The following is a 55230-nucleotide window of genomic DNA, read 5'->3' as shown; positions in this document are numbered from 1 at the left end:
ATATGTTTTTTTTACTGAAAATGAGTGCTAATATGGGAGGCTCTAAGCGTTAAATTATATGCGTTCTATTTAGCGTTTACATTCCGTGTTCATCCGAATACTTACCTTATAGGGACGACCCTGTTAGGTATCTGGTTACTCAAGGGACGACCCTGTAGGATATAAAAGTATGGCATGGTTATATCTATTCCTTGCGGGCGTCTTTGAGGTTGTTTGGGCCTTTTTTATGAAGGAATCAAACGGTTTTACTAAATTAGTTCCTAGCTTGCTAACCATCTTGTTTATGGTTGTTAGCTTTGGGCTACTATCTATTTCAATGAAAACACTTCCATTAGGAACATCCTATACGATATGGGTTGGGATCGGTGCGGTTGGCGCATTCATTCTAGGCATCGTATTTTTCCATGAAAGCATGAATATTATGAGGATCATCGCTGCGGCATTGATTGTTGCTGGTGTGATTATGATGAAATTAGCAACCAAATCATAAAATAGTCATTAGTCATAGTTCAACCAACAAAATATAAAACAGTATTTTTAACGTTATGATGGTTATTGTCGCTATAACTTAATCGGTTATAGCGGCAGTCACCACAGCATAGTTCTCATTTCCTTAATCAAAAAATTCAAATAACGATCATCTAAAATCACCAATAAATCCTGTCACACTTAAGAACTTGCGCTAATTTAGCTAAGCTATATGATTTGCATTTTTACGGGGGTGTTTATGAAAAAAACTGTGCTATTTCTTTCATTTTTTTTAGCTTCAAACCTAGCGCTAGCGGATTGTAATTTTAAAAAGGCAGCTAGAAATAAAATGCTAGATCAAAAAATAGGTTTATCGGGTAACTGTGACACAGAGAAAGCAGTCAAAACCCAGGCAACTAAGAAAGTGGATGATAACTTAGGTGTTGATTCGAAAAAAATCCAAAAAGATATCACTGATAAAAAAAATAATGTCGAAAACAAAGTCTCTAATATCAATAAGACAGTTGATAAAATTAAATAAATTTATTTTATTGCATATTTGCCGCAAAGAGTGGAGGCACGACAATTGACCCAATGGTAGTCGTGCCAATCTTCATTTTTGTAACATAGGGATCTAGCCCGCTATAACCAGCGGCGGGTTTGCTGGCTATATTGCCGCCATTCTTCCTTAAAATGTTCAGCGAGATATCGTTCCTCAAGAGGAATGGTATACAAATCTGTAATCAACCAAAAAACTAAGCCAGAAACTAAGAAATAAGGTGAATGAGTGAACAATGCTAAGCTAATACACATTGATGTAAATGCAAGATAAAGCGGATTTCGCGATAAACGGAATGGCCCTTTAGTAATCAAAGCTTTAGCTTTACTCGTCGGATTAGGGGATGTGTTATAACAGTGAAAATAATATAAACTTACTGCAATCCACCCAAAACTCTCAAGCGCAACTAAAATTGCCAATATCCCCATCCAGCCAGAGAAACTCCACAAAAAATTGTTTTTTACATGTAACACATACAAAGCTATTGAGTTTAAAACGACCCAAGTTAACAAAGGAAGCCTAAATATATTCATTTCAATGTCCTATATTGGGCAAGGTCAATCTTATTGATGAGTATAAGTAAAGCAATGCCGAGTATCATCCTTACAATCTATTCATATCGTGAAACTATTTGACAGACATCAATCTGTTACAAAATACATTCCCCAGCCAATAAGTTTTAATATACCCTCCTCGTTAGACAAGGCAAGTCATTAGATAATCAGAGCAGTTTTGTTTTACCGTGAAGAGTGATGAGATAGGTTTAATAGCGGAAAGTAAATTTCAATTTATACGAATAAAAGCACTATTACTCGCCCAGCTCAGTCGCTAAGGCGAGACGATTTAATAATAGTTACGGTGAATACAGGTAAATCAAACGTTATTTGGTTAAAAAGAAAACACTTTTTAATCCTTCTAAACGCGCATACTCCTGCTGACACGCAAATTTTCTCACTTGAGATGGAATACTGTTTACTCGAGAACGAATTTCACCAATTTGGTCATCCAAACCATTCATGCCTTTGATACTTACTACATCTTCATTAGCCTGCAAATAATCCGTAAATGTTTGCAGATTACTTTCTAGACGGTCGCATACATTGTTGTTTATATCCCAGCTTGGGATAAGAGAATTAATTGACTCAGGCAAAAGGTTTGAAATACTGGGATAAACATTTTGTTTCCATTGTTGTGGAAATACAATAAACAGAGCAGCGATCGCGACCCCCATTAACATCATGAGGGCTGTTAGTGCAGTCGTTAGCTTTTTCATTTACAACCCCAAACATGCCTATTTAACTAAAGATAGATTACCTCATGGGGCGTAAAACAATTTTTATATTAAAAAATTGTTTGTAAAGAAAACTTTAGCAATATTATTCCACCAATAATACCTAACAAATTAAGATGATACAGGAATGCCCAATTGTTTATAAAAAATAGTTGTACTCTCAAATTTTCCATTTGAATTAGTCACAAACTGTGGAATTTTTCCAACTTCTATATAGCCTTGTTTACGATACAGGCCTGAAGCAGCATCTCCTGTACGAGTATCTAACACTAATAATGTACGTTGGTGACCTAGTGCAATATCCTCTACAGCCGCAAGTAGCTGTTTCGCTATGCCATGTTGTCTATATTGCGTATGTACCATCAGTTTTTCAACTTCAGCGCGATGTAACCCATTCGCTTTTAAGCACAAAGAAAGCTGTATAGCCCCCACTAACTTATCGCCAATAAATGTCACCACCAGCAGCCGTTCACCTGCTTGTAAACCTTTATCTACCTTATACCAATAGCATCCAGCGTCAGATTGCGTTAGAGGAGCATGAAAACCCACTGACGCTCCGCTATTCACACAATCAATCAGTAACGCAGTCAATTGCTGCTCATGGCCTTGAATTGTTGAGATAAGTTCAATATTCATTCGAGGATCTCTTATTAATATCGGTATTGATGCTTTTTTTATAAAAGAAATGGTCTATTCATAGAATTTCATTTCCTCATACGGGTGAACTAGACAGCTTTTTAACCGATCGAGTAAAGAGCCAACATGAATTTCTAATTTATGACCATCTGGGTCTAAGAAATAAAATGATGCCCCTTCACTACGGTTGTCTTTCCATACTTTTACATCGAATTGCTGCAATTTTTCAACAACCAATGAAAAGTCGTTCTCTGTCACACTAAATGCGTAATGGGTATAGTCTGTAGTATCAGGATCAACATGATGCCTTTGCGGATCAAATGAAAGGCATACCCATAATTCACCACATGTTAAATAAGCGCCATTTTTCCAACTAGCATGTAAATGCATCCCTAAGATATGATGATAGAAATAAATACTTTTTTCTACATTCGTCACTGCAATTGTTAAGTGATTGATTCCTAGTAACATTGTTAATCCACCAATAAAAATAAAACAATAATCTCAGCGTTCTTTTAATGAATTTACATAACAAATAAGTAAATAACATAATTCAGGGTATAACTAAATACATCGAAATTTTGACAACCTACTAATAGATGCCCTTTCCCTTTTTATGACCCCCATAAAAAGGTTTTTTTTTTGCCTATATAATTGAACACTTTTAGCGCAATCTTTTTATCTGCATGTTATATAAGAATTAAATTAAGTTATTCACAATGGAATGCGAATGTTATCCACAGTTAATGTGAACAACTAGCCCCCTCATTGATTAATCAATTTTAATCTATTGCAGCATAGATAATCACATATGTTATTTAAAACAATGCTACCCAACCAGTCTAAGATACAGATTTATAATCATTTTGTTATACTCTATGTTGTAGCGTTACTATTCACCCTGAATTTTAATATCCACTGAGAGCTTAACTTGCCTATGATGAATGATTTTTTGCAACTGTTTCAAGCCATCGGTATTGGATTGGTTTTATTACTCCCACTAGCAAACCCACTGACCACAATAGCAGTGATGCTAAGCCTCTCAGGTAATATGACCAAAGAGCAACGAAATCACCAATCGCTGCTGGCTTCAATTTACGTGTTTTCAATCATGACGATTGCTTTCTACGCGGGGCAACTGGTCATGAGTACCTTTGGAATTTCAATACCTGGTTTACGTATTGCGGGTGGTTTAATTGTGGCATTTATCGGCTTTGGTATGCTATTTCCAAGCAATGAGACTAACGATGATGCTAATGTCTTAACCCCTGATGATTCCACTATTTCTAAAAAACGTCAGAAATCCCCCAACATTGCTTTCGTTCCTTTAGCGATGCCAAGTACAGCAGGGCCGGGTACTATCGCGATAATTATTAGTTCAACAGCATCCTTACAAGGTGATACAGGGTTTGCACCATGGGTATTAAAAATCGCCCCTGTATTAACGTTTTTCATTGTCAGTTTAATTGTTTGGCTGGCGCTAAGAGGAGCGACATCCATTATGAAATGGTTAGGGAATGGGGGGATCGACGCAATATCGCGCGTGATGGGATTTTTACTGATTTGTATGGGAGTACAATTTGTTATCAACGGTATTGTTGAAATTGTTGCGCAACTCCCACACTTAATCTCAGCACATCAATAATTCATCGCTAGGGAATTATACGCATTTTTCACTTTCCATAAATAACGTGGGGCTTGCGGTGCTGGGTGCTTACTTTGCACATGTTGATAAAACTCTTCAGGTGTCATGCTATTGATCATTGCAATAGCTCTACCTTTGTTATTATCAAATGTCCTTAACAGAGCACCAGCACCGTTGACATAAGCCACAACGGTTGCGTAATACATTGTTTGAGGATGGTTAATACCTGCAAGATGCTGCTCTTTTAAAATCCGAATATAGGCTGTACCAATATCAATATTGGTTCGAGGGTCTTTCAAATCACGGCTTGATGGCTCACCCGTTTTGCCTTGATAACGATATGCATCTCGTCCTGCTGTTGATGCCTTTATTTGCATCAAGCCAATCGCATTCGACTTACTCACAACTTCTGGACGGAAGTTTGACTCAACCTCAATAATTGCCCGAATTAACGTCTCATCAACATTATATCGATTAGCAGATTCTCGAATAAATTCATCAAATGGCGTACGAGGAAATGAAATATTTTGCTGTGCGGTTGATAAATTGTTACTTTGATTTAACATTCGTTGCGTTGTGGCTGGTTTTTCTGGCCCGCTGGAGCAGCCTGCTAGCAACAGAAATACCAATGCACCACCGATTTTTGTTTTCACCGAGATATCCTCTGCTAATAAAACTGACGAAAGAATAACGACTTGCAGGAAAAATAAAATAATTTTTACTTAACTTTTACTTCAATACATGTTTTATACTCTAAATAATTAGAGCCATAGCTTGGAGTATGACGACTATTGTCATCAAAAATAACTATCATAATAATATAAATAACACACACTTTTTGTCTTGACTTTACTCAGATGATATTGATAATCATTATCAGTTGAGTAATTAATTCTAAGGGAGCTTCCAAGCACCTTTGAATATTAAAGAATCCACTAAGCCAATGATGTCAGGATCTGAATAATGAAGAAAAAAATATCACTACTTTCTAAACCCCTACTTTCCGCTCTCTTTGCTTTATCTGCGATTTTGTTGATAAGTCAACCTGCATTGGCAAAAAAGTTTAAGGTCGTCACAACTTTTACCATCATTCAAGACATTGCACAGAATGTTGCCGGTGATGCCGCAATAGTCGAATCAATAACAAAACCTGGCGCAGAGATCCACGGTTATCAGCCTACACCAAAAGATATTATGAAAGCCTATGATGCTGATCTTATCTTATGGAATGGTATGAATCTTGAAGTTTGGTTCCAACGCTTCTTTGAAAATTTCCAAAATGTACCTGCGGTTGTAGTCACAGAAGGTATTGAACCAATGCCAATCCGTGAAGGTGAATATAAAGGCAACCCAAATCCGCATGCATGGATGTCACCTGCAAACGCAAAAATTTATATTGAAAATATTCGCAAAGCACTAGTGAAGTATGACCCAGAAAATGCAGAAATCTACAATCAGAATGCAAAAAAATATGCAGAGCAAATCGCTCAGCTTGATGCGCCATTACGCGAACGTTTAAGTCGCATTCCTGAAGACAAACGTTGGTTAGTCTCCAGTGAAGGTGCTTTTAGCTATCTCACCAAAGACTATGGTTTTAAAGAAGTGTACCTGTGGCCAATTAATGCGGAAGAACAAGGTTCACCACAGCAAGTGAAAAAAGTGATCGATACCGTACGTAAATACAGCATCCCTGTCGTATTCAGTGAAAGTACTATTTCAGATAAACCTGCGCGCCAAGTCAGTAAAGAAACGGGCGCAAAATATGGTGGCATGCTTTATGTTGATTCATTATCAACCGCTGATGGCCCAGTACCTACTTATATCGACCTGTTAAACACCACTGTAGAAACAATAGCGAAAGGATTTGGTCAATAAATGAGTCATACAAACCGCTTTGAACGCCCTAACTTAGTCGTTGATGACGCTACAGTCACCTATAACAACGGCCACACGGCAATCTATGATGCAAGCTTTAATATCACTGGCGGATCAATCTGTGCGTTGGTTGGCGTAAATGGCAGTGGTAAATCAACCCTGTTTAAAACCATTATGGGGCTAGTTACCCCATCGTCTGGTAGCGTGACATTAAACAATGAACCCATTAAAGCCGCTCTAAAAGAAAATATTATTGCCTATGTTCCGCAAACCGAGGAAGTAGATTGGAATTTCCCTGTACTGGTTTCTGACGTCGTGATGATGGGCCGTTATGGGAAAATGGGCTTCTTTCGCATCCCGAAAAGTGAAGACAAAGAAGCCGTCAAACGAGCGCTTGAGCGTGTTGACCTCGCTGGGCTTGAACATCGCCAAATCGGTGAGCTCTCCGGTGGACAGAAAAAACGCGTATTTTTAGCTCGAGCACTCGCGCAACAAGGTAAAGTATTATTACTGGATGAACCATTTACAGGGGTGGATGTTAAAACTGAGAACGCCATTATTGATTTATTGCGCAGTTTGCGTGACGAAGGGCATCTTATTTTAGTTTCCACGCACAACTTAGGCAGTGTACCCGAGTTTTGTGATCAGGTTATTTTAATCAACCGTACTGTTCTTGCCAGTGGACCAACAGAAACCACATTTACGCAGAAGAACTTACAAATGGCCTTTGGGGGTGTATTACGCCACATCAATCTGTCTGGCCAAGAACTGCATGATGATGATGACCCTCGTTCCATTACCGTTATCACCGATGACGAAAGAGCCGCTGTCTTTTATGGTCATGACCATGATGCCCCCGTTAGAACAAATCAGCCTAAGGATCCACAATGATCGAGTTGTTACTTCAGCCCTTTGAGTACAACTATATGGTTAAAGCCATTTGGGTAAGTGCGATTGTTGGCGCCGTTTGTGCCTTCCTTTCCGCTTATTTGATGCTCAAAGGCTGGTCACTGATGGGAGATGCCCTCTCCCACTCTGTTGTACCCGGTGTTGCTGGTGCTTACGCACTCGGACTCCCTTATGCCGCTGGCGCATTTTTTACAGGGATCCTCGCCGCGCTCGCCATGACTTTTATTAAACACATAACTCGACTGCGGGAAGATGCTGTGATTGGTTTTATCTTTTCCACATTTTTTGCTGCGGGTCTATTAATTGTCTCATTGAATCCTACCTCAGTGAATGTGCAAACCATCATCTTTGGTAATATCCTAGGTATTGCTGATGCTGATGTATTGCAAGTTGAAATCATTATCGCAATTTCATTTATTGTGCTAGTCGCTCTGTGGAAAGATTTACTCGCTGTGTTTTTTGATGAAAGCCATGCACGTTCAATCGGTTTAAATCCTCTACGTTTGAAGATTATTTTCTTCACCTTATTAAGTGCTTGTACTGTTGCGGCATTGCAAACCGTTGGTGCTATCTTAGTGATTGCGATGGTTGTGACTCCAGGGGCAACCGCTTATTTATTAACAGATCAGTTTAAGCGCTTATTAATTATTGCAGTTGCTATTGGTACCGCGACAAGTGCAATTGGTGCGTACGCCAGTTACTTCCTAAATGGTGCTACTGGTGGGCTAATCGTTACGTTACAAACAGTTATTTTCTTACTGGCATTCTTCTTTGCACCAAAACATGGTGTTTTTGCATCACGCCGTAAAGCAAAACGCGAAGTTGAAAACCTGCATAAAATAAAGCAGCAGGAGGCCGCAAATGAGTGATTTTATTGATTTACTAACCGCGCCTTTTATCTTTCCTTTTATGCAAAAAGCCATTATCACGGCGATTGTTACTGGTGCGGTATGCGCTATTTTATCCTGTTTTTTAGTATTAAAGGGTTGGTCTCTAATGGGGGATGCCATTTCCCATGCCGTACTGCCGGGTATCGTTATCGCTTCAGTTGCAGGGATCCCTCTAGCTATAGGGGCATTTTTGTCTGGGTTATTTTGTGCCTTTGCAACAGGGTATTTAAAAGAAAATAGCCGTATTAAAGAAGATACCGTAATGGGGATCGTGTTTTCAGGGATGTTTGCCCTCGGTTTAGTCATGTTCGCTAAAATCGATACCGAACAACACCTCACCCATATCTTATTTGGCGATATTTTAGGGATCACTGACGCTGAATTTACACAAAATTTGTGGTTTGCAGGCATTACTATTGCTGTTATCTTACTAAAACGTAAAGATTTTATGCTATATTGCTTCGACCCAAATCAAGCGCGAGTCATTGGTCTTCCTGTTAAACTGATCCACTATGGGCTGCTCTCATTATTGGCATTAACAATTGTTGCTTCCCTCCAAGCTGTGGGGATCATCTTAGTTATTGCAATGCTAATTTCGCCGGGTATTATTGCCTTTGTGCTCTGCCGTAGCTTTGGATGGATGCTCGTTGTCGCGGTTATCGCCTCCGTAACCTCTAGTGTGATAGGTACCATTGTCAGCTTCCATATTGATGGTGCTACAGGCCCTTGTATTGTGATCACCCAAGCTGTTTACTTTATTATTGCGCTACTCTACAACAAATTAGTATTAGCACGTAGAAAAGCAAAATTACCTAAAGAGAAGCTACAGACCGCTTAGTACTCAATAGAGACAAAAAAGCCACCATCGCGGTGGCTTTTTATGATTAATTAAGATGCAACATCAACTTTTTCTAGCACAATCGGAATATTTTTATAAGCAGGAATACCACTTTGTGGATCAAAGTTATCCAGTGCAATTAAGTTATTGGCTTCAGGGAAATAGGTCACTACACAACGATCAGCCATATCATAAATCACAACTTTTAGGTTATCTAAACGACGATGCGTGCGTTTTTGTTCACTATCTAATGCGATGATATTCACCCTATCACCCGCAGCTAAGTTCTGCTTCTTGGCCTGTGCTTCGCTAATAAACATGACATCTCGCTGCCCGAACACACCGCGATAGCGATCATTTAATCCATAAATAGTGGTGTTATATTGGTCATGACTACGTACCGTTGCTAATACTAACTCACTGTTTACTGCGGATTTTGGATCTTCAATAACGCCTTCCGTGGTCAGGAAATTGGCTTTACCTGATTGAGTAAGCCAACGACGCTCTGCGGCCGCATTAGTTAAATGAAAACCGCCCGGCACACGAATGCGTGCATTATAATCATCAAAGCCAGGTAATACCGCTTCCATTGCATCACGAATTTTATCGTAATCATCGATAAACTCATCCCACTCAACCTTTGTATTTGGTAATGTTGCTTTTGCCATACCAGCAACAATTGCACATTCAGATTTTAAATAAGGGCTAGCAGGTTTTAACTTGCCATGCGATGCATGAACCATCGACATGGAATCTTCTACTGTAATACTCTGAGGTCCTGTTTTTTGCTCGTCTCGCTCAGTACGACCTAATACAGGGAATAAAAAGGTATTTTTTGCCGTTAATAGATGAGAACGATTTAATTTAGTACCAATATGTACCGCTAAATCTAATTTTTTCATTCCCTGATAGCAGGCATCCTTATCAGGCATTGCAACCGCTAAGTTACCTCCCATGCATATTAAAGCATTCGCTGTTCCCTCAGATATCGCTTGCATACTTGCCACCGCTGCGTGACCGAATTCCGCTGGTGGTTTAAAACCAAAACGCTGCTCTATCTTCTCTAAAAAAGATTTGCTTGGCTTTTCAGTGATCCCTACTGTACGATCGCCTTGGACATTTGAGTGACCACGCAATGGACAAATACCCGCGCCTTCTCGCCCAATATTCCCTTTGAGCAGAAGTAGATTAACCAGTTGTTGGATATTCTGGGTGCCATGTTGGTGCTGGGTGATCCCCATTCCATAACAAATAATCGTGTTATCAGCGTCAATATATAACTGAGCAATTTGTTCAATTTGCTCTTTTGATAACCCACTAACACGTAATATATTTTCCCAGCTCGTCGTCATGACATCATGCTTAACGGCATCGAACCCAACAGTATGTGTTTGGATAAAATCATTATCTAATATAGATGGTTTGCCTTGAGCAATTGCCTCATCATCTTGCTCCAGAATACAGCGTATGACACCCTTTATTAGCGCAGTATCGCCACCAATACGCACTTTGTAATAATGCTCCGCCAGAGGTGTGGAATCAAAAGTCAGCATTTCCGCGGGATCCTGTGGATATTCAAATCGCTCAAGGCCACGTTCTTTAAGCGGATTTATGGCAATGATTTTTGCACCGCGTTTTGAAACTTCACGCAATGAACTTAACATTCTTGGGTGATTAGTTCCGGGGTTATGCCCAATACAAATAACCAAATCGGCTTTATCAAAATCTTCTAATAGGACGGTTCCTTTTCCAACGCCGATCGAGGCTGCTAGCCCGACACTGGTTGGTTCATGGCACATATTTGAACAATCTGGAAAATTATTCGTACCATATTCTCTGGCAAATAATTGATATAGAAATGCAGCTTCATTTGATGTTCTGCCAGAGGTATAAAACTCAACAGTATTAGGATTTGAATAATTCGCTAGGCATTTACCTATTTGTCTGAATGCCTCATCCCACTCAATCGCTTCATAATGATCAGTTTCAGCATTATATTTAACCGGATGAGTTAAACGACCTTCATTTTCTAAATCGTAATCATCCCATTTTAATAATTCAGTTACAGAATGTTTAGCAAAAAATTCAGGGGTTGTTTTTTTTGATGTGGCTTCCCATGACATGGCTTTAGCACCATTTTCGCATACATCAAATGAAGCATAATGTTTCGGATCAGGCCATGCGCAGCCAGGGCAATCAAAGCCTTCTGGTTTGTTCATTTCAAACATAGCAATAACATCGTGACTCACATTCATTTGACCACGAATAGCTTCTGCGACGGCTTTCACGGCTCCCCAGCCTGCTGCTGGACCTGTATAATTTTCAATTTTTTGTTTCATTTTCATTACTCTTTCAAATTTAAATATGGCAAAGAATAAATATCAAATAATTACATTCTAATTATGATTTAAAATAATTTAATTATATTCAATTGAAAATATAGCAAATAATATTAATTACAATAAGTAATTATTTGATTAAATGCGACTTCAATATTAAATTTAAATGATAGTCATATTTAAATATTTAATTATGATTACTTATCAATAGAATTTAAAAGTAATGTCTTCATGATTACTTCCAGACTAGCTTTCAACTAAGTGACTGATTTCGTGATAGGCTCTTCTTTTTAAATAATTATTACTGTTAATTCCCAAACTGTCACTATAGAATCGAGTTATATACTAAATAATTCGAGTTGCAGGTAGGCAAGAAGCGAAGATAGATGGAGGAGTATAGAAAACAACTAGCTGAGCGTAGTTCCCCCTGTAGCTTGAAGTATGACGGGTATAGTGAAGACCAAAGCAAAGCGAGGTGAGTCATGTGGCAAGCAATGTATCGTTTATTAAGCGAACACTTAGGTGAAGCAGAATTTCATAACAAAGAAATTCTCTCTGGCGGTGATATTCATCACACGATGAAAATCGATTATGGTCAACATACCATCTTTGTAAAACAAAACCTGCGTGAGTTTTTACCTTTGTTTAAGCAAGAAGCCGAACAACTTGAAATGCTTGCTAAAAGTAACACGATCACTGTCCCAAAAGTTTATGGTGTGGGTAGTAATAAACATCATAGTTTCCTACTTCTCGAATACTTTCCCCTCAAAAACTTCGATTCAACTAATGCATGGCGTTTTGGCCAACAACTCGCTCACCTCCATCAATGGGAGGAACAACCGAGTTATGGGTTCGATTTTGATACCATGCTAGGCACTATCGTACAGCCAAATAGCTGGGAAAAACGCTGGAGCTCTTTTTTTGCAGAGAAGCGTATTGGCTTACAATTACAATTGGCAGCAGAAAAAGGCATGGTATTTGGTGATATCCAACGGATCGTTGATGTTGTTAAAGAAAAGCTATCCGGTCATCAACCGCAACCATCACTATTGCATGGTGATTTATGGCCCGCTAACTGTGCTATGACTGCTGAGAATAATGGGCTGTTATATGATCCAGCATGCTACTGGGGAGACAGAGAGTGTGATATCGCCATGCTCCCGCTATACCCCGAGCTTCCTATCCAAATTATTGATGGTTACCAAAGCGTATGGCCGCTACCTGCCGGATTTATTAAAAGACAGCCTATTTACCAACTCTATTACTTACTTTGCCAATCAAATATCTTTGGCCTTGAAAAGAGTTACGTGCATGCACGCTCTATTATTGATGAATTACTTGATGGGAAATAATTGATACGTTGGCCCAACACAATTGCTGGGCCAATAAACTGATGATTTACCAATTCAATAATTTCAAAGCAAAGTAAATCGCAATCCCGAATACAATTGGCCAAAAATAAAGAATAAAGAACTGGGTGAAAATGGTATGACGAGGAATAGTCACTTTTGCCTCAAGCTCTTCTTTTGAAATATCATTACCTTTGGCTTTTTCTAAAATAACGTGATCTTCAAGGCTTTCACGAATAAATTTAATTTGTCGGTACATACGTAGGCCTGAGGCACTCAACGCTAAGCCAACAAAAATAAAAATAAAGATCACCATAAAACCAATATTTGCACCTGAAAACCCTTCATTGACATGAGGTACAGGAGAATTATTCCAAAACATATTCAAAAATGGTGTACTTTGCCGTATCATTTCTGCCATTAGTTTAATAAAATCATTGGCTACTGCATTAATCCCCTCACCTTCTAATCCTTTCATACCCGCCAATTTTACCAATGAAGCTAAAGTTGAAATTAATGCTACAAGAAAAACAATCCAACCGAGTATACGCTTGCCGATTGCGACATAACTTGCAGTCTGGTAATTCATTATTAACCCTCAAAAATTTTTTTTATAACTAATCATAACTGAATTTTTGAGAAGCCACCAAATTTACATTGGCTAATATTCCTCAGATAATGATTTTCAGATTATTTAACTCATTAATTCCTAAGCTATTAACAAAGAAAAATGTTCAAATATATATAATCAGTTGCTGACTTGCTACAATGCGGTGTCTCACTAAAAGGCTAGCAGTTTCAAGTTGGCTTAAAAAACGCTATGAATGGAGTTTTGATATGTACCATAACTTATCCATCCAATCCGTTATTTTTGATATGGATGGCTTACTGATTGATTCGGAGCCTTTTTGGGCACAAGCTGAACACGAAGTTTTTAGTCAACTAGGTTTAGATCTTTCCGTTGCCGACAAACTGCCTGATACATTAGGCTTGCGTATCGACCATGTGGTTGAACTTTGGTACCACGCTTCACCATGGCAAGGCCATACTCTTCAACAAGTCGAGCAGATGATTATTGACCGTGTTATTGGGCTTGTTGAAGAGCAGCGTCCCCTTCTTTCAGGCGTGCACCATGCACTTGATCTCTGCCGCTCAATGGATTTGCGTATCGCATTAGCCTCTGCATCGCCACAATACATGCTAGAAAAAGTCCTAAATTTATTTGAAATTCGAGATTATTTTTCTGCGGTTGTTTCTGCGGCCGAGCTGCCTCACAGCAAACCGCACCCTGAAGTTTATCTTAATGCGGCTGCTTTATTGGAAACCAAACCAATTCATTGTGTATCGTTAGAAGATTCATTTAATGGAATGATAGCAGCTAAAGCCGCTCGAATGCGTTCGATTGTTGTTCCTGATAAACAACACTTTAACGACCCTCGCTGGGGGCTTGCTGATGTGAAGCTATCTTCACTTGAGCAATTGACTGAAAAATACCTACGCTAATCGCCCTATTCGCTGCTTTCTTACTCATCCCTATCACATATCGATAGGGATAGAGCACAAAAGTATAAAACTCTAACGTTATCGACTAATAACTAAGAGTTTTTTTCATTTTTAGCCCTATCATATTCTTTTTAAACACTTTATACTGCCCGTATAACTGTATAGATAAACAGATGGTAATTTATCCACCATGACCGCTGAAGGGCACCTGCTATTTTCTGTCGCCTCATTAGTAATGGCACATAAGTTAGAATTAACGCCTGAGCTTGCTCAAGGTGATTGGCTGCATATGGTGCCTGGCGCATTACTCGGCGCACTATTACCAGATATCGATCACCCTTCTTCTATACCGGGTCGGTTGCTGCGTATTTTGTCATTACCTATTTCCAAATTGTGTGGGCATCGTGGATTTACTCATAGTCTAATTGCTTGGCTGTTGCTTTCTATAACATGTTATCAATGGCTTGCGGTACAATGGCCAATACCCAGTGATTTACTTCAAGCCTTCTTACTTGGCTATATCAGCCATTTAATCGCCGACATGCTAACTCCTTCGGGTGTACCTTTTTTATGGCCGCTGCCTATACGTTTCTGTTTTCCTATCTTGCGCAGTAAATCAAATAAACGTGCAGAACGCTTTATTGCTATCGCATTGACAGTTTGTGCTTTTTCGCTACCCGCTAGTTATAGTTTTGATTTATATGGCCAATTTGAAGGCATTATAAAATATATTCACAATCAAATAGATATGCATAACTCTGCATAAGTGTCAGTTTTGTAATATACTGTAAGCATCAATCATCATAAGTTATTACTTTTCGGTATAAGAATTGTCATTTATCTACTGATAACATATAACCAGTTGTTAGGATGAGCTAATCCCTTATAACCTTTAAGGTTGCAACGCTAATAACATAATTCAAAAACTGCGATTGGAGTTCGGAATGAATATTCCTTTAATAATTAATGTGCTTGTCTTTATAGCACTACTGATACTATTAGCAAAACTCGGGGCAAAGGGCTGGAGCCTGTCGAAAAAAGTATTGGTTGGTTTAGTTTTCGGTGTTGCCTACGGTGTCGTGCTACACCTAGTTTATGGCAATGGTCATCAAACAGTTAAAGACTCCATTCTTTGGTTTAATATTGTTGGTAATGGTTACGTACAGCTATTACAAATGGTGATCATGCCATTGGTTTTTGCTTCTATATTGAGTGCTGTCGCACGCCTACACAAAGCCTCTTCTTTAGGCAGGATCAGTTTCTTAACCATCGCTACGCTACTATTAACCACAGCTATTGCGGCACTGATTGGTATCTTAATGGCTAACCTATTTGGCTTAACCGCTGAAGGTTTGGTACAAGGCCAACAAGAAACCGCTCGTTTAGATGCTATTCAAAGTAATTATGTTGGAAAAGTTTCAGACCTAACTGTTCCACAGCTGATTTTATCATTTATTCCTAAAAATCCATTTGCTGATTTGACTGGTGCAAGTCCAACTTCAATTATCAGCGTGGTTATTTTTGCTGCTTTCTTAGGTATTGCAGCCTTACAACTATTCAAAGATGATAAAGAACGTGGCGAAAAAGCATTAGCTGCGATTGATGTATTACAAGCGTGGGCAATGAAATTAGTACGTTTGGTGATGCGTTTAACACCTTATGGGGTGATGGCGTTAATGATCAAAGTCGTCGCAAGCTCTAACCTGTCAGACATCATTAATTTAGGTACTTTTGTTATCGCTTCATATGTCGCCATTGCATTAATGTTTATTATCCATGGCATCTTTATCGCGGTAACCGGGTTAAGCCCAATTAAGTTTTTCAAAAAAGCGGGTCCAGTGTTAACTTTTGCATTTACTAGTCGCTCAAGTGCAGCAAGTATCCCACTGAACATTGAGACACAAACGCGTCGCTTTGGTATACCTGAATCTATTGCAAGTTTTTCAGCTTCATTTGGTGCAACAATCGGTCAAAATGGTTGTGCCGGTATCTATCCTGCGATGCTCGCTGTGATGGTCGCACCGACTGTTGGGATCAATCCTTTTGATCCGCTCTGGATTGCCACCTTAGTGGGTATTGTAACTGTAAGTTCTGCTGGCGTTGCTGGTGTGGGTGGCGGTGCGACTTTTGCTGCACTGATTGTTCTACCAGCTATGGGGCTGCCTGTAACACTCGTTGCCTTACTAATCTCAGTTGAGCCATTAATTGATATGGGTCGTACTGCATTGAACGTGAGTGGTTCTATGACTGCTGGTACGGTTACTAGCCAACTCATGGGTGAAACGGATAAAGCTATCTTTAACCAAGAAGATGATGGTGATTTGAAACACGTCTAACCCTCAGTGTTATACAACTTTTAAAGCCTGCTGTTTAAAGCAGGCTTTTTTGTTGTCAAAAAAATTTAATTAAATTTATTTATCGTACGGATAATTATAAATAACAGGATTAACGTCTAAAAAACCTTGCCAATAGTTAATAGTACGTAAGATAATATCGCCTGAGTAACGATTCTGGGCCTCCTGCCTATGTTACGTCAGCCCGTCTTCTGCGGGTCTCTATTATCAAAATTGTTAGTGGTTTTATATATGACAAATATTCATGCGGTAAGAATTAACTTAACCTATTGATTTGAAATTAATTTATCGCTAAAAATGAAGAATTTCACGTCACTAACCATCCCTTCTAATTCATTGATTTATCTGTAATGACCAAATAGTTTTGGGGAACTGTTTTTGCTCAACCCCCATAAAAAGTTAATTAAATTTCTTGATCTCCCACACCGATTTACTGTATATAATTACAGTTATATTTTACTGTATATAAAACCAGTTCATTTAATCTGAGAGGGAGTGTTTTATGGTTACCATCAAGATCCGCTTTAACAGCAACAAGAAAGGCCAACTACCTACTGGCACATTCGAAGCATTGAAAAATGAAGTAACAAAAAGATTAAGTGCTAAGTATTCTGATCTTAAAGTCGATATTAATTGGGGTGCTCAAGATAATTTATCGATTGATGGTCTTGGGAAGAATGAGAAAAAAACTTATATTGAAGAAACGCTGGAAGAAATATTTAATGATGGTGAGTGGCTTCCTGAAACCCAAGAAGCCGAAGTAGAATATTTTGATAAGTGATCTTGATGCGCCAACTACTCGAGCTGGCGCATTAGTTTTTATTAATTCTTAGTGGTTAATAAGCTTTGCCCTGCCTTTCTAGACCAAGGTAATTCAATTCCATCTAAAGGAGTGTTCTTGGATAAGCGCTCAAGGCAAAGTTTCATCGACAGCGCTATATAATTCTCAAAATACCACTTATTTTCCTTAATAAACTCATCTGATAATGAATCAAACTCAGGATCCATAACTACAAAAATGACATCAAGTTTAATATTTATTTTGAATGCAAGATTATCATCTGAGTCGCTATCATCATCATATGCCTTAAGCTCTACATTAAGACTTATATCAAAAGGACTTACTTCATCTTTATGATCTTCGGTCTTTTCATAAAAAACAAACTCTGAACTAATCAGGTTAGTTTTAAACCTGCCACCATCGGATTCTTTTATTGACTCGAAAGAAAAATCAACGCACTGGTAGCCTGAATATAAAATTTTGCTTAACATTAATGAACCTTACCATTTTCAATAGCCAACCATGCTTTTCCAGCTTTAAAACCGAATGTCCCTTGAGCCACTTTAAACTCAGTTTCTTCAATGTGAACATGAATCTCTTTTTTCTCAGAAAGCTTTTCTTCTATGGCTTTTTTGACAAATTCATTCAGAGTTAAGCCAGCAGCTTTTGCTGATTGGTAAGCATCCTTGTGTAATCCTTCACCAATTCTTACATTAAAGCTACCATTCATTGGTTTGTTTGGCTCTTTATTTAATTGCTGGCATGTGTCTAGATAGTCATCAACTGAATTTTGAAACTCTAGCTGAAGATTAGGAATGGTATCTGCTTCGTATGTAACTAAATCATTTATGCAATCAATTTTTCCGAAAAGGACACCGTCCTCAACAGAAAACTCAATTGTTCCTATATATCCTTTATATTTAAATACTTTGCTCATTCTGAAATCTCATCTATTAGCGATTTTACCTGCTTAACAACATACCCTTTTACTATATTTTGGGGGTGGGGTTCATGAAAGCTAACGACTCTATCCAAGCTAGCATTATAAAACTTTCGTCTGGATCCATTACCATTTATTACGCTAAAACCATACATCCCAAGTATCCTAACCAACTCGTCCCATGTAAAATCTTTTGGAAGAGAGTCAAGCCTAGCTTTTAGTTTATCCTTTTTTCCCATCAAAAATAAACCTTCTGTTTATTCTAGCAACTAAAAATCAGTTGCAAAAGTTTTAATTTTACATGTGACACATTTTGTTAAGCATGCCAAGCTATAAATCTTGCTCAAGTGGTGAATATATAAGCTTCACAGATATGATACTAATTTTAGTTATGGATAGCTAATCCAATTACTGTACATATTGAATTAAATATTTTATCGATTTGTACCATCCATGGTCGATTCTCCTGCAAATCATGATTCTGCTTATTCCTGCGCTACCCTTTCTGCTTCCTCTGCTACAAGTTTAGCCTCTTCTTCAGCTTGCTTCTCTGCGGCTTCTTTTGCTAATCGCTCTGATTCTGCTTGCTTGAGATTGTAGATAGAGTTCGGTGGCATTTCGACACGCATATCTATCCAGCGAGACTCAGGGACATCGCATGGTTCGTAGTTTTCGAAGTAAACAGGCACGCCTTCTTCATCAAAGTGCTTAATGCGCTTGTTCTGAAAACGTTCTGGCATATCTGCGTTCTGCTGGTGGAAAACAAAAACTTCAATATCACCATCAGGTCTCACCTCGTAATCAATGAGAACCATGTTTTTACCGTTATGGTCTTGAGGAATGACAAAGCCGTTATTGATACCCCATGCACCATCGGCATTAAAACCCACAACGCCTTTAATGAGGTAATGACCAACACCAAGGTGCTCCATTTCAACACCTTCAGACTCTTCGTTAAGCTCAATGTGATCAGCAAAAACTTTTACCACCGGCGATGCTGCTTTTAAGTTGCCGTTGGAGTCTTTGGTTGTGTTTTTATCACTATAAAAGATACATCGTTCTACTCTAGCATCGCTTCCGCCCTTTCTTACAAGTTGCAACCAATCTTTGCCGAAGTTCCCCAACAATAATACCTGATTGTTTATTGAATTATTGTATTTAGTAACAATACATGAACCGTAAAAATCCGTTATGCCAAGCTCTGTCATTCCTTCGACGTTGTGTGATGCATTAAAAATACCAACTTTATTTTTTTCAAAATTTTCGACACTCCCTAGGTAGCTACCATTCATAGAGCCTCCTATCCCATAATCACCAACTTGCATTAGCGTGCCGTATTTGTCAGGCAAGACATGCGTCCCTTTAGTCGATTTGATTGCGTTCTTACTGAAAGTCACATCACCAGAGATAGTTCCACCGGCTTTATCAAACTTCCCATCTAGCAGCCTGTCCATTTCTTTAGCGGTTCTGAGGTTGACTTTAGTGCCATCGGGGGCGGTCATCGGTACTGTGCCCGTTTGCGTCATCCAGATATTCGCCACATCACGCGCTTGCATATTGGAATTATTTAGAGCAACCATATGGTTTGCGGCTGCGCCCACGGAATCAACCATAGTAGTTAAAATGACGTACTTAGCATCTTTGGCCGCAACGGGAAATGGAAAGTTAAGGGTCATGGCTGTGTTGGATTCAATAGACGCGATGCTATTGTTATGAACCGTGTCGTTGACAATGATTTGAATGACTTGCTGTGGCTGAACGCCATTGAGGTTCTCTTTCCATTTTGTGTTTGTGCCGGTCACTTTGTTGCTATTTGCTGTCGTTGTGACTGTGCCGATGTTGTACATAATATTCTCCGAAATTTAGATACAAAAAAACCGCTTAATAGCGGTCTCGTTGTTGATTTACTTTTTAATAACAATGAGCGTTGTGTTGTTGAGTATTAAATTGCTATCATTGCTAGCGACGTATTTAATGCTTGCTCTTTCATTGGCTTTTATAATTACACTCCCACATGATATGCCTGGGTTTGCAGTAAAAATAGTGTGTTCAGAATCAGTCAAGCCAACCTTAAAATCCACACCAAGCCCTGCCCTAACAAATTCAACTCCGTTTTTTTCCAATGCAACAAACATATTGTAAATTCGACGTGTTGATGCTTCACGTGCAATGCTTATTGATGGACAAATTATAATCCGGTCATATTTTTCTGGTTCAATAATGACCGTTGCCCCTGGGGTAATAATGTATGTGTTGCTTACATCTCCAATTAATTTTTCAATATAAACCGTCCCGTTAAACTCGCCATCGGTTGCATAAATCTTACCAGTTATTTCTGCATCATTTGCAATCAACTTCCCGTTTTCAAAGTCCAGCATGAGACCTTTTTTAGCTAAAGGATCCCAATTTTTGGATTTGATAGTCGAACCGATTAACAGCTTTTCAATTGTCGCTTGATTAATAAACGCTTCATTGATAAACACCTGCCCATTTTCAACAAAGAAAACCGGCTCTAACTTACCGCTGGATGGATTGAAGATACCAAAAGTGTCGGCACTGAAGCCGATTTTAGTTGAGACAGTGCCGTTTTTTACCTCCGCCCCCATCATGAATTTTGCATCGTAATATTGATTATTCCAATTCACCCCCGTTTTAATTGTGTAAATTGCCGAGCCATTGCCGTTGTGGTCAAAAATGGTTTGCCCACGTTGCTCAATAGCTGCCTGCTGATTGTCAAACTCAGCTCTCGTCAACTGACTGAAATCTGCCAAAGCTTGCTCGTTGTCGCTGATTGACTGCTTGTTATCACTGATTGACGACTCTGCTTGACCGATTCGAGTAGATAAATCTGTGTTAACTTTAGCAATCGCCTGGTCTTGCTTCGCAATCGCTTCTTTCTGCGTGTCAATTTGGGCTTGAACGGTGTCAATCCTGCTATCAAACTTCGCGTTGAGCTGTTCATGGCTTTTTGCAACTGACTGCTGAGTATCTGCCAGCGCTTCTTCTACTCGCGTAAAACGAGCGCCGTTCTCACCGAGTTGAGCATCAATTTGCGTGAACTTCTGCGCATAAGCTTTATCGTTATCAACAATGATTTTGTTGGTCTCACGAATAGAGGCTTTAGCACGTAAAAGCTCAGACCCTTGCTCATTTTGCTGCGCGGCAAGTTGCAATGTGCTTTCAGCGTGGGTGCTATCGGCATTCGCTTGCGTGTGTTGCACATTCGCAATGGATGAACTGTTGTCATTAAACTGGGATGTTTGAAGTTGCTGAAGCTCCGTGACAGTCTCATCCGTTTTCGCTATCGCTTTTGTGTTCGTCGTGACAGCGGCACTAACTTTCGATAACTCCTCTTTGTTCGAGTTGATGTCTTTCCCGAGTTCTGCGCACACTTGCTCTGTGCGTTCTGAGTGTGCTTTGTCTTTCTCTGCGATTGATTTACGCACATCCACGAATTCAGCTTGCGAATCTTCGTAGTGCGCTTTCACGCTCTCTGCAAGCTCGGCTGTTGCTTTTTCGTTCGTCGCAGTTGCATTCGCAATACGCTTGACGTCCGCTTTCGACTGTAGCAACTCAGAGCTGTGCTGATTCACTTGAGCTGTCGTCTGCATAATCGCTTCTGAAACTGCAAGTTCCACATTTGACAATGACGTCTCAAAGTGCGTGATATAGCCGCGCATCTCGCCGAATTCAGCTGTAGTTGATTGTTCAAACTTCGCTTGTGATTGCTTTAAATCGGCGGTTGCTGTTTCGACTGTTGTGACGCGTGATTTAACACCATCGACATCAGCTTTTACTTGACTAATTTGCTGCGCCGTTGCTTTCTCATAGCTCGTTTGAGTATCTTTGATATTGAGAATTTCAGCGGCGTTATAGCTTACTTCAGCACTGATTTTCTCTTGCCAGCGCGCCGCCGCTTCTCTGTCAGTGACTTGCACTTGCTCAATGCGGAATATCTCAGCTTTTCTATCAGCAACCTCTTCTTTCAAGCTGAAATGAACTTCCGTCGTGAACTGAGTGTTCATCATCACCGCTTCGTTGACCGCTTCAACATCTCTATCAATGCTGACAACTTTCTGCTTCACATCAATAGCATCAAGCTCAAGCTCTGCAATCGCTTCTTTGCTAAAGTCGATTTGCTCTTGCATCTGCTTGCCTGCTTCGTTGGTGAGGAAGGTGTCGCCCAGCTCGTCAACCATATCCTTTGGCGTTCCACTAGCTTGACCCACAGCTTCGACAAATTGCGATTTTCCATAACTATTGACTGTTCGAACATAAAACCAATAGTCAGTACCCGCCTTTAAGTTATCTTTAGTCCAAAATTGCCCCTGACCTTGTCTGTTGGCTTTTGTGGTGACTTCGACGTCATTCGTACTGGCCAGTTTTTTGTCGCTGAACCAGAATTCAAATGTATAGCCATGCTGCGCTGTTTCGCCCCCATGCGGAATACAGGTCAATGAGAACATGCCGCCAACCATTTCAACACTGACCGGTTTAGGTGGAGCTTGGATATCAAAATCCACAATCGCTGGGGCAGACATCGCGCCAGCCGCATTAATTGACCGAACTTCGGCACGATATGAGCCACGCACAAGCCCCGATAAATCAACGCGGTCACTTGGCACTTGAATCGATTGGATAACCTTGCCATTTTCAAGAATATTCACTGTGTTATAGCGAACATCGGCAGCAGCTGACTGCCAACTCAGATAGCCTTGAACCACTTCACCAATATTTGTTGGCACAAAAGTTAGGTTTAGTGGTGGAGCGACACCGCCAGTCGGTAAAACCGTAAATGGCGGGCGCACAAAAGGCTTACCAATGATGTCTTCATAGATATATGGTCCATCCTCTTCGAGCAGTAACTCGACCCCTTCTTGCGGATGAAATTTCCACTCAGCAACGCGGCATTCAAAGTTTTGGATCCCTATTTGGGGTAGATTTAATAAAACAACATCCCCTGGTCTATATGCGTAACCGTCCATGTTCATTTTTAGCTGAATGCGGCGGCCTGCACGTTTTTTGCGTAAATAGAGGTTGGCTAACCGTGCTGCTTGGTATGGACTGCTAACAAAGCGGTAGTCCATGTTTTCTTTGATTTCTAATCCATCCTCATCAACCCATTCATCAACAATAACAGGCTCAAAATCTGTTTGGATATATTGCTGTTCGGCATCAATAAATGTACCGTAAATCGCGTTAGTTGCATCACGTAGTGCGAGTTCTGGCGTGATATTGACCGTATCAATGATTTGATTTGGCTCAATACGCAATACAGCAGGCCCATTGTACGCTTGCATCAGAATGCCATGTTTCCCTGCCACGTAAGTCGGCTCGGCAGCAATGCACTTGTGCATATGATCAAGCACTGACGCTGGCGACTCGGAAAGCTCATAGGCGCCGTTGATAGTATAACGTGGCTCTGTCTCACCTTCTGGTGTAGTAACTGGCTCATCGCATAAATCAGCAGCCACTTTGAATGCATCAAAATCAATGTCGGAATCAGGCACACTTAAATAGCTACGATAGTAATCGAGAATAACCAACGCGCCGTTATTGCTCCACACGGTTTTATCAGTGCGCGGATCGTAGATTTGCTTTCCCCATACTTCGACTTTGACATTCGGCACACCGTAGGGAAATTTCTCAGCATCGTACTTTAACGTTAAGCGTAACCACGCTAAACCATCCCCAATCATGTCTTCTTTCCATGACGGGGCATTTTTCAGCATGTATGGGTCACAATCCGTGCGGCCATTATGGAATTCATAGCTAGCCTTATCACCGAACGTACCAATCAGATCATCGTTCAGCCAAATCTGGCCAATACGGTCAACTTTATGTGCCGCAATCGCTAATGCCATGAATAATCGTTCGTTTTCTGTTTGGTCACCCTTTTCTTCTTCGGCAAAAAAGAGCAGCCCTGAACACACTGTTTTACCGACGATAATTGTTTCTGGTGCTACAGCAGAGCGTAATATTTGTTTGCGTTCGGATTGGTCGCGGTAACCAGAGGGCATTTTGTCTTTGAAGATCATTGAGCCGGCAGCTTGAACAGCAATACCCGCTGCAATTAAAGCCGTTCCGAGTCCGCCAGTAACAATGACACCTGCAACCATTAAGCCAGCAGAAACGATATTGGTGACTGTCTTACCCATTTACTCTACTCTCCATGCCTTCGTTGGTTGATGCCTTACGGGTCTAGCCCCTTCTTCGGTAACTGCCCAAATTTTATTCGCCCACAACACGCCAAGAGTTTTACCTTCGTCACCCTCAAACAAAACAATGTCACCGCGACTTGCTGCACCTACGGGGATTTCAGCGAAGAAGCGTGATAGTGCAGATTCGATATCACCAAACTCTGATTTCAGTACACGCGCTGCGCCCGATTTAGTTTTGTATCGACCTCGAACAGTTGCGCACGGATCAAAGTCACAAATTGCCATCACGCAATCAGCAGCAAATAAACAGCAATCATGCTCACCCCATGCAAAGGGTTTTTGCATTGCATTTTGTAATGTTTGAGGGAGTCGAATTGTCCAGTTGATGTGTCGCATTTGATGATCTCCGAGCATAAAAAAACCCGCCGAAGCAGGTTTATATAAAATTAATTTAAAAGAGGTTGTAGGTCTTATCGCCTATATTTTAATTACATAAGTCATCCCATTCATTGGCAAAATCTTTTGTTCCATCATCTATTAATGATGTCGACCCTATTTGTATAAAATTTTTGTAGCCTGTATATGCTCCAAAGCTATTTTTCGCATTTACCTGCCCACAAACAACCCCTGAACGCCCAAGCTTACTATTTCTTATATTGGCAGAGGATGGATCTTTCAGAGAGCTCTTCAAGCGTTTTTCACCAAACGATATCTGATTCATTTCTTCTATGGCTTCTTTTCTTAAACTGTCTCTGTAGTCCTCTGCTTTAATCCTTGCTTCATATTTTTCACCAAATATAGGCGTTGATGAATTAACAAATATCAAACTAAAGACACAAACAACAATCACACCGATAGATGAAGCTATAGCTCCAATCTTATCGCTAAGAGCCGCAACAATTAATGATAGCGGTATAAGTAATAATAGTGACATTGGTGATCTAAAAAGAAAATAAATGGATATCAAAAAAACAACTAGCGCCAATAAAGCGAAATATTTCCCTGCGCTACCTGATTCTTTTTTATTATATTTAATTTTCTCTCCAGTATGTTTACCTACGTTACTCATTGCTAAAAAATCACTATGAACATATTCATCGCTAACTTTATATATTCCATCATCACTAACGTCACCTACCACCCCATTAATAACCATTGTGGTAATAAGTTCACTGCAGGTGTATTCGTCCAATTCAAACACTTTACATAGCAATTCACTATCAAACACCTTTCTATTCAGACAATATATGACAACGTCATCGTAAATTCGCTCTATGTGACTTGCCATATCACTATCAATATTTTTTGTATTTAATTCTGCCACGACCTTCATCCCATCAATTGGTTTAATATATTAGGTAAGTAATAACCATACCAGACCAATAAGGGCAATAGAATAGATACGAATTAAAGAGCAGAAACACAAATCACTTATAGATAAACGCTGGAGCGTCTTTTTTACTTCCCCAATAAATGGCACGTTCAGCCATTTGGGCTACAAATCGAAATATGCGATCGCCGATATGCCGCTTTTGCCATGACTCATCAGTAAACCTATCAGGCAAGCCTTGAGACCAACGTTCAAAGCGATTTGAAACAGTTACAGCGACCTCGCATTTATCACCCACACTTACACCAATATTACTAATCTGCCCTGCAAATAGCACCTCTGCAAGTACGGGTTGCCCATCTTCGTTAAGCGCAACCATCATTAGCCTAACATCACGCCCCCGACTACGCTCATTCATAACATCACCTAAAAGCGAGGAGTCAAAACCACTAAGCGATAAAATAAGTTGCTGAGGACTGGTTGTATTTTCTTCTGATACTGTTTCAATAGCACCAAATTGTCCCACTCCTTGATAGACCTCTCCAGCGATAATTAAATTACCTGTTGAGGTATGAACACGCGTTACACCAGATTTAAGATCTAGCTTAGCCGCAATCACAATGTAACATCCCTCATTAATTGCCTTGGTCATCTCATTTGAAAAAGGATGATAGATCATCAGTAAAGCGCCTCCTCAAAAGAAAGGGTTGTTGATGTGAATACACCCGGCACTCGACGCAATCGACCTTGATTATTATCAGTTAGCTTAAAAATGCCATAGGGATCACGTACTTCTATTTTATCGCCCATTGCTGGGGAGTTACGAAGCATCGGAGAAAACATAATAGTTGCATTTCCCGCTGTATCACTCATCACGTCAGAAGTCACTTTTTTAAGTTCATGATTAATTGTAATGTTATCAGCGGCTCTCAGTACTAACGAGTTGGGCTTCCACCCGCGAGTTAATAAAGATCGCCCCGTTTGGTTTGGCTGGTTAACAATCGGATCCCCTACATTACTAACGCCAGTTCTGAGCCAATCAAACAACTTAATGCGGCCTGACTCTCCGTCCAGTTGCGCCAAAATAACTTCAAGTAGCCGCGATTTTTCGTCCGTTAAATTATTGAGTGTTAAATCACAGCGCCAACGGCTACCGGGATAACGCACGGTTTGTGCGCTCCCCGTAAACGTCGAAATGAAGGTTTTGGAGTTACTCAGTAATTGCCAATCTAGTGCCGAGGGCTCTAGTTCTTTAGGCCATGTTAAAATATCCATGGATTATTTTCCTAGTGTTTTTCGTAACTTACCATTTGTTTGAAAATCTCGCATGATATCCGCTTTAGCCTTTGCTGCGCCCTCTTCCGCCCCTTGGCGCGCCGCCTCTCTTAGCGCGGATTCTAATGCCGCATCACCATTACCATGAACATGAATTTCCTGCTGAATAGTTGTGCCACCAGCCGGTTTTTCATTAACAGGCATATCAATTTTAGGAAGTTGAGCACGAACGCCTAGTGAGCCGTCTTTAGCGCGAGTCAGCGGCATAATGGCTTCGGGACCAGCCTCGCCCATTAACCCCAGCGATGGAACACCCCCTTTTGCAAACGGGAAGAATGTCGGAGCGTCAACAACTTGACCACTATAAGCACTTAAACCAGGTGTGTTATACATGCCGCCCTTAGCATTTGGCACATAACTTTGCCAACCTGTGGGCATTCCCATTGCACCCGAGTTAGCGCTAGAGGCTCCAGCGCTAGCACCTGCTGATGCACCACCTGCAAAACCGCCAAACAACCCTGTTAAAGCATTTGTGATCATGGCTTGCATAGCAATACGAATAAGATCTTGAATAATGGATTGTGCCAATGAAGCGGATAGCTCTTGAAGTGCTTCTGAAAATGACTTAGAACCCGTCAAGATCCCCGTTAATGCGTTGCTAGTACGTTGCTCAACAGTTTCTAGCAGATTCATCTGCATTTTTTGCCAGTTACCCTGAGCACCGTACAATTCTTTCGCTGCTTCTAATTGCGCTTCTTTTGAACGATTAGTTGCTGCAATCATGAGTTCCTGATACCGCTCCTGACTGATTAGGTCATTGTTGCGATAAGCCTCATACAATGCTTGCTGCTCATTAAGCTGGTTTTGCAATTTAACAACAGGGTCAATTTCACCCGCAAGATCATAACTCGGTAACGCCTTTTGGTTGGCTTCTTCGGTTAACTTTTGCTTGGTGTAATCATTGTGTAACTGCGAGCTAGCAGTATAGTATTGTTGCTCGCTCAACAAGTTAGCTTGGCGAAGTTCGTTTAACTCCCTTGCGGCCTCCTTTTCCTTGCGAATAATCGCGGCATAAGGATCATACTTTTCGGCAAGTTCTAAGCGTTTTTGCTGGTGATTTTCTGCATTAAGCGTCACAAGGCGCTGTACTTCAGATTGGCTAACATAGCCTTTTTTGTACAAAGAAAGTAATTTGTCGTTATTTTCTGTTTCATCAGCAAATATTTTTTGCAGACTTGAAAAATGCTCCGATTCAATAGACTTTCGTAATTGCTGATAATCGTTAAGTGATTTATTTTTACCCTTATCTTTATCATCGCCACCGGTTAGCTTGGGCGGAGGTAAACTTTTTGGATCTGCCTCAGATGGTGAATTAAATATGTTTCCTTTTAGTACCTGTTCCTTGTTGGCAATTTTCTCCCTTAGCTTTTCTAGCCCCTTCTCCCCATCTTCGAGGTCAGATAAAATCTGATCCCTCTCTCTCCTGTAGTCGTTAGGGTTTTCATAAGCTAAAGACAGCCACCCTTTACTCCTCCGCTCTAGTTTAGCTATTTTTTGATCTGAGTAGTTTTCTAGCTTTCTTGCGTTATTTTTTTGCTGCTCAAGTAATTTCTCTAAATTATCTTTATCCTCATCAAGGGATAGTTGAATCTTGACCTTGGATAATTTCTGCAGTTCGGCGATAGTTTCTACTACCGAATCCTTAAGAGATAGGGCGCTTTGTCGTGCCTCATCTGATTTTTGAGAGAAGTAAAATAACGCCCCACCCGCTAGCATCGCTGCACCGACTGGCCCACCCAATAACGCCAAGGTTCCTCTGGCTGCCCTAGCTGCAAAGTTCAGTCGTTTTTGCGCTTCAGTCAATTGATTTGTACTGATTTCCTCAGCTTTGTTTAAAGCAATAATAGTCTCAGAGTTTTTTGCCATTTGCTGGCGAATGGCGTTGCGTTGCGTTTCGGTTTGAGCTGCGCGCAACTGTGCAGCTAGGGATTCCTGAGTAGTAATAGCAAACGCTTGTTCTGCTCGAATTTTAGCTAAGGTGGTCTCCAACCCTTTGGCCTGTGCGGCATTCAAAACATAATTATTTTTCGCGGTAACAAGCATGTTTTTACCGGCTTCATAGGCACTGAGCGATAAATTACCCATGTAACGCGATAGTCCGATACCACCAACAGCGATTGCTACGGTTGCAAAGCTGCTAAAGTTTTCGGTTAGAGTTGCTAACCCTGCCGACATCGAACGCGTAATACCCCAGCTGGCATTTATCTCACCAAAATACTTCTTGGCCGCATTCGTTGCCTTAGTGAATCCATCTGCAACGGTGTTATCCATTGAATCAGCGAGCGCGTTGTTTGCCTCTTTGGCATTGATCACCGCGTTCGCAAAGAGTTGCATTGAGATACCACCTTTGGTGGCCATCAACTTAACCTCATTTTCAGTGACTTTAACACCACCGCGCATGCGTGAAAGCTCTTTGGCAATATCACCCACCACGGAAGGCATTGCATTTAATACAGAATGCCAATCGTTACCTTTTAAAACACCTGTCACCATTGCACGGTTTAGTGCCGTAAATGCTGACTCAGTTTGTTGGGCGCTCGTGGCGTTTGCAGTGAATGTCGATGATAACGATTCGATATAATCTAATGTGTTTGCCGTTGAGTAGCCCAGCTCTTTCATGGCTGAAGCTGAACCGACATACAGTTCTTGAGTGGTTTCTATTGCTTTACCGTTTCGGTTGCTGACGGTTAAAAAACGCTGCTGAAGTTCTTCATAACGACTGACATCACCTTCAACTGAGTTTAGCGCCATCTTGATCCGTGCGGACATCTGACCCCAATCATCTACCGCAGTGATCAGCGTTGATACCGAAAAGAAACCCGCTAGCGCACCTGACATCATTTTTGCTGTGCTGGTGACTGTGGCGAGTTGTTTATTGATATCGGTTAATGCCTGACGCTGAGCGCGTAAATCACGCTCCAGTCGCCGACTGTTAGCCCCCATGGTTCGGTAGTATTCATTACCTGTTCGGGAGGCTTTAGCAATTTCAGCTTGATAACTGGTTGAGTTAGCTGAAATTTTAATAATGAGTTCACGAAGTTTTGACATAAAGATCCCTACAGGTAATGCATTCTACTCAGACAATGAGGCAAAAAAATCTTCTAGCCCTGTCTCGTCGCGCTCTTCCCCCTGCACACTCTCTGCATCCCACTGGATCAATGTATCGTTCAGCGTGGTTTTTACCCCTTGCGCATTAAAAATAGCGGCTGTGATTTGGGCGGCATGCACATCTTGACGCGCATCACCAATGGGGTTTATCGAATCAAACGCCCACCAAAGCTGTAATTCACTGGCGGGCATTTGTCCGATTTCTGAGAGGGTTTTTCCTAGCCGTAAGGCTAAGGTGAGCAAGAACTTTAGTGCAGGTTCACGGACTTTTTTTCTGCTTCATTGGTGCCAGTAATCAGCTGAAATGCTTGGTTGACCAAACGCGCATGGACGGGGCCATAGATTTCAAACACTTCAGCTTTATCTTCTGGCGCAAAAACAGGGGTTAGATCCCCGTCAAGTAATACGTTAATCAAAAACTCAACGTCTGTTTCAAGATTACGACGCACAACTTCTTCTGTGCTGAGTTCTGTGGTTTCACCTAGATCGCGATGCTCTTTTAGCCATTTCAGCCAAATAGAGACCGACGGCTCACGCAGTACAACATCACAGCCCCACTCAGGAACGTGTACTTTTTTAGTGCGAAATGAATTAGCCGCATTCAAAGCAACATCGCGCAAGTTTAATGTTTTCTTCGCCATTATTTAGTGCCTCCAGTGGGTAGTGATTGTGTTGCTGGAGCTGACTTTCCTTTTACAACAGGGATAGTTTTGCCTTTCAGGCGCAAGGTGAATGAAGCCGTCACAATGCCGTTGGTCGAAACAGACCAGCTGTTTTGGCGCACTTCAGCCAAAAAGGCGTAACCATTATTGGAGGGAAAAACCACTTTAAAAGCATGAACCGTGTCATCATCATAAGCCTGACGAAGTACTTCTTGCCCTTCATCAGGCGCCCAGTTTCCACTGATAGTAACTTCTGCCGGTGCCGCAAGGCCGTTTATGGTTTCCTGCTCGGTAGAACAAAGTGTTGTAACATCAATGTCGGCTTTTTGACCGCCCGTATAACTAATCTCTTTTGTTGTGCAGTCAATGGATAGTGAGTCTGTTTCGACTGCTGCGATATCGGTTGCCGCCAATTTGGAAACGCTGATTTTGGTACCTTGCGTTTTTTCATGTTTACTTGTCATATCGGTTTCCTATAGATACAAAAAAAGCTGCCGAAGCAGCTTGTGATGTTTAAATTGAGCTATTGCCAAACTTGGCATTCTAGAATGGCATGAAATAGTTTCGTGTCGGTTTCATAAGATTGACGTTCTGTAATGGACGATACCCCTAACACTGAAATGGCTTGGCGCATATTTTGACGAATGGCCCGAGCCTCCTCCATGGTGTTTGAAAACACGCTAATGTGAATATTTGTCATTGTTTCAGCTTGTCCACTGACCACATCACTGTGAACATCATAAAGTGACAAAATACACCAAGGCGCAGCGACCTTTTTAGTTTGCGGAACAACATAAGAAAACACTTTATCGGGCAGGACGGACTTTAATAAAGGAATAATATCTGCTTCAATCATTTTTTAAGTACCTCATCAATAGCCTGATTAAGCTTTTTAATGGCAAATTCAGCTGCCATATCCGCTTTGCTATCAAATGCAGGGCCGATAAACGGTTGTGGAGGCATTTTTGATGTACCATCTTCCAAAAATCGCCAGTAAAACGCATTACGCGGATCCGCCGCTTTCATGCTGTTGTCACTATTATTACCTTCTTTATTTGTACCTCGGACATAAACACCCGCTGAAACTTCACCTTTTTGTCTGCTACGCTGATTACTGGCCACAATATTTCGAGCTAGCTTGCCCGTACGTTTTGGCGCTTTAGCTCTCGCCTCATCACGCAATACACTCGCTGCCTCATAGGTCGCTTGTCGCAAAACCTTATTGCTTTCTGCTTGACTCAGTAACTCCAGCTCTTTGGATACATCCAAGAAGCCACTAGAATCAATGCTCATATCAACCATCTGATACCCCCTGCTTGCACAATAATTCAAGCCGTGTGCGCTTTACATCAGGTATGACGGATTGAATATCGTAAGTTTCACCTTGAAATAACATTCGACAGGCTGAGGTAATATCGGAACGATACCGCATCCAAACGCGTACGGTAATTTCCGACAGTTCAGCCTCTGCAGTAAGTAATTCACGTCCGCTAATCGGCTTGACCTCTGCGCGAGTAGTGGCTATATCTACCCACTGATCATCATAGGTTCCCGAAGGCAGTTCGACGGAAATATTCTGCTGAAAGGTAACAATGTGGCGCAATAAACCTGCTTTCATTTTTGCCCCCGCATCGGCCTTATCCGATACACGCGCAAAGCATTACAAAGCGATTCAGGTAATGATTGCCCCTCTCGGTTTTCATACCAAAAACCCACCATTTGCATGAGTCTTAGCTTAATGTCCGCTGAAAGCAGTAAGCCATCGGGGTCGCTTTCGGGCACTGCATCATCATATAAATTTCGATTTGTCAGCCTTTTTACTTCGGCTATCGCTGATGAGAGGCTTTGCTGCAGCAAATCATTATCATGATCGCCATCGATATAACATTGACGCTTCAATTCATCGATAGTCGGAAATGACATAGTGCCTCCAATAAAAAGGCGGCAATTAAGCCGCCATGGATAACAGGGTAATTATTTTGCTGCTGGTGCTTTCAGTAACTTCACCGCATTACTATCCGTCATCATTGAGCCAACACGTTTGGTGGTATAGAAATGCACAAATGGCTTGTTGGTGTACGGGTCACGCAACATGCGGACGCCAATACGGTCAAGAATCGTGTAGCAACGCTTGAAGTTACCAAACGCAACAGGTGCAGAGTCTGCAGCAACATCAGAAAACTGCTCATTTTCTGCGATGCCATAACCCAGTAATGCGGAAGGTTGGCCTAATTGCAAGCCTGGTTGCCACAAGTAATTGCCCTGAGAATCTTTCAGCGTGCGGACTTGGAACAGGGTGTTGTTGTTCATCATGAACTTAGAACCCAAGCGATAAGCTTTACGCATGGTGTAAATCAGTTTCATGATTTCATCAGCGGTAATTTCTGTCGGTTTTTTCAGTAACAGATGCTGCAACTTGCCCCAATCGCGATCTTTATCCGCTTGGTCGTCACTGCCATAGGCTAATAGGCCTTTTGGCTTTTTGATGCCATCACCATGAGTGAAAGCCGCTTCTTCTTGCTCAGCAAATTCAATCGTCAGCTCACCCGTAATGAATTGCTCAACATTAAAGAAGGCATCATCAAGCATAACTTGTGTTGCTGCGGGATTTCCGTAAATTTCCCCCCACACTGGCTCAATGGAGGCGAGTTTTGAGGTGGTTGTTTCAGGGCGTTTGTCTACCTCACCAACCCAGCCGCTATTCGTACCACCTTGATTCACCAAGCGTTTAAAGTGAGGTGTACCCACTGTAATAACATTACACTCCTGACGCATAACCACTTCATCGCGCAGAGCCGTAATAATGCTGCGATCTAATTCTTCTGGCACTGCGAAGCCACCGTCTGGATCAGAGCCCGTTTGCATAGCCTTACGCTCTAAATCAGCAAGACCATCTTCTTTCCCTTTACGAACAAACAGTTCAAAGGCGGCTTTATGTTCAGTCACCTCTTTTGTCGCGCTTACACTACCATCAGGGCGCTTAATTTCAGCCAGTTCAGCTTCTAAGCTGGTTTTTAATTCATCCAGCTCCGATAACTTGCCGTTTAACGTGTCAACTTGGCCCGCAAGTTTACTTTTTTCTGCTTCAATCGCATCGATGCGCTTGTCATTTTTTTGGGTGAACTCTTCGAATTTACCTTTAAGTTCCTGCGCAACTTCACTAACGTCTTTATGATCTACAGCCATAATAGTACCTTTATTGTTCAAAAATGGATTTCAATGTGTTGATAGCCTCTTGCTCAGCATCACGCAGAGAAAGTGCATCGTAGCCTTTAGCCATAAAGGCCTTGGCTTGTGTTCGCGAAAGCCCAACATCGCGCAGGACTCGCTCAATACTTTTTTGTGTGGGTAATTCGCCTCGAGCAAATGCCGACTTCACATCACTAACTCGGGCTTCATCATTTGAGGGGAAAGTCACTAAGCTGACCTCCCATAGGTCGATTTCTTTTAATAAAAAGGCATCTTTATTGCGGTCATATTCCCAATCTTTGAGAATGTACCCAATAGAAAGGCCGGATAGTGATCCGGCCTTCATGTGAGCATGTGCGCGCTTCGATAAGGGGTCATCGTCAATAAGTAATCGACCTTTGACATAAAGCCCCGTACTGTCTTCACGCATTTCGGTATAAATACCAATCGGCTCAGACATTTTGTGTTGCCAGAGCATGGCAGGTAATGAGTCTTTTTCTTTCCACTGATTCAGTGAGTTAAGAAAAGCACCGGGCATCACAATATCAGAGTAGCTGTCTTTCACGCCAAAAACCGAGCCATAGCCTTCAAACTCTCCCGAGTCGCTGACTGACTTAATTTTCAGTGGTACATCAAGCCGTTGTTTGGTCATCATCGACATGCGTTTTTCCCTCCTGTTTTGAGGATTCTGGCTTTGTGGTCATGTTTAATGGTGTGAGATAGATATCGCCACCGTCACGCGGATTGAGTTCTTCCAACTCGCGACACTCATTCGGTGAATAGATCCCCCAGTTAATCCCCGTGGCGTACGCATCAAATCGGGATTTCATATCCCCTCGAAGCAACGCACCAGTATTAAACTTGGCGTAGAAAACACCGTGTTTACTTGGTTTAACTAAACCAATATTAATGCGCTGCTCGATGCGGATAAGGTAGGGAACCAACGAGTAATTGATAAACCCGATCCCAAGGTTTTCAATGTTATTAAATGTGGCTCTATCGGTGTTCTGCACCAAATGAAGTGGCACGCGGAAAATACGGCAAATCTCCTCGAGCTGAAATTTTCGTGTTTCAAGGAACTGAGCGTCCTCTGCAGATAAACTGATTTGCTGCCATTTCAACCCCATTTCTAAAATTAAGGGTTTGTGTGCATTGGTAAGGCCTTGGTGATTTGATTCAAAGTCCGCTTTCAGTCGATTAAATGCCTCATCCGATAACGCGGCATCTGTTTGTAAAACACCACTACTCACTGCACCGTTACCAAACAAGCGAGCACCGTGTTCTTCTGTTGCCAAACCAAGACCAATCGCCTGTTTTGCATACGCAATAGGACTTAACCCTGTTAATCCATCCAGAGTGAATATACGCACATGCCAAATTTCCGCCTGTGATAATGTTTTGCTCTCACCGTTGGGAAACGTCACCTGATATTCAGGTTCCCACTGGCTGTTTAACTTTGGTACCACCGAGCCGGGGTCAAGGGGTAATAGTTCCACCACCTCACCCAATGCATAGACTTTGTAGGCGTAAAAATTCCCTCGTAAACATAAGCAAGCTATTAATAACTCCCAAAACTCTTGCGGAGTCATGTAGTTATTCGGTTTTATTGACAGTAACTTATTCAATCGTTCACGGGTGGCTCGTCGATTCCCCCGCTCTAATTGCTCATATAAAGAACACGGTAGCATTCCGACTGATTCAGCCAGAACGCGAACGCAACCGAATACGGCTGTGAGCTGCATGGCGAGTTGTGAGCTGACCTTTCGCCCAGAATAGGTATTATAAGAAAGACCAATAAGCTCACTCAGCTCATGAGAAGTCATCCCTTCACCGGATTTCCGAAATAGACCAGGAAAAAACATAGTTACCCCTTACCATTTTTCGGCTGGCCCATCGACTTAGAAACCAAGTAAGACCATAAAAGACACAGCACCCCAGCAGTAATATAGCCAACGGGGGAATAAACTAGCCAAGCGCCAAACGACAACAAGCAGGCACCCGCAATCCCAACCAATAAGGCTGTAATGGTTAAAAATTTCATTGGATTTCCTTAGAGAGAACGCAACCCGCGAGTCGCTAACACATCGGATAAATTTTGTTGTGGTTCACCACCCCCCACTAATTGGCGGCTTTTTGCCGTAAATAAGGCAAATGGCCCATCAATTTTATTTTCAGGCGTTGATTTATTGGGGAAGATATTGTCATTTTTATCAGGTTTAACAGTAACGTTAGAGAGCATCCATGCCATCATAGGGTTATGATCATGATGAAACTTACCTGCGTAAACATCCGCCTGTACACTCTTCATAGCTTCGGTCATGTTCTTCACCGTTTGGGCAACCTCAACTAATGGCATTCCCTCTTCCGCTAATCGGCGTGAAAACTGGACTGCACTCCACGGGTCAAAGCCTAACTCACGCACCTCATCACCTTCACACCATTTAAGTATGTCGGCCTTAATAATGTCATGGTCAATCACTTCACCATCGGTCAGCTCAAGGTACCCCATGTCAGCCCATTTGCGATAAAGTTCAGCAATATGTTTAGGGGCTGCTTTAATGCGGTCTTCGGGCAACCAAAACTTACACTTAATGTGCAATTGACCTCGAAGATCCTCATAAACCTTGATTGCAGCAGTCACGTCTATTTTGCTGGACAAATCCACACCAATCCAAACAGGGTAGTTTTTCAGTTCATCATCAGAGGCGTTCTCAGGGCAATTTTCCCACTTGCTCATGTCCATCCAAACGGATTCAGCATTCACCCATTTATTTAAATGCTTTGTGAGAAAATTAGGCCGAGCCGCAACTTGCTCTTTCGCTTTCTTTGCAAGCCGCCTCATATCGTCAAAGCGCTTACAAACCCCGAGACCAGGATTCGCCTTTATCCAAACTGACTCATCAAAATCATCGTCGTTTTCATCAAGGGTATAAATAATGGCGAAAAAGGTATCATCCTCAACAACCCCAGTTAACACCTTAATGGCGTAGTCTCTCAATTCGTAACAAATCCCCTCTTTATTAAAGCCCGAGGTGGTTATTGCAAATAAAAGTGACTGCAGTCGTGCGCCCGTTGCGGTTTCAAGTACATCCCAAACATCACGCGTTTTGTGGGCATGGAGTTCATCCACTATCCCACAATGAATATTTAAACCATCAAGGTTATTCGCATCACTGGAAAGCGGTTCAAATTTAGATGCCGTCCGCTCTTGATAAATTGCTAGCTTGTTGTACTCAAAAAGCCGCCCCAGTGACGTTTTTGCTTTTTTGACCATGTTTTTGGCATCTTCAAACACAATACGAGCCTGATCGCGAGTCGTAGCAGCGGAATAAACCTCCGCGCCCCCCTCACCATCTGCACCTGTCATGTATAAGCCGATGCCGCTGGATAATGTTGACTTGGCATTTTTACGCGCCACTTCATTAAAAGCGGTTCTAAAACGACGAACAAGAACAGTATCACCATCATCGTCAAGTACTTGCTCACCCGTTAGCTCATCAATTAACGGAATGACAAAGCCAAAAATATTAATCAGTATGAACACATGCCAAGGCATTAAATCAATTGGCTTACCTGCCAATGCTCCTTTAACATGTGGGATAAAATTATAAAAGTCGAGTATGTGCTGTGCGCGTTCTTCAATGAAATAGATACCGCGCTCAGGGCCATGCTCTAAATCATCTAAAAACCGCTGGCACGCTAAACGCACCAATTCGCACGCAACAATTTCTCCAGCAACGACCTGTTCGGCGTACTGAATTCCATCTGCTACGGTTGCCATTCATCATTTGCGCTTTTTCAAAAATGCTTCTAGTGGGTCTTCCTGCTCAGGGCCTTTGATACTCACCTTAGTTCGTGCTGCAGGTGTCATACCAAATTCACTGAGCATGGCTCGAATTCGTTTCCAAACATCGGCTTTCATGATTGCCGCAGGATGCGCCTTGATCATTAAGCCGCTTTCGGTGCTGTTTTTGTATGTATAGCCCTCTTCGTCAAGTACTTCACAGTGATGACGATATTCAACATAGGCTTCGACTAATAATTCCAGAGCCTTGGCATCAAGTTGGCTTAGCACGCCAATCTCGTCCAATTCTTCAGCCATTCGCTTGAACCAATACTTACCTTGCTTTGATAAATGCTTCGGAGTTGGGGGTACCCCTTTCTTCGGTTTTGGTTCGTTTTTGTTGATAGGGCGTTTGGATGGGTTACCCCTCACTAATTGCAGGTGTGATGGGGTTTTTGGCGGTCCTGCCATGATAGACACCTCCTATTAATGAGCACTGGGGGAGCCCCAAAAAAAGTTTTCTAACCTGCGGCGATGTAACAAAAGGTTAGGCGTCGGTACTTTGGGCGAAAGTTTCTAGAGATTTGACCCGCCCCTCCCTTATAGTGATAGTAACCTATCGTTACTTACTCCGATTTTAGCCACTCAGCAGCACGCGCTGTACTAAGCCAGTACATACGTGCGGGGTTAAGAAAGTTACGCATCATATCCATCGCCACACGCATATATTGACGAGAGTCTAATGCGTAGCTGCGAGGGTCATTTTTACCGTGGTAATTATTGAGATAATCAACACGATAAAGAATGAAATTAATTTCGATATCAACCATAAGAATAAACCAATCAGGCGCTTTCTTTTCATCAAGCTGCAGTCGGTAGGATTTCAGTTGTTTAAGCTGATGTGAATCACGGATAGTATCGGCATAGGTTTTCGCATGAATAACGGATTGCTCTTTAGTTTTAGGTACTGGTAAATCTGGAAATATCATTTAATTATTCCCTTGCAGTCTTGCGTTTATGACATGGCCAACAGAGTGATTGCAGGTTGCTGTCATCATCGGTTCCCCCATGTGCCTTTGGCTTGATGTGGTCGACTGTTTTAGCTTCTACTGCTCGGTCTGACTTAATGCACTCTTGGCATAAATATTTATCACGCTGCAGAACTCGGGTACGAATCTTATCCCACTTAGAGCCATAGCCTCGTTGATGTCGGCTTAGTCCTTTTTGGTGACTTTCCCACCCTGAATTAATATGGTCGTCGCAGTATCCACTTCGGTCTGTAGTTGTCTTACTGCACCCGTGCTTTCGACAAGCGCGAGGAATGCGTGGCGGCATAAAAACCTCACAAAAAAAGCCACGTATTGTGGCTTATAACTATTCAAATATAATTAAAGTTACTTTAATGCATTTTGAATTGCATCAGCTAAAGAACCAATGTGTGCTTCTACATCAGACAGAGAAGACTGGGGTCTAACTATTGATGGGCTAACTGACTCCTTTGCTATTTCTAATGCAGCACGAACAGCCAGTAATCTTTTATGTTTAACTTCGTCGTCATAGCCATCATGATCATGGTAACCTTCTAACATAAATGCTCTCCTTATAATAAATAAGCACTTATAGATATTGTGGCTTTTGATTAAAAAAACAACCCCAAAGACTAAAGATCTATAGCCATTACATAATCTCTATCAATGCTATTCAGTGAATAGTATTTGTAGAATTAAATAAAATCATGCCTCTCCATAATACCCAGAAAAATATATTTTATTCAGTAATGAAACCCACAGTAATAGCCTGTTTTAAGAATGTTCCACCATTGAAATACTGTTAAAAAACCACAATATAAATATGGTCATAATAAAGTGACAACGATGCATATAGGAGAAAAAACATGCTAAAAAATTTAATACCGTACGGAAGTGACACATCCTCTGGAACCTACAAGTGTGCCGACTGTGGCTATGTATTCACCAAGCAGTCTAATACATCGCTTCCAGTATGCCCGGTTAGCAACACTAAGACGAACGCCATTCCACACATTCTTAATGCATGGAAATCACTTAGCGGGCAAGGGGATGCGCCTGAAGATCCATATCCAGATGAAAAATAACAATCAACTGTAATCAATGGCGCCCCTTGCGGCGCCATTCTTATTTCATTTACTATTCTAGTTGCAGAACGCCATGCTCTTCCGAGCCTGAATAAGCAATCAAACCTTCATAAACAATTTCAGCACTATCACAAATGGTACCCACTTCAATGGTGTAAGACGGTTGCCCTTCTTCCTGTGCAAACTCATGAAGAGATTTGATTTGTTCTGACGTTAACACTACTTTTGCTGTCATATTTATGCCTCATCAAAATTAAACATTATTAAGCATCCTGAACTATGCTATTGTTAATACTCACCCAGCAGGTGAATTGATTTGTTTTTCATGTTAGTTAAATGACGACCTCTTGATTTCTAGGAGGTCTTTTTTTTGTATTGAAAAATGTAACCTACGTGATGACTCACCAAATGACTATTTAGATTGCAATCCATTGCTCTTGCTACTTATTACAAACTTTGAATAAAAGTAACTTTATTTTACCTTTGTTTTCGTTACATAACCTTGTGATGGGTATATTCAACCTATCGCAAGAAGTAACTTAATAGACATTCCCGATCCTTTAAGCCTCTACCCCCTAGAGGCTATTTTTTTATTTAGTCGTGATTCGCGTGAGTATCATAGATTACTTGCGTACTTTGAATTCATTAGCTACATTTAAAAGAATATTCATTTACTTTATAGATGTGCTTTAGCCCAACGCTGTGTGGGCTTTTTTTATTTTTTTGGAATGCTCTTATCCAGATCTTCACGGAATTGATCTGGTTTATCGAAGCCTTGTGCTGCCATGATATTTCTCCATAAAAAGCCCCGCTACTGAGAGGCTCGTTGTTGTTCAATTTCCCGTATTGCTTTCTTGTCTAAGTTGCACGCTTTAATTACCGACATCAGCTCAATGTTGTATTCAGCTAACTCCCCCCAAGTCATTTCATTTGGTACTTCGGGAATTTGGCAATCAGAGACTAGGCTTGGAGGGATAGGGATATATTGAGCCAATACATACTCCGTAGCTTGGTTTACATTTTTAGCAGAGACAATAAACATTCCTATAAAACCAAATATATTTACAAATACAGCTAGTATTAAAATACACTTCATTTTTCTAACATGCATTTGTGCATATAGCTTTACTGCATCTGATATAACAAGAGCAAACGCAATAGCTGTCATTGCAAGAAATGAAATAGCGCTGGCAAAATATAATAAATAACTCACTTCACCACCTCGAGATAAAAAATAATTCTCAGAAAATAAATAGATACCAACAGATAAAACAGCAACTGAAGCCAGCATCCCGACGGAATCTCTAAAATAAGCCTTTAAACCATGCATACATTACGCACCAAGTTGTAACAAGAAGCATCTATTCTAGCCAATAGGGATGCATGATTCCATTACCGTAAACACTCCGTTCTAATGTAATCTTGTAAATACAATGTTTGCTTTTCGTTCTCAGTCATCATTTCTCTGAGGCGCCAATAATCTTGTTCAGCTGCTTCACTAAGTCGTGCGGAACTTTCATAGCTTCCGCCTTCGGAGGTATTCGCTTCGGGTTTTGGACACTCTGCTTTGACCCGCAAGCGCTTAGTGCCATTACTAGCATCAATACGCAACTTATCAATTTCAGCTTTTGCATTTGTGAGTTCCGTTGTGTGTTTGGTGTCGAGTTCGTGAAGTGAGTTGATGCGCTTTTCGTAGTCTGCTGTTATAGCTACTTGAGCCGACAACTCACTCTTTAATGACTTATTTTCACTTGTTAGTTTCTGATTTTCAGTAATAGTCCAATTAAGGACACCGCCGAGGATCATCACACCAACTAACGTAAAAACTTGCATTTTCCAATTCAAAGCAAACCCCACGCTTTTTCGTACGTAGCATCGCTGTATGGTTGATAACCCAATTCAACACTGACAATTGCCGTTGCTAATGCAATGCCTGTTTTCTTATCACTTGTATCGATGTGATCATTGATTCCGACACCAATATCAGCAGCTGCACGATTAATATAACCGGAAGTATTGTTTTCAATCGGGGGCGCGTACTTGTTAATGATTGCCGCTACAGAATTCAGTCCATATTTACGCTGGTAAGTTTGCAGTAACTTATAGATAGCTCGAATACCATACTCAGCAGATTGAAAACGACAGAAACGAGATTCAATGCTTGGGTCATGAGGTAATTGCCCCTGCCATTTGTTCGCTGGGTTATAATCAATATTGCCCGGGTTATTGTTACGCTCACCACGTGCGATTTTTCGTTGCTGATTATTCATATAGCTGCCTTAACGAAGAAAAGGCCGCTTAATAAGCAGCCAGAGTGATTTTAGTTTTTCGAAAAAATGACGGATAACAACAACGGACATGATGTTTCCACCCGCCGAGAAGATCACCAGAAACATAACCCCGTTAAATAAAACATCCGATGGGGCCGATACTCGGTCACCAACGGCTGTTTCATAAACTTTGTAGATCCAGCAAATAAATAACGCTGTACCCACAATAGAATCACGAAACTTTTTATAGCGACAAAGAAACACAGTGACTGCTGAGCCTGTCATAAACAATATGTCAGCAGCCCCAAGTAGATTCTGTTGACACCAACTAATGATGTCATTACCAAATAAGAGAAGGTTTTCCATTAGGATCCTCCTTTATTGCGCCAGTCTTTTATCGCTTGGGTGATGGTGCTGAAGTTCTTATCTATCGATGTCATGATCCGGCTAAATAACTTTCTCAAATTATCCTTGTTTGCCATTAAGACGAGAACGGGAATCAATAGTGCTGAAATCGCAATAGCCGTTATCTTAGGGCTAATATCCCAATTCCATATCTGTGCAATAACATCTGAGGCTTCTTTAGCGATTAATATCCCTGCACCAAGTGCAAGAATGAAATGTAAGATTTTTCGTCGGTTATTGTCTTTTGATGCAATAACGGAAGCTGAGGCACCAATAACAGCCCCAAGAACTACGCCATAGTCGGCACCAACAAGGATACCGCCCATAGCGCCACCGCCAGCAGCACCGAGGGCGATACCTAATGATGTGCTCATTTGTGTTTCTCTTAGTTAATAGAAAGCCACCAGCAGGTAGCCGGATTTAGATTAATGAATTTAATGAATATTTGCGTTAAGTTAGAAGGTCAGCCCTATGTGACTTACCGAAGGGATGGCTGATTAACTTCGGTGCGAGGAAAAATATGTCTCATATACCTTTAAATTTATTACCCCTCCTGAGAAGAATTGAAGCTCTGGAGTCTGCATTAAACGTGACTTTAGGTGCTCTATCTATATTGAATCCATCGATAAGGGATTGCGTGACGGATAATCTAGATAAGCACGCATCAGAAAATAAAGACTACGGGATCAAAAAGGCACATAAAGAGCTTTCTGATAAGATAAAAGCACTAAAAATTGAATATTGAATGTAACTAAGTACCTTTAATTTAGATTGCCATCTTAGTTATTGTTGCGGGCTCTAAATCACTAACGGAGATAGTTGCCACTACCTCCATAGCACAGCTCATTGCTGCTTGCATGTCAGTGAGCTGTTTTTCTAATGCTGTTACTCGTTCTTCTAGGCTTAAATTACCATTAGTGACAATAACGCCTGAAAATACACCTTCATTTTGATTACTCATAACTACCTCTCTTAAATAGAAAAAGGCCACGCAATGCGCAGCCCTTGGAATAATTTTTGGAATATTTTGTTGTTCGAAATGGTGTTGTGGAGGCATACGCTGAGAGTGTATGCATTCAGGTTCCCATGGCGTGTGTGCTTCTATCCTGATAAGTTGACTGGGTTGTTCCAGTGCCCAAGCCCATGCGAGTTAGCCAATCAGCCTTGGCATTCTCCACAATGAAAACCCTACTCGCTTTAATGCCGCTATGTGCAAGATAGAAGCTGGCAAATAGAGTTTTCATTGTCCGAATGAGATTAATCAAATGGCAACCATTAAATATAGACCATTTTCTTTTTTAAATTAATGGGTTATACTCATTGAGACATTGCTCGACTCATTTTATATATTCTCTAAGTCTCATTAATTTATCCCTTATTTAGCCACTCCCTCCCTAGGTAGTGGCATTTTTTTGCCCTGAATCCCAAAAAGAAAATAAAAAAAGCCCGCAAATAGCACAGCACACTATCGACGGGCAAACAAATGAGTTCATTTACTTTTATTAGATTCACTCTATCAATATAGACTACAGCCCTGATAATGCAAATGCGTATAATAAAAAACCCGCCATTGCTGACGGGTCTACACCGCAATCCAAGTTTACCTAGTATGGGACGCCACAATTGAGTGAAATACGGTGTATCTCCTATATAGGGATGGTATTTGCTTTTTCAAGTCTCTGCTTGTGTAGTTATTGTGCATAACTACACATGTAACTCTGACCAAGCGTAACAGCAAGTTCTATTTGCTTATAAAGCAAAAAACCCCGCACAAATGGCGAGGTTTCATTCTATAAGTTAGGTGACAACGTATTCACTCTTATCACAATAACATTGAATTTGCGTAGCGCACTAATACTTTTTTACTATCTACAGCCTTTACCTTATTAATAACTTCTTCATCCATTTCAAGAGCCACACCTAACATCGCTAAACAGCCGTCAACAAAACCTTCTGCAACCTGCATCATCTGCCTAATTCGCCCTTCGCTCATCTTCCATTCTTTAGCGATACTGCGCTTAGATACACCGTAAAGGTAATGCAGCACTATCAACTCTAATTCTTCTTCCTTTCGAACCTGCCGTAATTTAGCAATAACACTATCAATAGTTATTCCATCATCATCACTGCATGATTCTCTTGATGGTTCTTTGTTTGCAATTAACCCCTTAAAACCAGCGGCAACATTGGAGTAATCAACTCCCGGATTATCACTCGCCCACCCCGCCCACTTAGATAAAACCAACTGAATATCTCTCATGCAAAAAATCTCCTGCGTTCCGCACAACGCATTAACCAAACACACCTAGACCAAACAAGCGGTCAAAGCACTGACGATGAAAATCTAATTGATAGCCGTATTTTTGTTCCCACTTGACCGGATCCCTATGTAGTTCGTCGTGATGACCGCGACATAGGGGTATCACATACCAATCGTGGGCTTTTGTTCCCATACCACTCAAACCATATCCAACAATATGATGTGCATCATCAGCAGGGTTACCACAAGCACAGCACGGCAGTTTTTTAATAATTTGAAGTAGGCTTTTATTTTCCCATCGATACCGCTTCGGATTTTTTAAATACAGTGCTGGTGGATCGGGGTCTACTTGCAGCGGCAGTAACGCCTTAGTTTTCTCTATAGCTATTTCACTCGGCGTATAGATAGGACCATCATGTGACGGAGTAATGCCAATACCTAAAAGTCGCTTTAATATTTCATCAGGCAATAAATGCGAAATTTGATGCTGAACAGTCCATGTGAACAAGTCGCCTAGCGATAACTGAGTATCTTTCGAATAACACAGACCTTCACTGACTGCCCACAGCATGTTTTGATAGTAATTATCCTTCGCTATTGATGACGCATTATAAAGCGCAGGATTTTCACGTAATTGATTGTCATGTGACCAACAAGTGCGAACATAATGATTACCGATCTTCGTTATTGTTAACTCATGATGATGATAGTCATCATTATCGTCATGAATTTGGCAATAATTAATGTTCTGTTTAATGCGGCCTTTTAATGCCTCAATTCCACCAGCTTTAGCGAATACATCTCTATTTCTAAAAAATGGAAGCAATCGCTTATCATCAAGTAAAGCTTGTTTATGTGTGATTTTGCCTGATTTGTTCGATTCGCTTAGCACTGGTGATATCTGCATTAAACCTTTGAAGTCAGATAATTGATTTACACCAGGCTTAAACATCACAATTCCCATGTCAGGCACAATAGTCGCAGGGAGGATCCAACTGCTTATCATGCAGCACTCCCTACCACCATTAACTTGATGAGATCAGCACTTTTACTATCAAAAAAGTGGGGTTGAGTTTCTCTTGGATTACTTGGGCTAGTGATATTCTTTCCGTAAATAAGCCCTTTAGCCGTAATAGACCAAAATTGTTTAGTCTTATTAGCTGCCTTGGTGCTAGGGCGAGATAATCTTTCAACTAAACCTAGTTCAGCTAGACGCTTAAAGGCAGCTTGTGCGGTTATATTTAAGTTGTTTTTACGGATTAATTCAGTTAGTGAGTGCGTCGCACGGCTTGAGCCGTCGGCGGCATCGATTGGTGCGTCAATCGCATAGTTTGGAGATAGATTAGGTAAGCCAGCCATTTGTTGAAGCTTTTGATAGCCACCTAATTTAGAGGAATTAGATAAGTTAAGGGTTTTAGCCATCGACTCTAGCAAAATAGTACCTGCTTGAACCTTGTCGCTTAACTGAGCTTGGCTTCTTTGCTGTACTACTGCGTCGAACGTACGGATGACTTTTAAGCTAAATGATGGGCTAATCCACATTGCATATGCATAAATTAACTCTTTGCATGCATAAGAACCCTGAACAGCGCCTCCTTTGAAGGATATAACAGGCTGATTTTGTTCCGATGCCGGATTTCCGCCATCGAATAATAATTCACTTATCAGTGCCTTTGTTTGCTCGTTATTCAGGAAATAGCTCGGCTTGTGCTTATTTTCACCACCAGCTGCGCGGTGTAAATCATTCAAACAAAAACGACCATTAAAATCTTGGCGTACGCTAACGCCATCAATAACCAATTGGTTCATGATGTATTACTCCACAAGTTGTTTTACTTCATTAACCCAATGTCCGCATATCACTGGATTAACATACAGTCTATTAGAATACATATTTATCCCCGTTTGTCACTAAGAATTGAAAGCGCACGAATTTCAATTTCGAAGCGTCCACCCTTTACGACTTCGCACCATCTCATATCAACATGTTTGACCTGATCATCATCTTTCCATACGTTTGCATGTGTTAAAGCATCGAATGGAGCTTTCAGGTAGTTATCAATGTCTCTTCTATGTCGTGTGGGCGGGTACATTTTCACAATAACTGAAACATCGCCCACAATAGCAGTTGGCTTATTTCTTAGCTGCTCATATACGGCTGCTATTGCATTGGCGCGAAATCTGCGCCCCTTTTCACTAATGATCATAGTGCCACGAACAGTTCGCCAGCAGGCATTCACGCTAGGAGGAAAAGGTAACGTGAAGCTTAAAGATCTAGGCATCGTTACCCCCTTCTTTTTTTACCATCCGTTTTTTAATTAATTTAGGACCATAAATTGCAACAGGTATAAACACATAAACAAAGAATGCAGCAATAACGACGCAAACAGGGAAATAAACTAATTCAAAAGAGACTTGGCTCCATCCAACAAAGACTATTAGCCAAAATATTAACTGAGTATCTTTTATGTAACTCATGCTCTCACCCCTGCTAGTAATTGATCCAAATGGTTCAGATATGACCATCCCATTCCAGACACATTCGCCTTTTTAACGACCTTGTAGCCACAGGGTTCATCACTACTTGGCTTTTTCGGACTGTGTTTCACCTTTTTTTTCGTTACTTTTTGAGCTGACGCTTTTCTAACCGATCTTCTTACACTATTTAGCAGACTCTCCGCATTAGGAGCCACGTGATAGTGATAAACAGAAACACCCCTTGTGTCATTACACTTGCTGACCCGTTGTATGGCTCCTATTGGTAGCAAGAGCCTAATGGATTCTTGACATTCACAGCGGTTTAATTTCGTTAGCCTATGCATGTCATCAACTGTAAATGGGCTTTTATCTTTAAATGCCATGATCACTGCAAGGTTACGCAAATAAATACTTTCACCAATAAGTCTCATACATCTGCTCCTAAAATCGCTTTACCAATCTCCATCAGGCGATTTTTGGAAACGTGGGTACCAATAGCTCTTGGCTCTACAAATGGACGCCAGATAAGAAGAATTGAGCCTTTGCTGTTACCCTTTTTTTCTTCACCTGTGTTGGGATCAACAAAATTAATACGGCCATCAATGATTGTTCTGATTTCATCAACACTTTTTAGTGCCAATGAGTACCAGGATGTTGATTTATCCGCTGGCAATAACATCACTATTGACTGGTTTTGCTTTGTGCATTGTTCCGCAGCTTTAGCGATCCATGGTTTTATTTTGCTGTAAGGCGGGTTGCACCATATTGCACCACGACTTACCCAATCACTTTGTAATGCATCCTGCTCTATGGTTAGGAAGCATGGACACAGGGCGTTTTGTTCATTTGCCGCAGCATCTAACCAGAAGCCAAATTCAAGCGTTAAAGCTTCAAATAACCATTGAGGCGTTTGCCAACAATCTTTATCTTCAGGTGCGGTATTGCTTGAATAAACAGCCATTAGATAGCACCTCGCTGCTGGTGGCTTTTGGCTAATTGACGAATATTTTTGTAACGATATTCGAAGTCTACATAACCCCAACCAGATTGTTTTAGCTCTGCACAAGTCTTGCGCTCTTCAACCCACTCTCGCTGTAATTTGCGAGTTGTTTGGCGGTGTGGAAAAACATGACAAAACAGGGCAACTAGACCAAAAACATTAGCTCCGTAAATTTCTTTAGATTCGCTGTGCATCATGCTGTTGCCTCCTGTGCTGCTTGTTCTGTTGCTTGCTTCCAGATGCTGATCCAAGTTTGACGGCCTTGGAATTCTTTCATCGTGCGAATACCTGTTTTTCCAGCCAGTACTGCGGCTATCTCCTCGATGCGACCCTGCGGTTTTGAACGCGAGCCAATGATCCGTGTAAATGCTTCATCACGCGCAACCGTATCTACATGAACAACCACTTCACCAGGCTTAAGCCATTTCCCGTTAACACATGCAGGACGCCCTGCTTCATGCCATTTCTGTGCTTTTTCAAAGTATTCCATGCAGTTTTCGGGGCTAAATAGCGTTTTCGGGCGTAGGTAATCACTCATTTTTGAATCATTCAGCCACTTGGCTGTGATGTAATCAGTCACCAAAATCAAATCATCTGAGGTGTAATTTTCAGCTAGACGGGCTCTGATATGGCCCATGGTAGTTTTACCATCTCGATAACTTGAATTAGTGACCTTGTTAAAATGATTTAAAACAATTTGTGCTTGGTCGGGCTCAGCATGAGCCTGACAAAAAGAGTTACTCTCTGTTGTAATCTCTTGTGTATTCTCTGTAGTACTCTCTGTAAGATCAGGGCAATTTGACCCATTCGATAAGGTCATTTTGGTACTGTTCGAGCGTTTCATTTTGCGCTTATCGATAAGGTCATTTTGACCTGTTCGAATACTCTCGACTGAACTGTTCGATGAGTTCAATTTGACCTCATCGGATAGCAACGCATGCTCATAATTTATAGAGTAATAATTTGTACGGTCATGAGTACGTTTATTAATTTGCTCAATATTTAATACACCCAATTTTTTTAAATTGTTAAATGCGCGCTTAATTGTGGATTCAGAAAAATACGGGAATTGTTCACGCCATTCTTCAATGGTGTTATAAACCCAGCGCCTACCGTCATGATCAACACCTGACGAGGTTTCAGATAACCAATATTGAACTTGCTGAAGCAATAAGGCCTCATTCAAACCCAAGCGTACCGCCAATTCAGGTATAACAATTTGTGGGCGCGTTTTAAGTAGTAACAAGCTGCTCATTCCATCACCCTTGTGAATTCGGCTTTAAATTTGTACAAAGGGGCGAAGCACTCATGTTCGTAATCGTCACGCAAGAATATGACCCACTGTTTGACTCGGTCATAACGTATGACACGAACACGAACACCGCGCTTATCAAGATAAATGCGATTGAGATTATTTGCATCTTCATTGCTCATTGAGCTCGCTCCCGCTTTGATAGTAGAAATCAGCCCAGCTTGTTTTTAACTCTTTGCTATCTACCAACTGCTGCTTTATTTGGTAGTTTCCAAATAAATCAACTGAAGTTATGATCTCTACATATTGAAACGCACCATGCTTACCAATAGGTAAACAACGAAATTGCTTTTTGTGGCTTAAGTGCGCTAAACTACTCATGCTAATTACTCCACACAAAAAGTTGTTAGCACTCGACGCCTCGGACCGCATATCTGGGGCGTCACCCTTTCTAGCTCTATTCATCATTTTTTAATCCCGTACACAGTTTTCAGTGATTCAATGAAGCCAGCTGCGTAACCAAAAACCTTAGCTAATTTGCGATCTATTGCCTTAATCTCTTCGTCAGTAAGAACACCATCAGAAATGCTGTTTTGAATCAGCACGGATAGCGCCCCCTGCATAGCACCAAGATTCATACGTATTTCAAAGAGTTCCACTGCATCTAAGTTTTCTGGCTCTACTTTTGTTGCTGGTACAATTGAGTGTCGTTCCATGTGATAGGCCACCAGCAATTGAGTGCCTGATAACTCTTCTATGGCTTCAAGCTCATCGTGTTCAAAGAAGCGACAGCCATTTTTTTCATACAACTTATTGTTGAAAGTTGTTTCAGAAATACCCAATGCGCCCGACATCGCTGAACGTCCACCGGGATATGCTCTGCACATCTCTTTCACAACTTCTTTTAGTGTTTGTTTGCACATATCTACAATTCCGTAGTTTTACTAGTAGTTAAACCAGTTGTTTTTATTTGATACTTTTAATAAAGAGCCGGATCGAACTTCAGTTTTCCTTTAGTTCTGTAATCAGCTTCTATAGCTCTATTTTTTGGTATTAATTGATTTGGTCTTTTTTTCCATTGATAGAACGCCTCTGGACTAATACCGAAAAAATCAGCTGTTTTTATTGCGCTGCCAAAATATTGTTCAACCTGATCTGTAGTCATATGACCTCCGATTAAATCTAAGAATACTTAGATATTAAAGCCGAATTTTATATTGGTCAATAAAAAATAAGATAACTTAGGTTTTATTTACTTGTGGAGGAGTAATGGAAACGGTAGGTGAAAGAATCAAAAACATGAGAAAAATATCTAAAACATCCCAAAAAGATTTGGGCTTGTTTTGTGGTGTTTCTGATGTGGCTGTGGGCTATTGGGAAAGAGACCTAAACTTACCAAATGGTGATGCTTTAATTAAATTAGCTAAATATTTTAATACATCAGAAGCGTATATCTTGTATGGCATACCAACTAGAGAGGCTGACTCTGTAGTTACTACAATTCAGCGGATCCCTGTGCTTTCATATGTTCAGGCCGGAATGTTCACGGAATATCCCCCAGAAGAAATTTTTAATGAAGATCTAGAGTATATAGAAACCAGCATAAAGGTATCCCCTATGGCTTTTTCTCTAATAGTCAAGGGCGACTCAATGACTAACCCAGCAGGAATGCCATCAATTCCAGAGGGGGCACATATAGTTGTCGACCCTAATATAGAGCCGGTAAGCGGTAAATTTGTTGTAGCTCGCCTATCTGGTTCGAATGAGGTAACTGTTAAAAAGCTTGTAATTGATGGGCCAAATAAATTTTTATTACCCTTGAATCCTCGATATCCAAGCATTCCTATCAACGGAAATTGTGAAATTGTTGGCGTCGTCAGAAGCGTTCAATTCGAACTCTAACCCCACCACTTAGCAAAAATCTAAGTTTAATTAGATTTTTTATTGACAGAAGCCCTAAGCTGGATTAGATTTATATCAAAGACAACTTAGGAGCTAGTCATGCAAACTAATTCAAACGAACCAATCGTAACTTTCAGTGTGTCAATGTCGCAGGATGATGTCCGCGAGTGGATCCTCACAAAAGCTAAGCAGATTAACAACCTGCAAAAACTGCGCGAAGAACGTGACAATCTGCAATCTAAACTCGAAAAACTCGACGAAGAGATTGCAGAGTGCTTGGATATGTGTGCGGTTACTGTTAGTGCTTAACTAAATTTTAAATGTGTGGAGTAATAGAGAGGGAATAAATGCTTACTTTAACTCGTAGAACACGAGAAACATTAATGATCGGTGATGACATTATAATTACTATTCTCGGAATAAAAGGAAATCAGGTAAGAATTGGCATTGAAGCACCAAAAGATGTTGAAGTTCATCGAGAAGAAATTTATTTAAGAATACAAGCAGAGAAAAAGAACGAAATTACTAACTAATTACCATTGCTCGCTTTGGCGGTGACAGGCCGCCACTTTTTACTCAATACATAAGGCCACTGGCGTATAGTCAGTTCACACTAGGTAAGTTAATTAATTATTGTCAGTGGTCTTATATATTGTGTGGAGTTAATTATATTTGAGGAAAAAACAAATGAAACGTTTTCCAATTACTAGCTGTGTTATTTTTAAAGCTGAATTACCCAGCGCTGAAGCTTTAGAAAATCATTTAAAAGAATTACCTTTTGTTGATATTTTAGAGTCACATTCTATTAGCTATGGTTTTATTCCTAATAAAATCACAGGTGAATTAGTTACACCAATTGAAGGTGGCTATATTATTACTTTTCGTATTGATGAAAAGATTCTTCCTAAAGCGGCTATCGCCTTTGAGGTTAATAGACGCATTGAAAAATTGAAAGAACAAGGTATCAATGACTTTCTTGAAGCGGAGCTAAAGCATGTTGCAATAGAAGAAATGCTAAAGGTTGCTTTAACTAAAACAAAAATCATCACTGCTCTGTACCATGTTAAAAAGGGTTTCCTGTTTGTGTCCACAACGCGAAAGCCAGACCACCAAGCACTATTAGGTAGTTTAGTGAAAGCTTGCGGTACTGTAAAAACTGAAACTTTTCACATTGATGATGCAAAGAATGGGATTACAACACGGTTATCTAACCACATTGATAATCAACCACCAACAGAGTGCTTTGGTCATGATCTTTATCCCGGCAATTTCCTTTTGCTACAACGTAAGCTTGATAAGAAGCTAGAAACTCTAAAGTATGATGCGGAACTTAATTTAATCCGTGAGCAAGTCAAAGACTCTATTGATAATCATTTTACAGTTTGCTTAATTGAATTGAGTACCTTTGATATAAGCTTTAAGCTTACGGATGATTTTGACTTTAAAAATATCAAGCCTCTAATTGAAATCGACTGTGATGGGGATAGAGTTTTTCGCTATAGACACACTAATGCTGTATTTATGTTTCATATGGTTAATACCATTGAGCTATTAATTGAATTATTAAAATACAAAGAAAAAACAGAATAACTATTTAGTCAACACCAAGGAATTTAATTCTCTTTATTAAGAGACGGAATTTTATTATCTAAATTTTGTGTGGAGTATTAATTGTGTCGAAAGAACTAACATTAAGTGAATTATTAACTCAGCGTTGCGTTGAGTTTGCAAATAGCGAACAGGCTGTAGAAATTATTGATAAAGGCATCACTAAATTATTTACCAGTGTTGTTGATGATGCCTTTCGTTCCTATGGTGATTTCGGTAAGGCTTTTAATAAGGCAATGGAAAGTGCCTTACCAGCGAATATAGAGGATGTAGTTGATTTGAAAAAATACAACACGCTGGTTGCTGAAAAAATGCGTAACTCTTGGGAGGATTCAGGTATTGAGGCTGATTTACAAGACAAAGTTATCGCTTTAGTAAAAGATTTCACAAGTGACGATGAGTGCCCTAAATACATAAAAGCATCTGATTTGTGGGAGGCATTTATAGAGGATAAAAGCGAGTCAGCGATGGAAAACCAATGGGAGTCACCACAAGTTTTTATTAATGATGAACATGATGGGTTTATTCAAGTAGGCATACATCCAGAAGAAAAGTCAACATCAAGATACTCGTCTAGTTCAGTTAGTGCATATAGCTGTGATTATAGTTTCCATTTAAGTATTCAGCGTACAGGGGGTTACAGCAGCGAACCTCTACAGCAGGATGGTAACAATGTTTATGAATTAATTGGGGGTAAGGTAAATGACAGGATTTTAGGTAAGAAAATAGTTAAAGCATATTCCCGTTTCGACAAATTAGTCTTAGCGCTTTATTACGGTGGGAGTTTCTTGGTGTGGGATGAGTCACCGGAAGGTATTTGTTATAGCAACGGCTGGGATTAATAAGGAATAGATATGAAAGAGCGCGGAATTATTTTTAATGCTGAAATGGTACGCGCCATCCTTGATGGCCGTAAAACTCAAACTCGTAGAGTAGTTAAACACCAGAGACACTCTAGCCAAGAAATAAAGCTTTGTGATGATGGTTTCTTTCACTGGTCAATGATTAGTGCTGAAAAGCCACTAAGCGCAATTAATTATGAGTACGGGCGAGTTGGTGATCGCCTTTGGGTTCGTGAAACATTCTGCAATGGACGAATAGATGAGCATGATGCTGAACACCCAAATGATAGATACTTTTATGTCGATGAGTCAAGTAAAGGTATCGTCTATAGAGAAAAATGTTTATCTGACCGAATAAATGTTGAAGATGTTAAATGGACTCCATCAATACACATGCCGCGTTCCGCGAGTCGCATAACGCTAGAAATTACTGATGTTCGAGTGGAGCGATTACAAGAAGCTAGCGACGATGACTTTAAAGCTGAAGGCTATCCGCTGGAGAGAGAGTTGACTGGCGGCAGTACTGATCCATTTTGTTGGTTTCGTCACCTGTGGAATTCAATTAGTAAGCCTGAGTGTAATTTTGAAAGTAATCCGTGGGTATGGGTTATTGAGTTTAAGCGGGTGTGATTATGGCAAAACTAACCAAAAAAGAAATGGCATGGATTAAAAAGGTTCAAAAGGTGTTGGATGAATGCCCGTCTGAACGCCTAGGTTTTTATACGACAGGCGACCCAATGGTTTGGATTTATGACAGAAGCAAAGAAAATGAAGTGAGTGAATGGATGAATAAAAACAAAGGTGATTTTTGCTTCGCAACTAAAGCAATGGACGCTGACTTTTTTACTTATATCAACTTCCCTGCCCCAGTTGAGTCAACAGCTGGATAACCATAACAGGAGATAGATATATGAATAATGCAAATTGTAGTTTTGAAGAATGGCACGACTTATTAATGCAAGTAGCAACAGATCACGGCGGTAGCGCAGCAGATGCAGACGCATGGCGTGATGACTACGAAGCAGGAAAAACACCACTTGAAGCGTGGGTTGATGAATGGGGTGAGGATTAATCAGGGAAAGGAATAATTTAACTCGCAGGGATGCAATGAAGAGGAATGAATAATGGCAATTATTTTACATACAAATAATAGC

Annotated in this window: 75 protein-coding genes (1 of these 75 only partly in view); 22 read left to right on the top strand and 53 right to left on the bottom strand. The window is 40.8% G+C overall.

Going from position 1 to position 55230, the window contains the following annotated elements; translation table 11 throughout:
• The first annotated feature begins 169 nt into the window (after window positions 1-169).
• Together SC428_RS04235 and SC428_RS04230 are read left to right on the top strand one after the other, a co-directional pair.
• Window positions 170-490 (top strand): DMT family transporter, encoded by a 321-nt coding sequence (locus SC428_RS04235; RefSeq protein ID WP_070925457.1) that lies wholly within the window; start codon window positions 170-172, stop codon window positions 488-490.
• Between the two features lie 237 nt (window positions 491-727).
• Complete coding sequence (locus SC428_RS04230; protein ID WP_140179094.1) at window positions 728-1009, top strand: hypothetical protein; 282 nt, start codon at window positions 728-730, stop codon at window positions 1007-1009.
• Between the two features lie 101 nt (window positions 1010-1110).
• Here SC428_RS04230 and SC428_RS04225 read toward each other — a convergent pair whose 3' ends face one another.
• The 4 genes from SC428_RS04225 to fos all read right to left on the bottom strand — a co-directional run bounded on the left by SC428_RS04225 (window position 1111) and on the right by fos (window position 3425).
• On the bottom strand, window positions 1111-1560 hold the full coding sequence (locus tag SC428_RS04225) for an isoprenylcysteine carboxylmethyltransferase family protein (protein ID WP_318705933.1): 450 nt from the start codon (window positions 1558-1560) through the stop codon (window positions 1111-1113).
• Window positions 1561-1907: 347 nt separating this feature from the next.
• Window positions 1908-2300 (bottom strand): hypothetical protein, encoded by a 393-nt coding sequence (locus SC428_RS04220; RefSeq protein ID WP_070925460.1) that lies wholly within the window; start codon window positions 2298-2300, stop codon window positions 1908-1910.
• Window positions 2301-2429: 129 nt separating this feature from the next.
• On the bottom strand, window positions 2430-2954 hold the full coding sequence (locus SC428_RS04215; RefSeq protein WP_140179092.1) for a GNAT family N-acetyltransferase: 525 nt from the start codon (window positions 2952-2954) through the stop codon (window positions 2430-2432).
• Between the two features lie 54 nt (window positions 2955-3008).
• Window positions 3009-3425, bottom strand: coding sequence for a fosfomycin resistance glutathione transferase (gene fos, locus SC428_RS04210; RefSeq protein WP_070925462.1), 417 nt, complete (start codon window positions 3423-3425; stop codon window positions 3009-3011).
• Window positions 3426-3894: 469 nt separating this feature from the next.
• Between fos and SC428_RS04205 the strand changes: the two genes are divergently transcribed.
• Window positions 3895-4599, top strand: coding sequence for a MarC family NAAT transporter (locus SC428_RS04205; RefSeq protein ID WP_070925533.1), 705 nt, complete (start codon window positions 3895-3897; stop codon window positions 4597-4599).
• On the opposite strand, the gene SC428_RS04200 is transcribed toward SC428_RS04205, so the two are convergent.
• Window positions 4593-5252, bottom strand: coding sequence for a transglycosylase SLT domain-containing protein (locus tag SC428_RS04200; RefSeq protein ID WP_070925463.1), 660 nt, complete (start codon window positions 5250-5252; stop codon window positions 4593-4595). The two genes, SC428_RS04205 and SC428_RS04200, sit on opposite strands and share 7 nt — an antisense overlap.
• Before the next feature lie 310 nt (window positions 5253-5562).
• On the opposite strand from SC428_RS04200, the gene SC428_RS04195 reads away from it, so the two are divergent.
• From SC428_RS04195 to SC428_RS04180, 4 genes are read left to right on the top strand one after another with little or no spacing between them, the layout of a single operon-like run.
• On the top strand, window positions 5563-6474 hold the full coding sequence (locus SC428_RS04195; RefSeq protein ID WP_140179088.1) for a metal ABC transporter substrate-binding protein: 912 nt from the start codon (window positions 5563-5565) through the stop codon (window positions 6472-6474).
• The gene (locus SC428_RS04190) at window positions 6475-7365 is read left to right on the top strand and encodes a manganese/iron ABC transporter ATP-binding protein (protein WP_070925464.1); all 891 of its coding nucleotides are present in this window, start codon (window positions 6475-6477) and stop codon (window positions 7363-7365) included.
• Window positions 7362-8252, top strand: a complete 891-nt coding sequence (locus SC428_RS04185) for a metal ABC transporter permease (protein ID WP_070925465.1) — start codon at window positions 7362-7364, stop codon at window positions 8250-8252. The genes SC428_RS04190 and SC428_RS04185 overlap by 4 nt, the downstream gene beginning before the upstream one ends.
• Entirely contained in the window at window positions 8245-9111 is an 867-nt protein-coding gene (locus SC428_RS04180; protein ID WP_070925466.1) for a metal ABC transporter permease, read from the top strand. Before SC428_RS04185 ends, SC428_RS04180 begins: the two co-directional genes overlap by 8 nt.
• A 50-nt stretch (window positions 9112-9161) precedes the next feature.
• On the opposite strand, the gene SC428_RS04175 is transcribed toward SC428_RS04180, so the two are convergent.
• Window positions 9162-11450: an FdhF/YdeP family oxidoreductase gene (locus SC428_RS04175; protein WP_318705924.1), complete on the bottom strand. Its 2289-nt coding sequence runs from the start codon at window positions 11448-11450 to the stop codon at window positions 9162-9164.
• A 482-nt stretch (window positions 11451-11932) separates the two neighbouring features.
• Here SC428_RS04175 and SC428_RS04170 point away from each other — a divergent pair, with 482 nt between their 5' ends.
• Complete coding sequence (locus SC428_RS04170) at window positions 11933-12802, top strand: fructosamine kinase family protein (RefSeq protein WP_140179082.1); 870 nt, start codon at window positions 11933-11935, stop codon at window positions 12800-12802.
• Between the two features lie 46 nt (window positions 12803-12848).
• On the opposite strand, the gene SC428_RS04165 is transcribed toward SC428_RS04170, so the two are convergent.
• Window positions 12849-13388 carry a YniB family protein gene (locus tag SC428_RS04165; RefSeq protein ID WP_318705920.1) on the bottom strand — a complete coding sequence of 180 codons (540 nt, stop codon included), beginning with the start codon at window positions 13386-13388 and terminating at the stop codon, window positions 12849-12851.
• 248 nt (window positions 13389-13636) lie between these two features.
• On the opposite strand from SC428_RS04165, the gene hxpB reads away from it, so the two are divergent.
• From hxpB to SC428_RS04145, 4 genes are all read left to right on the top strand, one after another.
• Entirely contained in the window at window positions 13637-14302 is a 666-nt protein-coding gene (hxpB, locus tag SC428_RS04160; RefSeq protein ID WP_070925470.1) for a hexitol phosphatase HxpB, read from the top strand.
• 190 nt (window positions 14303-14492) lie between these two features.
• Window positions 14493-15068, top strand: coding sequence for a metal-dependent hydrolase (locus SC428_RS04155; protein ID WP_070925471.1), 576 nt, complete (start codon window positions 14493-14495; stop codon window positions 15066-15068).
• A gap of 178 nt (window positions 15069-15246) precedes the next feature.
• Window positions 15247-16638 carry an L-cystine transporter gene (locus SC428_RS04150; RefSeq protein WP_070925472.1) on the top strand — a complete coding sequence of 464 codons (1392 nt, stop codon included), beginning with the start codon at window positions 15247-15249 and terminating at the stop codon, window positions 16636-16638.
• 520 nt (window positions 16639-17158) lie between these two features.
• A complete protein-coding gene (locus SC428_RS04145; protein WP_318705916.1) occupies window positions 17159-17437 on the top strand; it encodes a DinI-like family protein in 279 nt (92 codons plus the stop codon).
• Between the two features lie 41 nt (window positions 17438-17478).
• Here the strand turns inward: SC428_RS04145 and SC428_RS04140 are convergent, their stop codons facing one another.
• From SC428_RS04140 to SC428_RS03985, 32 genes are all read right to left on the bottom strand, one after another.
• Window positions 17479-17928, bottom strand: coding sequence for a hypothetical protein (locus SC428_RS04140; protein WP_140187744.1), 450 nt, complete (start codon window positions 17926-17928; stop codon window positions 17479-17481).
• On the bottom strand, window positions 17928-18374 hold the full coding sequence (locus tag SC428_RS04135) for a type II toxin-antitoxin system HicB family antitoxin (RefSeq protein ID WP_140187745.1): 447 nt from the start codon (window positions 18372-18374) through the stop codon (window positions 17928-17930). Before SC428_RS04135 ends, SC428_RS04140 begins: the two co-directional genes overlap by 1 nt.
• The gene (locus SC428_RS04130) at window positions 18371-18616 is read right to left on the bottom strand and encodes a type II toxin-antitoxin system HicA family toxin (protein WP_140187746.1); all 246 of its coding nucleotides are present in this window, start codon (window positions 18614-18616) and stop codon (window positions 18371-18373) included. The genes SC428_RS04135 and SC428_RS04130 overlap by 4 nt, the downstream gene beginning before the upstream one ends.
• A gap of 246 nt (window positions 18617-18862) precedes the next feature.
• Window positions 18863-20224, bottom strand: a complete 1362-nt coding sequence (locus SC428_RS04125; RefSeq protein WP_318705912.1) for a hypothetical protein — start codon at window positions 20222-20224, stop codon at window positions 18863-18865.
• 57 nt (window positions 20225-20281) lie between these two features.
• The gene (locus SC428_RS04120; protein WP_318705910.1) at window positions 20282-24535 is read right to left on the bottom strand and encodes a DUF1983 domain-containing protein; all 4254 of its coding nucleotides are present in this window, start codon (window positions 24533-24535) and stop codon (window positions 20282-20284) included.
• Window positions 24536-24934: a DUF6950 family protein gene (locus SC428_RS04115; RefSeq protein ID WP_318705908.1), complete on the bottom strand. Its 399-nt coding sequence runs from the start codon at window positions 24932-24934 to the stop codon at window positions 24536-24538. It lies immediately after the preceding gene.
• 88 nt (window positions 24935-25022) lie between these two features.
• Window positions 25023-25862, bottom strand: a complete 840-nt coding sequence (locus SC428_RS04110; protein ID WP_318705906.1) for a hypothetical protein — start codon at window positions 25860-25862, stop codon at window positions 25023-25025.
• Window positions 25863-25965: 103 nt separating this feature from the next.
• Window positions 25966-26547: a hypothetical protein gene (locus tag SC428_RS04105; RefSeq protein WP_318705904.1), complete on the bottom strand. Its 582-nt coding sequence runs from the start codon at window positions 26545-26547 to the stop codon at window positions 25966-25968.
• Complete coding sequence (locus SC428_RS04100) at window positions 26547-27143, bottom strand: hypothetical protein (RefSeq protein WP_318705902.1); 597 nt, start codon at window positions 27141-27143, stop codon at window positions 26547-26549. The genes SC428_RS04105 and SC428_RS04100 overlap by 1 nt, the downstream gene beginning before the upstream one ends.
• A gap of 3 nt (window positions 27144-27146) precedes the next feature.
• On the bottom strand, window positions 27147-30251 hold the full coding sequence (locus tag SC428_RS04095; protein WP_318705900.1) for a tape measure protein: 3105 nt from the start codon (window positions 30249-30251) through the stop codon (window positions 27147-27149).
• Window positions 30252-30275: 24 nt separating this feature from the next.
• Window positions 30276-30503 carry a DUF4035 domain-containing protein gene (locus SC428_RS04090; RefSeq protein WP_318705898.1) on the bottom strand — a complete coding sequence of 76 codons (228 nt, stop codon included), beginning with the start codon at window positions 30501-30503 and terminating at the stop codon, window positions 30276-30278.
• 56 nt (window positions 30504-30559) lie between these two features.
• Window positions 30560-30952, bottom strand: a complete 393-nt coding sequence (locus SC428_RS04085; protein WP_318705896.1) for a phage tail assembly chaperone — start codon at window positions 30950-30952, stop codon at window positions 30560-30562.
• Entirely contained in the window at window positions 30952-31437 is a 486-nt protein-coding gene (locus tag SC428_RS04080) for a phage tail tube protein (protein ID WP_318705894.1), read from the bottom strand. Before SC428_RS04080 ends, SC428_RS04085 begins: the two co-directional genes overlap by 1 nt.
• 59 nt (window positions 31438-31496) lie before the next feature.
• Complete coding sequence (locus tag SC428_RS04075) at window positions 31497-31829, bottom strand: hypothetical protein (protein ID WP_318705892.1); 333 nt, start codon at window positions 31827-31829, stop codon at window positions 31497-31499.
• A complete protein-coding gene (locus tag SC428_RS04070) occupies window positions 31826-32275 on the bottom strand; it encodes an HK97-gp10 family putative phage morphogenesis protein (protein WP_318705891.1) in 450 nt (149 codons plus the stop codon). The genes SC428_RS04075 and SC428_RS04070 overlap by 4 nt, the downstream gene beginning before the upstream one ends.
• Window positions 32268-32591, bottom strand: coding sequence for a phage head closure protein (locus tag SC428_RS04065; RefSeq protein ID WP_318705890.1), 324 nt, complete (start codon window positions 32589-32591; stop codon window positions 32268-32270). The genes SC428_RS04070 and SC428_RS04065 overlap by 8 nt, the downstream gene beginning before the upstream one ends.
• Complete coding sequence (locus SC428_RS04060) at window positions 32588-32896, bottom strand: head-tail connector protein (protein ID WP_226694015.1); 309 nt, start codon at window positions 32894-32896, stop codon at window positions 32588-32590. The genes SC428_RS04065 and SC428_RS04060 overlap by 4 nt, the downstream gene beginning before the upstream one ends.
• A gap of 51 nt (window positions 32897-32947) precedes the next feature.
• Window positions 32948-34159 carry a phage major capsid protein gene (locus SC428_RS04055; RefSeq protein WP_318705889.1) on the bottom strand — a complete coding sequence of 404 codons (1212 nt, stop codon included), beginning with the start codon at window positions 34157-34159 and terminating at the stop codon, window positions 32948-32950.
• Window positions 34160-34169: 10 nt separating this feature from the next.
• Complete coding sequence (locus tag SC428_RS04050) at window positions 34170-34817, bottom strand: HK97 family phage prohead protease (RefSeq protein ID WP_318706167.1); 648 nt, start codon at window positions 34815-34817, stop codon at window positions 34170-34172.
• Window positions 34795-36024, bottom strand: coding sequence for a phage portal protein (locus SC428_RS04045; RefSeq protein WP_318705888.1), 1230 nt, complete (start codon window positions 36022-36024; stop codon window positions 34795-34797). Before SC428_RS04045 ends, SC428_RS04050 begins: the two co-directional genes overlap by 23 nt.
• A gap of 2 nt (window positions 36025-36026) precedes the next feature.
• Window positions 36027-36203, bottom strand: a complete 177-nt coding sequence (locus SC428_RS04040; protein WP_172412220.1) for a hypothetical protein — start codon at window positions 36201-36203, stop codon at window positions 36027-36029.
• 9 nt (window positions 36204-36212) lie between these two features.
• Window positions 36213-37943: a terminase large subunit gene (locus SC428_RS04035; RefSeq protein WP_318705887.1), complete on the bottom strand. Its 1731-nt coding sequence runs from the start codon at window positions 37941-37943 to the stop codon at window positions 36213-36215.
• Between the two features lie 3 nt (window positions 37944-37946).
• Entirely contained in the window at window positions 37947-38417 is a 471-nt protein-coding gene (locus SC428_RS04030; protein WP_239407350.1) for a phage terminase small subunit P27 family, read from the bottom strand.
• Between the two features lie 155 nt (window positions 38418-38572).
• Entirely contained in the window at window positions 38573-38935 is a 363-nt protein-coding gene (locus SC428_RS04025) for a hypothetical protein (protein WP_272516158.1), read from the bottom strand.
• Between the two features lie 4 nt (window positions 38936-38939).
• Window positions 38940-39281: an HNH endonuclease gene (locus SC428_RS04020; protein WP_318705886.1), complete on the bottom strand. Its 342-nt coding sequence runs from the start codon at window positions 39279-39281 to the stop codon at window positions 38940-38942.
• Between the two features lie 59 nt (window positions 39282-39340).
• Window positions 39341-39535: a hypothetical protein gene (locus tag SC428_RS04015; protein ID WP_272515357.1), complete on the bottom strand. Its 195-nt coding sequence runs from the start codon at window positions 39533-39535 to the stop codon at window positions 39341-39343.
• Between the two features lie 576 nt (window positions 39536-40111).
• Window positions 40112-40294, bottom strand: a complete 183-nt coding sequence (locus SC428_RS04010) for a hypothetical protein (RefSeq protein WP_318705885.1) — start codon at window positions 40292-40294, stop codon at window positions 40112-40114.
• A gap of 576 nt (window positions 40295-40870) precedes the next feature.
• Window positions 40871-41389 carry a hypothetical protein gene (locus SC428_RS04005; RefSeq protein WP_318705884.1) on the bottom strand — a complete coding sequence of 173 codons (519 nt, stop codon included), beginning with the start codon at window positions 41387-41389 and terminating at the stop codon, window positions 40871-40873.
• Between the two features lie 62 nt (window positions 41390-41451).
• Window positions 41452-41904 carry a lysis protein gene (locus SC428_RS04000; protein ID WP_412544572.1) on the bottom strand — a complete coding sequence of 151 codons (453 nt, stop codon included), beginning with the start codon at window positions 41902-41904 and terminating at the stop codon, window positions 41452-41454.
• Entirely contained in the window at window positions 41901-42329 is a 429-nt protein-coding gene (locus SC428_RS03995; RefSeq protein ID WP_318705883.1) for a structural protein, read from the bottom strand. Before SC428_RS03995 ends, SC428_RS04000 begins: the two co-directional genes overlap by 4 nt.
• Window positions 42330-42338: 9 nt before the next feature.
• A complete protein-coding gene (locus tag SC428_RS03990; protein WP_318705882.1) occupies window positions 42339-42695 on the bottom strand; it encodes a hypothetical protein in 357 nt (118 codons plus the stop codon).
• Entirely contained in the window at window positions 42695-43108 is a 414-nt protein-coding gene (locus SC428_RS03985) for a putative holin (RefSeq protein ID WP_318705881.1), read from the bottom strand. Before SC428_RS03985 ends, SC428_RS03990 begins: the two co-directional genes overlap by 1 nt.
• A 146-nt stretch (window positions 43109-43254) precedes the next feature.
• Between SC428_RS03985 and SC428_RS03980 the strand changes: the two genes are divergently transcribed.
• On the top strand, window positions 43255-43479 hold the full coding sequence (locus tag SC428_RS03980; protein ID WP_318705880.1) for a hypothetical protein: 225 nt from the start codon (window positions 43255-43257) through the stop codon (window positions 43477-43479).
• 21 nt (window positions 43480-43500) lie between these two features.
• On the opposite strand, the gene SC428_RS03975 is transcribed toward SC428_RS03980, so the two are convergent.
• From SC428_RS03975 to SC428_RS03910, 14 genes are all read right to left on the bottom strand, one after another.
• Complete coding sequence (locus tag SC428_RS03975; RefSeq protein ID WP_318705879.1) at window positions 43501-43695, bottom strand: hypothetical protein; 195 nt, start codon at window positions 43693-43695, stop codon at window positions 43501-43503.
• Window positions 43696-44556: 861 nt separating this feature from the next.
• Window positions 44557-44994, bottom strand: coding sequence for an antiterminator Q family protein (locus SC428_RS03970; protein WP_318705878.1), 438 nt, complete (start codon window positions 44992-44994; stop codon window positions 44557-44559).
• A 31-nt stretch (window positions 44995-45025) separates the two neighbouring features.
• Window positions 45026-46000 carry a DUF968 domain-containing protein gene (locus SC428_RS03965; protein WP_318705877.1) on the bottom strand — a complete coding sequence of 325 codons (975 nt, stop codon included), beginning with the start codon at window positions 45998-46000 and terminating at the stop codon, window positions 45026-45028.
• Window positions 45997-46806: a KilA-N domain-containing protein gene (locus SC428_RS03960; RefSeq protein ID WP_412544575.1), complete on the bottom strand. Its 810-nt coding sequence runs from the start codon at window positions 46804-46806 to the stop codon at window positions 45997-45999. The genes SC428_RS03965 and SC428_RS03960 overlap by 4 nt, the downstream gene beginning before the upstream one ends.
• 83 nt (window positions 46807-46889) lie before the next feature.
• A complete protein-coding gene (locus SC428_RS03955) occupies window positions 46890-47276 on the bottom strand; it encodes a RusA family crossover junction endodeoxyribonuclease (RefSeq protein ID WP_318705875.1) in 387 nt (128 codons plus the stop codon).
• Complete coding sequence (locus SC428_RS03950) at window positions 47269-47472, bottom strand: hypothetical protein (RefSeq protein ID WP_318705874.1); 204 nt, start codon at window positions 47470-47472, stop codon at window positions 47269-47271. The genes SC428_RS03955 and SC428_RS03950 overlap by 8 nt, the downstream gene beginning before the upstream one ends.
• Window positions 47469-47903: a hypothetical protein gene (locus SC428_RS03945; protein ID WP_318705873.1), complete on the bottom strand. Its 435-nt coding sequence runs from the start codon at window positions 47901-47903 to the stop codon at window positions 47469-47471. Before SC428_RS03945 ends, SC428_RS03950 begins: the two co-directional genes overlap by 4 nt.
• Window positions 47900-48433, bottom strand: coding sequence for a phage N-6-adenine-methyltransferase (locus SC428_RS03940; protein ID WP_318705872.1), 534 nt, complete (start codon window positions 48431-48433; stop codon window positions 47900-47902). Before SC428_RS03940 ends, SC428_RS03945 begins: the two co-directional genes overlap by 4 nt.
• The gene (locus SC428_RS03935; RefSeq protein ID WP_140181310.1) at window positions 48433-48669 is read right to left on the bottom strand and encodes a hypothetical protein; all 237 of its coding nucleotides are present in this window, start codon (window positions 48667-48669) and stop codon (window positions 48433-48435) included. The genes SC428_RS03940 and SC428_RS03935 overlap by 1 nt, the downstream gene beginning before the upstream one ends.
• Window positions 48666-49727 carry a conserved phage C-terminal domain-containing protein gene (locus SC428_RS03930; RefSeq protein WP_318705871.1) on the bottom strand — a complete coding sequence of 354 codons (1062 nt, stop codon included), beginning with the start codon at window positions 49725-49727 and terminating at the stop codon, window positions 48666-48668. Before SC428_RS03930 ends, SC428_RS03935 begins: the two co-directional genes overlap by 4 nt.
• Window positions 49724-49906, bottom strand: coding sequence for a DUF4222 domain-containing protein (locus SC428_RS03925; protein WP_036940683.1), 183 nt, complete (start codon window positions 49904-49906; stop codon window positions 49724-49726). Before SC428_RS03925 ends, SC428_RS03930 begins: the two co-directional genes overlap by 4 nt.
• Window positions 49896-50105 carry a hypothetical protein gene (locus SC428_RS03920; protein ID WP_318705870.1) on the bottom strand — a complete coding sequence of 70 codons (210 nt, stop codon included), beginning with the start codon at window positions 50103-50105 and terminating at the stop codon, window positions 49896-49898. Before SC428_RS03920 ends, SC428_RS03925 begins: the two co-directional genes overlap by 11 nt.
• Window positions 50106-50188: 83 nt before the next feature.
• Complete coding sequence (locus SC428_RS03915; RefSeq protein ID WP_318705869.1) at window positions 50189-50647, bottom strand: YmfL family putative regulatory protein; 459 nt, start codon at window positions 50645-50647, stop codon at window positions 50189-50191.
• A gap of 56 nt (window positions 50648-50703) precedes the next feature.
• Window positions 50704-50889 (bottom strand): Cro/CI family transcriptional regulator, encoded by a 186-nt coding sequence (locus SC428_RS03910; protein ID WP_140186699.1) that lies wholly within the window; start codon window positions 50887-50889, stop codon window positions 50704-50706.
• Window positions 50890-50993: 104 nt separating this feature from the next.
• On the opposite strand from SC428_RS03910, the gene SC428_RS03905 reads away from it, so the two are divergent.
• From SC428_RS03905 to SC428_RS03865, 9 genes are all read left to right on the top strand, one after another.
• Entirely contained in the window at window positions 50994-51626 is a 633-nt protein-coding gene (locus tag SC428_RS03905) for a LexA family protein (RefSeq protein WP_140181319.1), read from the top strand.
• A 99-nt stretch (window positions 51627-51725) separates the two neighbouring features.
• The gene (locus SC428_RS03900; protein ID WP_318705868.1) at window positions 51726-51935 is read left to right on the top strand and encodes a hypothetical protein; all 210 of its coding nucleotides are present in this window, start codon (window positions 51726-51728) and stop codon (window positions 51933-51935) included.
• Window positions 51936-51973: 38 nt separating this feature from the next.
• Entirely contained in the window at window positions 51974-52159 is a 186-nt protein-coding gene (csrA, locus tag SC428_RS03895) for a carbon storage regulator CsrA (RefSeq protein WP_140181323.1), read from the top strand.
• A 154-nt stretch (window positions 52160-52313) separates the two neighbouring features.
• Entirely contained in the window at window positions 52314-53216 is a 903-nt protein-coding gene (gene rdgC / locus SC428_RS03890; RefSeq protein WP_318705867.1) for a recombination-associated protein RdgC, read from the top strand.
• Between the two features lie 83 nt (window positions 53217-53299).
• A complete protein-coding gene (locus SC428_RS03885; protein ID WP_318705866.1) occupies window positions 53300-54076 on the top strand; it encodes a hypothetical protein in 777 nt (258 codons plus the stop codon).
• A 12-nt stretch (window positions 54077-54088) separates the two neighbouring features.
• Entirely contained in the window at window positions 54089-54706 is a 618-nt protein-coding gene (locus SC428_RS03880; protein WP_318705865.1) for a hypothetical protein, read from the top strand.
• 2 nt (window positions 54707-54708) lie between these two features.
• Complete coding sequence (locus tag SC428_RS03875; RefSeq protein WP_318705864.1) at window positions 54709-54966, top strand: hypothetical protein; 258 nt, start codon at window positions 54709-54711, stop codon at window positions 54964-54966.
• A 20-nt stretch (window positions 54967-54986) separates the two neighbouring features.
• Window positions 54987-55148: a hypothetical protein gene (locus tag SC428_RS03870; RefSeq protein WP_318705863.1), complete on the top strand. Its 162-nt coding sequence runs from the start codon at window positions 54987-54989 to the stop codon at window positions 55146-55148.
• 52 nt (window positions 55149-55200) lie between these two features.
• On the top strand, window positions 55201-55230 hold the 5' end (the start) of the coding sequence (locus SC428_RS03865; protein WP_318705862.1) for a DUF3846 domain-containing protein. 267 nt of this gene lie beyond the right edge of the window; 30 of the gene's 297 nt are visible here — the first part of the coding sequence; its start codon is at window positions 55201-55203; its stop codon lies beyond the right edge, outside the window.

This window comes from Providencia sp. 2023EL-00965, from assembly GCF_033550225.1.
In the GTDB taxonomy this organism is placed as follows: Bacteria; Pseudomonadota; Gammaproteobacteria; order Enterobacterales; family Enterobacteriaceae; genus Providencia; species Providencia manganoxydans.
Note: the sequence above shows the minus strand (reverse complement) of the source record. Positions and strands in the feature narration are given on the sequence as shown.

Coding starts and splice junctions, on each gene's coding strand:
- SC428_RS04235 (WP_070925457.1), top strand. CDS start 170: ATGGCATGGTTATATCTATTCCTTGCGGGCGTCTTTGAGGTTGTTTGG.
- SC428_RS04230 (WP_140179094.1), top strand. CDS start 728: ATGAAAAAAACTGTGCTATTTCTTTCATTTTTTTTAGCTTCAAACCTA.
- SC428_RS04225 (WP_318705933.1), bottom strand. CDS start 1,560: ATGAATATATTTAGGCTTCCTTTGTTAACTTGGGTCGTTTTAAACTCA.
- SC428_RS04220 (WP_070925460.1), bottom strand. CDS start 2,300: ATGAAAAAGCTAACGACTGCACTAACAGCCCTCATGATGTTAATGGGG.
- SC428_RS04215 (WP_140179092.1), bottom strand. CDS start 2,954: ATGAATATTGAACTTATCTCAACAATTCAAGGCCATGAGCAGCAATTG.
- fos (WP_070925462.1), bottom strand. CDS start 3,425: ATGTTACTAGGAATCAATCACTTAACAATTGCAGTGACGAATGTAGAA.
- SC428_RS04205 (WP_070925533.1), top strand. CDS start 3,895: ATGAATGATTTTTTGCAACTGTTTCAAGCCATCGGTATTGGATTGGTT.
- SC428_RS04195 (WP_140179088.1), top strand. CDS start 5,563: ATGAAGAAAAAAATATCACTACTTTCTAAACCCCTACTTTCCGCTCTC.
- SC428_RS04190 (WP_070925464.1), top strand. CDS start 6,475: ATGAGTCATACAAACCGCTTTGAACGCCCTAACTTAGTCGTTGATGAC.
- SC428_RS04185 (WP_070925465.1), top strand. CDS start 7,362: ATGATCGAGTTGTTACTTCAGCCCTTTGAGTACAACTATATGGTTAAA.
- SC428_RS04180 (WP_070925466.1), top strand. CDS start 8,245: ATGAGTGATTTTATTGATTTACTAACCGCGCCTTTTATCTTTCCTTTT.
- SC428_RS04175 (WP_318705924.1), bottom strand. CDS start 11,450: ATGAAACAAAAAATTGAAAATTATACAGGTCCAGCAGCAGGCTGGGGA.
- SC428_RS04170 (WP_140179082.1), top strand. CDS start 11,933: ATGTGGCAAGCAATGTATCGTTTATTAAGCGAACACTTAGGTGAAGCA.
- SC428_RS04165 (WP_318705920.1), bottom strand. CDS start 13,388: ATGAATTACCAGACTGCAAGTTATGTCGCAATCGGCAAGCGTATACTC.
- hxpB (WP_070925470.1), top strand. CDS start 13,637: ATGTACCATAACTTATCCATCCAATCCGTTATTTTTGATATGGATGGC.
- SC428_RS04155 (WP_070925471.1), top strand. CDS start 14,493: ATGACCGCTGAAGGGCACCTGCTATTTTCTGTCGCCTCATTAGTAATG.
- SC428_RS04150 (WP_070925472.1), top strand. CDS start 15,247: ATGAATATTCCTTTAATAATTAATGTGCTTGTCTTTATAGCACTACTG.
- SC428_RS04145 (WP_318705916.1), top strand. CDS start 17,159: ATGGTTACCATCAAGATCCGCTTTAACAGCAACAAGAAAGGCCAACTA.
- SC428_RS04140 (WP_140187744.1), bottom strand. CDS start 17,928: ATGTTAAGCAAAATTTTATATTCAGGCTACCAGTGCGTTGATTTTTCT.
- SC428_RS04135 (WP_140187745.1), bottom strand. CDS start 18,374: ATGAGCAAAGTATTTAAATATAAAGGATATATAGGAACAATTGAGTTT.
- SC428_RS04130 (WP_140187746.1), bottom strand. CDS start 18,616: ATGGGAAAAAAGGATAAACTAAAAGCTAGGCTTGACTCTCTTCCAAAA.
- SC428_RS04125 (WP_318705912.1), bottom strand. CDS start 20,224: ATGTACAACATCGGCACAGTCACAACGACAGCAAATAGCAACAAAGTG.
- SC428_RS04120 (WP_318705910.1), bottom strand. CDS start 24,535: ATGGGTAAGACAGTCACCAATATCGTTTCTGCTGGCTTAATGGTTGCA.
- SC428_RS04115 (WP_318705908.1), bottom strand. CDS start 24,934: ATGCGACACATCAACTGGACAATTCGACTCCCTCAAACATTACAAAAT.
- SC428_RS04105 (WP_318705904.1), bottom strand. CDS start 26,547: ATGATCTATCATCCTTTTTCAAATGAGATGACCAAGGCAATTAATGAG.
- SC428_RS04100 (WP_318705902.1), bottom strand. CDS start 27,143: ATGGATATTTTAACATGGCCTAAAGAACTAGAGCCCTCGGCACTAGAT.
- SC428_RS04095 (WP_318705900.1), bottom strand. CDS start 30,251: ATGTCAAAACTTCGTGAACTCATTATTAAAATTTCAGCTAACTCAACC.
- SC428_RS04090 (WP_318705898.1), bottom strand. CDS start 30,503: ATGCCCGCCAGTGAATTACAGCTTTGGTGGGCGTTTGATTCGATAAAC.
- SC428_RS04085 (WP_318705896.1), bottom strand. CDS start 30,952: ATGGCGAAGAAAACATTAAACTTGCGCGATGTTGCTTTGAATGCGGCT.
- SC428_RS04080 (WP_318705894.1), bottom strand. CDS start 31,437: ATGACAAGTAAACATGAAAAAACGCAAGGTACCAAAATCAGCGTTTCC.
- SC428_RS04075 (WP_318705892.1), bottom strand. CDS start 31,829: ATGATTGAAGCAGATATTATTCCTTTATTAAAGTCCGTCCTGCCCGAT.
- SC428_RS04070 (WP_318705891.1), bottom strand. CDS start 32,275: ATGGTTGATATGAGCATTGATTCTAGTGGCTTCTTGGATGTATCCAAA.
- SC428_RS04065 (WP_318705890.1), bottom strand. CDS start 32,591: ATGAAAGCAGGTTTATTGCGCCACATTGTTACCTTTCAGCAGAATATT.
- SC428_RS04060 (WP_226694015.1), bottom strand. CDS start 32,896: ATGTCATTTCCGACTATCGATGAATTGAAGCGTCAATGTTATATCGAT.
- SC428_RS04055 (WP_318705889.1), bottom strand. CDS start 34,159: ATGGCTGTAGATCATAAAGACGTTAGTGAAGTTGCGCAGGAACTTAAA.
- SC428_RS04050 (WP_318706167.1), bottom strand. CDS start 34,817: ATGATGACCAAACAACGGCTTGATGTACCACTGAAAATTAAGTCAGTC.
- SC428_RS04045 (WP_318705888.1), bottom strand. CDS start 36,024: ATGTTTTTTCCTGGTCTATTTCGGAAATCCGGTGAAGGGATGACTTCT.
- SC428_RS04040 (WP_172412220.1), bottom strand. CDS start 36,203: ATGAAATTTTTAACCATTACAGCCTTATTGGTTGGGATTGCGGGTGCC.
- SC428_RS04035 (WP_318705887.1), bottom strand. CDS start 37,943: ATGGCAACCGTAGCAGATGGAATTCAGTACGCCGAACAGGTCGTTGCT.
- SC428_RS04030 (WP_239407350.1), bottom strand. CDS start 38,417: ATGGCAGGACCGCCAAAAACCCCATCACACCTGCAATTAGTGAGGGGT.
- SC428_RS04025 (WP_272516158.1), bottom strand. CDS start 38,935: ATGATATTTCCAGATTTACCAGTACCTAAAACTAAAGAGCAATCCGTT.
- SC428_RS04020 (WP_318705886.1), bottom strand. CDS start 39,281: ATGCCGCCACGCATTCCTCGCGCTTGTCGAAAGCACGGGTGCAGTAAG.
- SC428_RS04015 (WP_272515357.1), bottom strand. CDS start 39,535: ATGTTAGAAGGTTACCATGATCATGATGGCTATGACGACGAAGTTAAA.
- SC428_RS04010 (WP_318705885.1), bottom strand. CDS start 40,294: ATGACAGCAAAAGTAGTGTTAACGTCAGAACAAATCAAATCTCTTCAT.
- SC428_RS04005 (WP_318705884.1), bottom strand. CDS start 41,389: ATGCATGGTTTAAAGGCTTATTTTAGAGATTCCGTCGGGATGCTGGCT.
- SC428_RS03995 (WP_318705883.1), bottom strand. CDS start 42,329: ATGAATAATCAGCAACGAAAAATCGCACGTGGTGAGCGTAACAATAAC.
- SC428_RS03990 (WP_318705882.1), bottom strand. CDS start 42,695: ATGGAAAACCTTCTCTTATTTGGTAATGACATCATTAGTTGGTGTCAA.
- SC428_RS03985 (WP_318705881.1), bottom strand. CDS start 43,108: ATGAGCACATCATTAGGTATCGCCCTCGGTGCTGCTGGCGGTGGCGCT.
- SC428_RS03980 (WP_318705880.1), top strand. CDS start 43,255: ATGTCTCATATACCTTTAAATTTATTACCCCTCCTGAGAAGAATTGAA.
- SC428_RS03975 (WP_318705879.1), bottom strand. CDS start 43,695: ATGAGTAATCAAAATGAAGGTGTATTTTCAGGCGTTATTGTCACTAAT.
- SC428_RS03970 (WP_318705878.1), bottom strand. CDS start 44,994: ATGAGAGATATTCAGTTGGTTTTATCTAAGTGGGCGGGGTGGGCGAGT.
- SC428_RS03965 (WP_318705877.1), bottom strand. CDS start 46,000: ATGATAAGCAGTTGGATCCTCCCTGCGACTATTGTGCCTGACATGGGA.
- SC428_RS03955 (WP_318705875.1), bottom strand. CDS start 47,276: ATGCCTAGATCTTTAAGCTTCACGTTACCTTTTCCTCCTAGCGTGAAT.
- SC428_RS03950 (WP_318705874.1), bottom strand. CDS start 47,472: ATGAGTTACATAAAAGATACTCAGTTAATATTTTGGCTAATAGTCTTT.
- SC428_RS03945 (WP_318705873.1), bottom strand. CDS start 47,903: ATGAGACTTATTGGTGAAAGTATTTATTTGCGTAACCTTGCAGTGATC.
- SC428_RS03940 (WP_318705872.1), bottom strand. CDS start 48,433: ATGGCTGTTTATTCAAGCAATACCGCACCTGAAGATAAAGATTGTTGG.
- SC428_RS03935 (WP_140181310.1), bottom strand. CDS start 48,669: ATGATGCACAGCGAATCTAAAGAAATTTACGGAGCTAATGTTTTTGGT.
- SC428_RS03930 (WP_318705871.1), bottom strand. CDS start 49,727: ATGAGCAGCTTGTTACTACTTAAAACGCGCCCACAAATTGTTATACCT.
- SC428_RS03925 (WP_036940683.1), bottom strand. CDS start 49,906: ATGAGCAATGAAGATGCAAATAATCTCAATCGCATTTATCTTGATAAG.
- SC428_RS03920 (WP_318705870.1), bottom strand. CDS start 50,105: ATGAGTAGTTTAGCGCACTTAAGCCACAAAAAGCAATTTCGTTGTTTA.
- SC428_RS03915 (WP_318705869.1), bottom strand. CDS start 50,647: ATGTGCAAACAAACACTAAAAGAAGTTGTGAAAGAGATGTGCAGAGCA.
- SC428_RS03910 (WP_140186699.1), bottom strand. CDS start 50,889: ATGACTACAGATCAGGTTGAACAATATTTTGGCAGCGCAATAAAAACA.
- SC428_RS03905 (WP_140181319.1), top strand. CDS start 50,994: ATGGAAACGGTAGGTGAAAGAATCAAAAACATGAGAAAAATATCTAAA.
- SC428_RS03900 (WP_318705868.1), top strand. CDS start 51,726: ATGCAAACTAATTCAAACGAACCAATCGTAACTTTCAGTGTGTCAATG.
- csrA (WP_140181323.1), top strand. CDS start 51,974: ATGCTTACTTTAACTCGTAGAACACGAGAAACATTAATGATCGGTGAT.
- rdgC (WP_318705867.1), top strand. CDS start 52,314: ATGAAACGTTTTCCAATTACTAGCTGTGTTATTTTTAAAGCTGAATTA.
- SC428_RS03880 (WP_318705865.1), top strand. CDS start 54,089: ATGAAAGAGCGCGGAATTATTTTTAATGCTGAAATGGTACGCGCCATC.
- SC428_RS03875 (WP_318705864.1), top strand. CDS start 54,709: ATGGCAAAACTAACCAAAAAAGAAATGGCATGGATTAAAAAGGTTCAA.
- SC428_RS03870 (WP_318705863.1), top strand. CDS start 54,987: ATGAATAATGCAAATTGTAGTTTTGAAGAATGGCACGACTTATTAATG.